This window comes from Nocardia sp. NPDC059236, from assembly GCF_042754085.1.
GTDB lineage: Bacteria > Actinomycetota > Actinomycetes > Mycobacteriales > Mycobacteriaceae > Nocardia.
The window spans coordinates 57672-115342 of sequence record NZ_JBHZAF010000019.1 but is presented as its reverse complement, the minus strand read 5'-3'; the positions used below and the strand labels follow the sequence as shown (position 1 = coordinate 115342).

31 protein-coding genes and 1 tRNA gene (2 of these 32 cut by a window edge) are annotated in these 57671 nt (G+C 66.5%); 20 read left to right on the top strand and 12 right to left on the bottom strand.

Annotation, left to right across the window (positions count from 1 at the left end; genetic code table 11):
- The 3 genes in view from ACFXIV_RS36775 to ACFXIV_RS36765 are tightly spaced (each overlapping or abutting the next) and all read right to left on the bottom strand, a layout consistent with a single transcriptional unit that may run on beyond the window.
- Positions 1-1550 carry the 5' portion of a xanthine dehydrogenase family protein molybdopterin-binding subunit gene (locus tag ACFXIV_RS36775; RefSeq protein ID WP_379401042.1) on the bottom strand. 799 nt of this gene lie to the left of the window's left edge, so 1550 of the gene's 2349 nt are visible here — the first part of the coding sequence; its start codon is at positions 1548-1550; the stop codon falls past the left edge of the window.
- Positions 1550-2053 (bottom strand): (2Fe-2S)-binding protein, encoded by a 504-nt coding sequence (locus ACFXIV_RS36770; RefSeq protein ID WP_379401041.1) that lies wholly within the window; start codon positions 2051-2053, stop codon positions 1550-1552. The genes ACFXIV_RS36775 and ACFXIV_RS36770 overlap by 1 nt, the downstream gene beginning before the upstream one ends.
- Complete coding sequence (locus ACFXIV_RS36765) at positions 2050-2922, bottom strand: FAD binding domain-containing protein (RefSeq protein ID WP_379401040.1); 873 nt, start codon at positions 2920-2922, stop codon at positions 2050-2052. The genes ACFXIV_RS36770 and ACFXIV_RS36765 overlap by 4 nt, the downstream gene beginning before the upstream one ends.
- Positions 2923-3468: 546 nt before the next feature.
- Between ACFXIV_RS36765 and ACFXIV_RS36760 the strand changes: the two genes are divergently transcribed.
- The 15 genes from ACFXIV_RS36760 (at position 3469) to ACFXIV_RS36690 (ending at position 17748) form a co-directional block, all read left to right on the top strand.
- Complete coding sequence (locus tag ACFXIV_RS36760; RefSeq protein ID WP_379401039.1) at positions 3469-4032, top strand: NADPH-dependent FMN reductase; 564 nt, start codon at positions 3469-3471, stop codon at positions 4030-4032.
- A 43-nt stretch (positions 4033-4075) separates the two neighbouring features.
- The gene (gene rutA, locus ACFXIV_RS36755) at positions 4076-5158 is read left to right on the top strand and encodes a pyrimidine utilization protein A (RefSeq protein WP_379401038.1); all 1083 of its coding nucleotides are present in this window, start codon (positions 4076-4078) and stop codon (positions 5156-5158) included.
- Between the two features lie 28 nt (positions 5159-5186).
- Entirely contained in the window at positions 5187-6527 is a 1341-nt protein-coding gene (locus tag ACFXIV_RS36750) for an amidase (protein WP_379401037.1), read from the top strand.
- Positions 6528-6560: 33 nt separating this feature from the next.
- Entirely contained in the window at positions 6561-7886 is a 1326-nt protein-coding gene (locus ACFXIV_RS36745) for a cytochrome P450 (protein ID WP_379421391.1), read from the top strand.
- Entirely contained in the window at positions 7883-8080 is a 198-nt protein-coding gene (locus ACFXIV_RS36740) for a ferredoxin (protein ID WP_379401035.1), read from the top strand. The genes ACFXIV_RS36745 and ACFXIV_RS36740 overlap by 4 nt, the downstream gene beginning before the upstream one ends.
- 6 nt (positions 8081-8086) lie before the next feature.
- Positions 8087-8929 (top strand): SDR family NAD(P)-dependent oxidoreductase, encoded by an 843-nt coding sequence (locus ACFXIV_RS36735; RefSeq protein WP_379401034.1) that lies wholly within the window; start codon positions 8087-8089, stop codon positions 8927-8929.
- A 31-nt stretch (positions 8930-8960) separates the two neighbouring features.
- On the top strand, positions 8961-10250 hold the full coding sequence (locus ACFXIV_RS36730; RefSeq protein ID WP_379401033.1) for a bifunctional 3,4-dihydroxy-2-butanone-4-phosphate synthase/GTP cyclohydrolase II: 1290 nt from the start codon (positions 8961-8963) through the stop codon (positions 10248-10250).
- Entirely contained in the window at positions 10250-10741 is a 492-nt protein-coding gene (locus ACFXIV_RS36725; protein ID WP_379401032.1) for a flavin reductase family protein, read from the top strand. The genes ACFXIV_RS36730 and ACFXIV_RS36725 overlap by 1 nt, the downstream gene beginning before the upstream one ends.
- 166 nt (positions 10742-10907) lie before the next feature.
- Positions 10908-12266, top strand: a complete 1359-nt coding sequence (locus ACFXIV_RS36720) for an LLM class flavin-dependent oxidoreductase (protein WP_379421390.1) — start codon at positions 10908-10910, stop codon at positions 12264-12266.
- A gap of 45 nt (positions 12267-12311) precedes the next feature.
- Positions 12312-13508 carry a CaiB/BaiF CoA transferase family protein gene (locus ACFXIV_RS36715; protein ID WP_379401030.1) on the top strand — a complete coding sequence of 399 codons (1197 nt, stop codon included), beginning with the start codon at positions 12312-12314 and terminating at the stop codon, positions 13506-13508.
- Between the two features lie 23 nt (positions 13509-13531).
- Complete coding sequence (locus tag ACFXIV_RS36710) at positions 13532-14467, top strand: HpcH/HpaI aldolase/citrate lyase family protein (protein WP_379401028.1); 936 nt, start codon at positions 13532-13534, stop codon at positions 14465-14467.
- A gap of 79 nt (positions 14468-14546) precedes the next feature.
- The gene (locus tag ACFXIV_RS36705; RefSeq protein ID WP_379401027.1) at positions 14547-15308 is read left to right on the top strand and encodes an SDR family oxidoreductase; all 762 of its coding nucleotides are present in this window, start codon (positions 14547-14549) and stop codon (positions 15306-15308) included.
- A gap of 20 nt (positions 15309-15328) precedes the next feature.
- Positions 15329-16069: a hypothetical protein gene (locus ACFXIV_RS36700; protein WP_379401026.1), complete on the top strand. Its 741-nt coding sequence runs from the start codon at positions 15329-15331 to the stop codon at positions 16067-16069.
- Positions 16066-17448: an MFS transporter gene (locus tag ACFXIV_RS36695; protein ID WP_379401025.1), complete on the top strand. Its 1383-nt coding sequence runs from the start codon at positions 16066-16068 to the stop codon at positions 17446-17448. The genes ACFXIV_RS36700 and ACFXIV_RS36695 overlap by 4 nt, the downstream gene beginning before the upstream one ends.
- A 12-nt stretch (positions 17449-17460) precedes the next feature.
- Positions 17461-17748, top strand: a complete 288-nt coding sequence (locus ACFXIV_RS36690; protein WP_379401024.1) for an integrase core domain-containing protein — start codon at positions 17461-17463, stop codon at positions 17746-17748.
- A gap of 120 nt (positions 17749-17868) precedes the next feature.
- On the opposite strand, the gene ACFXIV_RS36685 is transcribed toward ACFXIV_RS36690, so the two are convergent.
- From ACFXIV_RS36685 to ACFXIV_RS36665, 5 genes are all read right to left on the bottom strand, one after another.
- On the bottom strand, positions 17869-21156 hold the full coding sequence (locus ACFXIV_RS36685) for a protein kinase (RefSeq protein WP_379401023.1): 3288 nt from the start codon (positions 21154-21156) through the stop codon (positions 17869-17871).
- Between the two features lie 90 nt (positions 21157-21246).
- Positions 21247-21633, bottom strand: a complete 387-nt coding sequence (locus tag ACFXIV_RS36680) for a hypothetical protein (protein WP_379401022.1) — start codon at positions 21631-21633, stop codon at positions 21247-21249.
- A gap of 419 nt (positions 21634-22052) precedes the next feature.
- Positions 22053-22391: an Lsr2 family protein gene (locus tag ACFXIV_RS36675; protein ID WP_379401021.1), complete on the bottom strand. Its 339-nt coding sequence runs from the start codon at positions 22389-22391 to the stop codon at positions 22053-22055.
- Positions 22392-22653: 262 nt separating this feature from the next.
- Positions 22654-22959, bottom strand: coding sequence for a hypothetical protein (locus ACFXIV_RS36670; RefSeq protein WP_379401020.1), 306 nt, complete (start codon positions 22957-22959; stop codon positions 22654-22656).
- Positions 22960-23330: 371 nt separating this feature from the next.
- Entirely contained in the window at positions 23331-23525 is a 195-nt protein-coding gene (locus tag ACFXIV_RS36665) for a hypothetical protein (RefSeq protein WP_379401019.1), read from the bottom strand.
- Positions 23526-23781: 256 nt separating this feature from the next.
- Here ACFXIV_RS36665 and ACFXIV_RS36660 point away from each other — a divergent pair, with 256 nt between their 5' ends.
- Both ACFXIV_RS36660 and ACFXIV_RS36655 read left to right on the top strand, forming a co-directional pair.
- Positions 23782-24279 (top strand): Zn-ribbon domain-containing OB-fold protein, encoded by a 498-nt coding sequence (locus ACFXIV_RS36660; RefSeq protein ID WP_379401018.1) that lies wholly within the window; start codon positions 23782-23784, stop codon positions 24277-24279.
- A gap of 29 nt (positions 24280-24308) precedes the next feature.
- Positions 24309-24599 (top strand): hypothetical protein, encoded by a 291-nt coding sequence (locus tag ACFXIV_RS36655; protein WP_379421389.1) that lies wholly within the window; start codon positions 24309-24311, stop codon positions 24597-24599.
- A 4-nt stretch (positions 24600-24603) separates the two neighbouring features.
- Here ACFXIV_RS36655 and ACFXIV_RS36650 read toward each other — a convergent pair whose 3' ends face one another.
- Together ACFXIV_RS36650 and ACFXIV_RS36645 are read right to left on the bottom strand one after the other, a co-directional pair.
- Positions 24604-24735 (bottom strand): hypothetical protein, encoded by a 132-nt coding sequence (locus ACFXIV_RS36650; protein WP_379401016.1) that lies wholly within the window; start codon positions 24733-24735, stop codon positions 24604-24606.
- Positions 24736-24760: 25 nt separating this feature from the next.
- Positions 24761-25276 carry a hypothetical protein gene (locus ACFXIV_RS36645; RefSeq protein ID WP_379401015.1) on the bottom strand — a complete coding sequence of 172 codons (516 nt, stop codon included), beginning with the start codon at positions 25274-25276 and terminating at the stop codon, positions 24761-24763.
- Between the two features lie 565 nt (positions 25277-25841).
- On the opposite strand from ACFXIV_RS36645, the gene xerC reads away from it, so the two are divergent.
- Positions 25842-27107, top strand: coding sequence for a tyrosine recombinase XerC (xerC, locus tag ACFXIV_RS36640; RefSeq protein ID WP_379401014.1), 1266 nt, complete (start codon positions 25842-25844; stop codon positions 27105-27107).
- 80 nt (positions 27108-27187) lie between these two features.
- Here xerC and ACFXIV_RS36635 read toward each other — a convergent pair.
- Both ACFXIV_RS36635 and ACFXIV_RS36630 read right to left on the bottom strand, forming a co-directional pair.
- A tRNA-Pro gene (locus ACFXIV_RS36635) sits at positions 27188-27264 on the bottom strand.
- A 132-nt stretch (positions 27265-27396) separates the two neighbouring features.
- Positions 27397-27627 carry a hypothetical protein gene (locus tag ACFXIV_RS36630; protein ID WP_379401013.1) on the bottom strand — a complete coding sequence of 77 codons (231 nt, stop codon included), beginning with the start codon at positions 27625-27627 and terminating at the stop codon, positions 27397-27399.
- 643 nt (positions 27628-28270) lie between these two features.
- On the opposite strand from ACFXIV_RS36630, the gene ACFXIV_RS36625 reads away from it, so the two are divergent.
- Together ACFXIV_RS36625 and ACFXIV_RS36620 are read left to right on the top strand one after the other, a co-directional pair.
- The gene (locus ACFXIV_RS36625) at positions 28271-41977 is read left to right on the top strand and encodes a type I polyketide synthase (protein WP_379401082.1); all 13707 of its coding nucleotides are present in this window, start codon (positions 28271-28273) and stop codon (positions 41975-41977) included.
- Positions 41974-57671, top strand: partial view of an SDR family NAD(P)-dependent oxidoreductase gene (locus tag ACFXIV_RS36620; protein WP_379401012.1) — the 5' portion only. Its footprint extends 76 nt past the window's final position; 15698 of the gene's 15774 nt are visible here — the first part of the coding sequence; it begins with the start codon at positions 41974-41976; its stop codon lies beyond the right edge, outside the window. Before ACFXIV_RS36625 ends, ACFXIV_RS36620 begins: the two co-directional genes overlap by 4 nt.

Genomic DNA, 57671 nt, shown 5'->3' with positions numbered 1-57671 from the left:
ACACCGAGTTCGTCACCGATCAGCTGGGCGAAGGTGGTCTCGTGGCTCTGGCCGTGCGGTACCTGCGGGGTGAAGACCGTGACCTTGCCGTCGATCTCGATCCGTAACCGGGCGGGCTCGGCGGGGAAGGGGAAACCCGCGCCCGCCCAGAATTCGGCAGTGCCGGGTTCGGGCGCGATATGGGTGACGATCCCGAATCCGACCAGTCTGCCTTCGGCGCGGGCTCGCTCCTGATCGCGCAGGACCGCGTCCAGATCTATCCGATCGATCAGCGTTTCGAATGTTTCTGCGGCCGTTACATTTTCGAGCGTGACATCGGTGATCATCTTGGTCGGCTGGTCATCGAGGGTCAGCAGATTGCGCCTGCGCACCTCCACCGGCGAGATGCCCAGCTCCTGAGCGATCTTGTCGAGCAAACGCTCGCGCACGATCGTTTCGACGGCCCCCGGTCCCCGCAGGGAGACGTAACTCGCCTTGTTGGTGGCGACGATCTTGTGACTGAACTGGTAGGCGGGCAGACGGTATGGACCGGGGAGGCACATACGCATGAGGCCGGTGTAGAGGGTGCTCGGCGGATTGATCGGGTAGGCGCCGTGATCGAGGAGCACCGACACGCGCAGACCGAGCAGAGTGCCGTCCGCCGCTACCGCCGCCTCGGCCGTGACTTGCTCCTCGCGTGCCGCGCCGGCGGCGGTGAGGTTCTCCTGGCGGTCCTCCACCCATTTGAGCATGCCGCCGAGATGCTTCGCTGCGGCGCACAGCGCGACGTCCTCGCGGTAGATCGAGAACTTCAGGCCGAATGCGCCACCGATGTCGTTGGCGATCACCCGGATCAGGTGGATCGGGTGGTTGATCCACCCAGCCAAGAGGAACCGGATGGTATGGGTGGTCTGGGTGGAGGCCTCGTAGGTGAGCTGGCCGGTCGCGCGGTCGAAGGTGGCGACGCCGCCGCGCCCCTCCATCGGCACCGGCGCCCAGCGGTGCTGCGAAAAGGTCTCTGTGACGACATGGTCTGCCATGGCGAAGGCAGCCTCGACATCGCCGAAGAGTTGGTCGTCGGCGTGAACGATATTGCCTGGTACATCCTCGAAAATCTGCGGTGCACCCTCGGTGAGGCCGGCCGTCGTGCTCATCACGGGCTCGAGGAGTTCGTATTCGACGTTGATAAGTCGGCTCGCGTCCTCGGCCACGTAGCGATTCTCGGCCACAACCAGGGCGACGGGCTCGCCGACAAATCGGACTATGTCGTGTGCGATGGCCGGATAGGACGGGCTGTGCAGACCGGGGATGGGCTGGGCAAAGCTGATATCGCTGCTGATTGCGCTCATATCGGCGCCGGTGAAGACATGCACCACCCCCTCGAGTTCGCGCGCGGCGGTGACATCGATGCTGGTGATCCGGCCGTGCGCTACCGGGCTGCGCAGGAAGTAGCAGTGCAACAGCGACCTGTCCTGCACGTCGCTGACGAAGCGGCCCGCCCCGGTGAGCAGGCGGACATCTTCCTTTCGTCCGATCCGTGCGCCGACCAGACTTGCGATCGCGCCGGCCATCAGTGCCCCGTTCCGGTGGTGGCAGCGGTGCAGGCCCCGGCGGCCAGTGCCTGCTCGACGCCGTCGACGATCGCCTGGTATCCCGTACAGCGGCAGGTATTGCCGGAGATTCCCCTCCGGATCTCCTCGCGGGATCCGGGCTGGGTGCCCTCGGCGACCATGGCGCACACGGACATCACGAAACCTGGGGTGCAGAACCCGCACTGGAATGCGTGACTGTCGGCCAAAGCCTGCTGCACGGGGTGCAGTACGCCGTCCTTCGCCAGGCCCTCGACCGTCGTGATCTCGTGGCCGTCGGCCTGCACTGCGAGATGCAAACAGGAACGTGCGGCCACGTCGTCGATCAACACGGTGCAGGCGCCGCACACACCGTGTTCACATCCGAGATGGGTTCCGGTCAGCCCGAGATCCTCCCGGAGGAAATCGGCCAGCGTACGACGGGCCTCGACGGTGGCAGTACAGGGCCGGCCGTTTACCGTCACAGTTATCTGACGTGTGGTCATCGGTTCTCCAGGGCGTGGGTGAGGGCAGAGGTGAGGGCACGGCGAATGAGCACCCCGGCGGTATGGCGTCGATAGGCGGCCGAGGCGTGCAGGTCAGACGTGGGGTCGAGGCCCTCGAGAGTGGCGGCAGCGTCAGCGACGGATGTCCCGGCGGGGGCCTGCCCGGCGAGAGCGGCCTCGACTCGGTGCGCCCTGACCGGGGTCGGACCCGCCCCGGCCACAGCGACCCGGGCCTCAGCGATCAAGTCCTCGTCGAGACGTACGACTGCCGCGACGCCCACCATCGCGATGCCTATCTGCTTGCGAGAGAGTTCCCGGTAGGCCGCCCCGGTGCCTGATGTGGCGCACCGGACGCGCATCGCGGTGACAATCTCATCGTCGCCCAGGTTGGTGCTGTAGGGGCCGGTATAGAACTCGGCGGCCGGGATGATGCGTTCGCCCAGGGGCCCGTGCACGATGATGTCGGCGTCGAGGCACACCGCGACCGTCGGCAACTCGGCAGCGGGGTCGGCATGGGCAAGGCTGCCTCCGACGGTCCCGCGGTTGCGAATCGCGGGATAGCCGATCAGCCGGACAGCATCCGCCATCAGCGGGCACACGCGGCGTACCACATCGGAGTGTTCGACCGTGCGCTGCCGGACGAGCGCGCCGACCGTGAGCCAGCCGTCCGCCTCGTGGATCTCGCTGAGAGCGGCGATCCCATTGATGTCGACGATCCTGGAGGGCTGTGCCAGGCGGAGGTTGAGCTGTGGCATCAGGCTCTGCCCCCCGGCGAGGATCTTGGTGGGACGTCCGTTCGCGCCGGCCAGGGCCTGGACCGCCGAGGTCAGCGAGGTCGGTGACACATACTCGAAAACGGCGGGTTTCATCGCTCACTGCCTTTGTTGTTGTCCCGGCAAAGCTGGCTGCCCGGATGCATCTGTCCGAACTGCCAGCTTGTTGCCGGGTGTTGTCCCATTACTTCGGGTCTGGACCGAGTCACCGGCTTCTCCAATCGAAACGCGTGGTCGACCTCACAGCGTGCTAACGAACGTACGTACACTGCTTTGATGGTGTCAATAGCACGGGCAGGTAGCGAGCTGGGAGCTGCCCATCGGGCCCTTGTCGACGCCGAACTCATCAAAAGATCGTGTGGATGCCGCCTCCTTGGCGGGCTACGTAAGTAGTCCGGGTCTGCCATTGGTCACAGGATGAGTAGTGACTACGTAATTTGACGGCGTCCCGGACGGTTTGACTATGCGAATCTTGTCGACAACAAATTCGCGGCAGGCAAATTTCACGCTATGACGCAGATAGGCCGAAAGATGCTCGTATCCACCGGCAACCCGGCGATATGGCGGCGAGGAAAGGGACAAGTTGATCGACATACACAGAATCGCCGGAGAAATTGATCTCGAGGGCGGGAGCGTCAAGGAATGAAAATCGTTTCGGTGTATGGAACCGCCGCCCGCCCGGGTCGGCTGTGGTCTGTGTTGGAATCCTTTGCCGCCGCTCTGCCGGACGCGAGTTCCCACACGACAGTGGACCTGCACCACAAGCCGGTCGACTGGGCCGACGGACGCCCGATCGGGTCATTGTCCAAGGACACTGGCGAGGCTGTCGACTTGCTCGCGGCCAGCGATGCCGTGGTCCTCTTCGCGCCGGTGTACCGGGCTGCGATGCCGGGAGTGCTGAAGAACCTGCTCGATCTGACGCCGCTGGATGCCCTCGAGGGCAAGGTGCTCGGGCTCGTGGCAATGGGAGCGAGCCCCCATCACTACCTGGCGATCGACTACGAAATCCGGCGGTTGGCGGCCTGGTTCGGGGCGATTGTTCCGGCGACCACGGTCTATCTGACCGGTTCATCGTTCGTCGATGGCGCGCTCGGCGAGCAGGCGACCGGCGACGTGCGATCGCATGCCAGGAGTGTGTGGGAGCTGGCCGGGCGATTGACCGATCACCCCGTGGAGCCCAGACCCCTTGCGGCGGTAGCGAAATGAACAAATCAACAACCCTGTCAACGATGACGATGGAGCTCGACAGATGACTCAAATCGGCGTGTTCATGCCTATCAACAACAACGGATGGCTGATCTCCAAGACGTCGCCGCAGTACATGCCGACCTTTGACTTGAACAAAGAGATCGCGCTCCGTGCGGAAAAATACGATCTGGATTTCCTGCTGTCGATGATCAAACTTCGCGGCTACGGGGGCGAGACCGAATACTGGGACTACGGCCTCGAGTCGATCTCGCTGATGGCCGGCCTCGCGGCGGTCACCGAGAAGATCAACCTCTACGCGACCGTCGCTGTCTTGACGCTGCCGCCCGCGATCGTTGCCCGGATGGCCGCGACCGTCGACTCCATCGCTCCGGGACGATTCGGTATCAATATCGTGTCGGGCTGGGCGAAGTCGGAGTACTCGCAGATGGGCCTGTGGCCCGGTGACGAATACTTCGGATACCGGTACGACTACTCGTCCGAGTATGTGCAGGTGATGCGAGACCTGTGGGAGACCGGCAAGAGTGACTTCAAGGGCGAGCATTTCGAGATGCACGACTGTCACATGCGCCCGATGCCGTCCAAGCCGATCACGGTCGTCTCGGCCGGCCAGAGCGACCGCGGCATGAAATTCGTTGCCGACCACTGCGACTACGGCTTCGTCGTCGACGGTGGATTCAACGTGCCCGAGAACATCGCGCCGACGGTCGGCCGGCTGACCGAAGCGACCGAGGGGGCGGCGCGCGATATCGGCTGCCTCGTGCTGGAGATCGTCATCGCCGCGGAGACCGACGAAGAGGCCGCGGCCAAGTGGGAGCTCTACAGCAGCGGCCCCGACATCGAAGCAATGACGACGATGGGTCTGGTCAGTACGGAAGACCCGACCGTGTCGAGCGGAGTGACGACCAGTTCGACCATCAATAATGCACTCAAAGCCAAAATCGCAGTGCCACACGTCATTTGCGGTTCATACGAGACGGTGGCCAAGTCCCTCGATGCCATCGCGGATATCCCGGGAGTCTCCGGAATCATGCTGATCTTCGACGACTTCATCGAGGGAATCGAGCAATTCGGAACCCGTATCCAGCCGCTGATGAAGTCGCGGACAACCGCGGTCGGTCAGTAATTCCGGGATCAGGTCGGAGGTGACGAGGATGGACCCCACGACGATGTCTGCACGAGAGATCGTAGCGGCCACGACAAGCGGCTCGCTGTCGGCGACCGAGGTCCTGACCGCCTTGATACGGCGGATCGAAGTGCGTGAGCCCCAGGTCAAGGCGTGGGCCCATCTCGATCTGGATCGGGCGCTCGCGGCGGCGCGGCGCCTTGATTCCTCGCCCGAGCGAGGACCGATGCACGGTGTGCCCATCGGGGTGAAGGATGTGTTGGCGACGAAAGGTGTGCCGACACAGCATAATTCCCCGTTCTACCGTGGACACATACCGACTGCCGACGCAGCCTGCGTGCAAACGCTGCGGGCGGCAGGGGCGATTGTGCTCGGAAAGACGACCACCACCGAGTTCGCGGCATCGCAGGCCGGCGGACCCACAGTGAACCCGCACGACAACCGTCGGACGCCCGGCGGATCGTCGAGCGGATCCGGTGCCGCGGTGGCGGACCGGCATGTGCCGATTGCTTTGGCGACCCAGACGGGCGGCTCGACAATTCGGCCCGGCTCGTACAACGGGATCGTTGCGATGAAGCCGACCTGCCGTGCGATCAGTCGCGAAGGTCTGAAAACGTTTGCGCCCTCGACCGACACGGTGGGGTTCTGCGTCGGGCATCTCGACGACCTGGACCTGCTCGCCGATGTGTTCCAGTTGGTGGACCGGAGGCCGAGTACCTTCCGCGGTCTCGATTCGGCCCGGATCGCAGTCTGCCGGACACCGAAGTGGGACGCCGCGGAGCCGGCGACGGTCGAGGCACTGGACCGAGCGGAATCCCTGCTGCTCGAGGCCGGAGCACAGGTGGAGGAGCTGGTGCTTCCTGCCTGCTTCGACGGCGCTTGGGAACTCTTCACGACAGTCCTGCTGGGTGAGGCGCGAGTGAGCTTCCTGCACGAGGTCGCCAAACATCCGACGATGCTGCGCGACGAGTTGGCGTCCTACGTGGACGACCGCAACACGGTGACGACGGCGCAACTGGTCGAGGCATACGACAAAGTGGCGCTGCTCCGGATCGAGTTCGACCGTATCGCTTCGGATTTCGATGCGGTTCTCACTCCGAGCGTCCCGGGTGAAGCGCCGCTCGGCATCGACTTCACCGGCGACCCGGTCTTCTGCAACCTGTGGTCACTTCTGCAAGTGCCGGTGGTCAACGTGCCAGGTTTCACCGGCCCACATGGCATGCCGGTCGGACTGTCCGTAGTTTCTCCGCGATTCACGGACCGGAACTTGATCAAAGTCGCGAATCGAGTTGCCGAACTCTTCGCGGGGGCCGCAAAGGTTCCGGCAACTCGATCGGGACCAACTGAATTTGCTCGCCGTAATCGGTGAGTGTCCGGCATCTATTTTCAGCGATCACATCGAGTGGTCGGCTTCGAGTGCAGTATCGAAAGGATCGCGATGTCCACAACAAGCGATGGTCTGGAAACGCCCGCCACCTGGCGGCGCGACCACCACAACGATTTCGACCTCGACTCGGTTGAGTTCAACGAGGAGTACGAGAGCGCCATTGATGATCTGGTGGCTCGATGCCCGGTTGCCCACAGCTCGGTGGGCAAGGGTTATCACGTCGTCAGTCGATATGCCGACGTGCGTCGTATCGCGCAGGATTGGCAGAACTTTTCGAGCGCGGACGGTTACCAGCCGAATCGGCCGGAGGAAATGCCGCCGATCTACCCGGACGAGTGCGACCCCCCGTATCAGACCCGGTGGCGTCGCCAGCTCGACCACCACCTGAGCCCGCGTGTCGTGCGGTCCTACGAAGCGAGCGTGACCGAACACGCCAACTTCCTGATCGACCAGTTCATCGAGCGGGGTGAGTTCGATGTGGTCTCGGAGTTCGCCTCGGTACTGCCCAGCCGGGTGTGGTTCAACAGCTTCCTCGGTCTGCCGGTCGAAGACCTGCCACCACTGATGGACGCGGTCGAACAGGCTCTGGTCGGTCCCATCGAAGGCCGTACCGAGGGCTGGGGAAAGCTGTTCTCCTATCTTGATGCGCACCTCAAGAAGAGGGACGGCGAGGAGCCTCGGGATGACATGATGAGCGCCGTCCTCGCAGGCGTCGAACTCGACGAGGGGTTCAATCCCTCGATGGGTGGAGGCCCGGCCGACGCGAAAATCGACATGGGCGCACCCTGCCCGTGGTCCCACAAGGTGGCGGCCCTGTCGAATGTCACCGCGGGTGGCCTCGGCACAGCGACCTATCTCATCGCGGGCATGGCACAGTATCTTGCCGCCAACCCGGAGGATGCCCAGCGACTCAGGGACGACGAGTCGCTCCGTCCGCAAGCGATCGAGGAGTTCATCCGGGCGTTCGCGTCCGTCGTAGCGATGGCGCGGACCGCCACCAGCGAGGTGGAGGTCGCCGGCACCACATTCCAGCCGGGCGACCGGGTCGTTCTGCTGTTCCCGGGCGCGACGCGGGATCCGGAGATCTACGAGAACCCGGGCGAGATCGACATCGACCGCAATTTCACGGTCAATGCGGCCTTCGGCTTCGGGCCTCACCGCTGCATCGGATCCCACCTCGCGCGTCTGCTGGGCAAGGTTGCGCTGGCCACGATGCTCGAACGCCTTCCTGATCTGACCGCGGCCGAGGGCAACGAGCCCAGGTACTTGACGAGCGTTACCCGAGAGGTTTCCGGCATCAAACTGTCGTTCACTCCTGGCCTGAAACTGGGCGGTGAATGATGAAGTTCACGGTGAACCGCGAATGCAGCGGACATGCTCGGTGCTTCGAATTAGCGCCCGAAGTGTACGAAGTCGACAGCAACGGATACAACGTGGACATCGGAGAAACGGTTCCTGTTTCGGTCGAGAACGAATCCGCCGCGATTCTAGGGGCACGAATCTGTCCCGAGCGCGCGATCATCATCGAAGGATAGGTCTCAATGACTGCAACGCTTCGTGGGCTGGAGGGCAAGAACGTTCTTGTGACCGGCGCCGCAAAAGGTCTCGGATACGGGATCGTCATGGATTTCGCGGATGCCGGTTGCGACATCGCGGCAATGGACCTCGCAGGGCCGGCCACGGGAATCTATGAGCTGGCTTCTCCCGACCTGCTCGCCGAAACGGCGGCGACAGTCGTAGAAAAAGGCAGGCGATGCATTCCGCTGCAATCCGACATCCGTGACGAAAGTCAGGTACAGGAGGCCGTCGCTCGAGCCCTGGACTTCTTCGACGGCCGGATCGACGTTCTCGTCAATGTGGCCGGTGTAGCCGCGTTCGACTCGATCGTCGATATGCGGAGCGAGACCCTGCATGCAGTGATCGACACCAATATCAAGGGCACGATGTTCATGGCGAAATACGTCGTCCCCGGGATGATCGAGCGTGCCAGCGGCAACATCGTGAACATGTCGTCGGGCACGACGAAGACCGGTATGTCGAATGTATCCCACTATGTGCCGTCGAAGTGGGCTGTGAACGGCCTTACCGTCTGCTGGGCCAATGAGCTCGCGGAATACGGAATCAACGTCAATGCTGTGGCGCCTGCTGCGATCAAGCCCAGTGGGGGACACGGTTCCGGAATGGTCACAGGATTCTCGAAGGCACTCGATATGTCGGCCGACGAAGCATTCGAAGTGATCTCGGCGGCAAACAACTTGCCCGGAAAGAAGTGGCGGACCGAGGTCTCCGATGTATCCGATGCGGTCCTCTTCCTCGCTTCGGACAATGCGTCTCAGATTACCGGGCACATCTTGTATGTCGACGGTGGCCAGTCGGCCAAGTAAGCATTCGGGTTCAAAGTAAAAGGACGTCATCATGGCAGTTATCGAGTTCGGCACCGCGGCCGAACAGCGCTCCTACGAAGCAGTGGAGAGTGCTCTGGACGAGCTCCGCAAGGGCCGCCCTGTTCTCGTGGCCGACGAGGAGGACCGGGAGAACGAGTGGGACCTCATCATGGCCGCCGAGTTCGCGACCCCGGAGTCGGTGGGCTTCATGATCCGGCACACCAGCGGTCTGCTGTGTGTCGGGATCACCGAGGATCACGCTGACCGGTTGAGACTGCCATTGATGGCGCCGAACGGCGACGATCCGAAGGGCACCGCCTTCACGGTCTCGGTCGATTTGAAGGCCGGGACAACGACCGGTATCTCCGCCGCGGATCGGAGTGCCACTATCAGGCGCTTGGGAGCGGGGGAGTCCGAACCAGGAGAATTCTCCCGGCCAGGGCATGTCTTCCCGTTGCGAGCCAGGCGGGGTGGTGTGCTTCGTCGTGCCGGCCACACCGAGAGTGCGGTCGACCTGTGCACACTTGCCGGTCTGTTCCCCGCAGGTCTTCTGGCCGAAGTGACCAATGATGACGGAACCATGGCCGGCACCGCCGACATCGCCGAGTTCGCTCGTCGGCATCAGCTCAAGAAGATCGAGGTAGCCGACATCGTTCGCTACCGACTGCGGACCGAGACCCTGGTACAGCGAGAAGCCGAGGGGCGTATTCCGAGTGCGGTCGGCGAGTTCACGGCCGTGGCCTATCGGTCACTGATCGACGGTTGTGAACATGTCGCGCTGGTGATGGGAGACGTCGGACAGCGGTCCGTCGAGGACGATCCGATCCTGACCCGAGTCCATTCCGAGTGCCTCACCGGCGATGTGTTCGGATCACGCCGCTGTGATTGCGGTGAGCAGCTCGAGCTCGCGATGGCTCGGATCGGGCAGCGCGGCCGGGGCGTCGTCGTGTATCTCCGCGGTCACGAGGGCCGCGGCATCGGGCTCAGCCACAAACTCCGTGCCTACGAGCTTCAAGACAGCGGGCTCGACACTGTCGACGCCAATCTGGCGCAGGGCCTACCGGTCGACGGGCGTCAGTACGGAATCGGCGCGCAGATACTCCGCGATCTGGGAGTGAAGTCGGTGCGCCTGATGACCAACAATCCTGACAAATACCGAGGTTTGATCGGGTACGGCTTGAAGATCGATGGACGAGAGCCACTGATCATCGAGCCAAATGTCGAAAATTTATCCTATCTGACTACGAAAAGGCTACGCATGGCACACGATCTCGAGTATTCGACGCCTCCGGTCGAACCGTCCACCGTGGTGGTGCAGTGATGTCGGCATCGACTGCGGCGAGCGCTCTGCCCGACGGATTTCGAGAGGCCATGTCCTCGTTCCCGAGCGGCGTAACAATTGTCACGACGACAGATGCTGACGGCCAATGGTGGGGGTTCACCGCTACCTCGTTTTGCTCCGTTTCGATGGATCCACCGCTGGTTCTCGTTTGTCTCGCCGATACAGCCCAGTGCCATGCGGCATTTCAGTCGGCACAACGGTGGTCGATTCATGTGATCGGTGGTTCGCACGCCGACCTGGCGCTTCGCTTCGCCACACGTGGTGAGGACAAGTTCGCGAACGCCGGTTTCGTAGCGGGAGAAGAGAATATCCCGGTGCTGGGCGATGTTCCGGTAAGGCTGGATTGTGTAGAGCACACGAAGGTCGTCGCCGGCGATCATACCGTCCTGGTAGGTCAGGTCATCGGAACCGATATGAGCGACAGCTCACCGACTGTCTACTTTCGACGTGCGTTTCATCCGCTCGAATGAATTTCCGTTCGCGTCGATAGCAGACTCAGGAACCAGCGGACGAGTAGATGCGGTGATCGATCGCATTCTGGTCCGACATTGAACATGCGGAGGGCGTCCCCGTACTCCGGTCAATGGAGATCTACGCGGGCGGTCGGAACCGTCCGAGGAACGAGGAGTGCACACAATGGGACGTAGCAGTTCCACCGGAAAGAAGATGTCGTTGGTCGCCTTTATGCAGGCGTCGAACGTATCGTGGTTTCAAGGATCATGGCTTTATCCGTCGGGGGATCCCGACTACTTGAGCGTCGACTACTATCGGCGCGTCGTCGAGGTACTCGAGGCCGGTCGTTTCGACATGGTGTTCTTCGATGACCGCCTTGCGATGCCGGGCGTCTTCGGTCACGCGGTCGACGAGACCGTGCTGACCGGCGCACGATCGGTCAAGCTCGACCTGTCCGTGGTTCTCGGTGCGCTGGCGCCGTTTACCCGGCACATCGGACTGGGCGCAACGTGCTCGACGACTTTCAGTTCGCCGTACAGCCTGGCGCGCATGTTCTCCACGCTCGACCATCTGTCGGGGGGTCGGGCGGCATGGAACATCGTCACGTCGCTGAACGACAGCGAGGCTGAGAACTTCGGGCTTTCCGAACACGTCGAGCATGACGAGCGGTATGCGATCGCGGAGGAGTTCGTCGAGCTCGCGAGCCAGTTGTGGGCGAGTTGGGACGAGGACGCCGTTGTCCAGGACCGTGCCACCCGAATGTTCGCCGACCCGGCCAAGGTTCGAGAGGTCAATTTCAAGGGGAAGTATTTCAGCTCGCGTGGCCCCCTGACCGTCCCTCGCAGCCCGCAGGGCCGGCCGGTCCTCATCCAGGCCGGTCAGTCCCCGAAGGGTCGTGACTTCGCTGCTCGCACGGCGGACGTCATCTTCATCAACGCTCACACCATCGACCAGGCGAAAGAGCAGTACGCCGATCAGAAGCGGCGGATCAAGGACGCGGGCCGCGATCCCGATCAAGTCAAGATTCTGCCTGTGACGTATGCGGTCTGCGGTGAGACCGAGACGATCGCCAAGGAAAAAGTGGCGTTGATGAACAGTCTCGTCGATCCGCGGGCGGCATTGGTTCTGCTGTCGGACGCGCTGAACTTCGACTTCTCGGGCATGGACATCGATGCTCCGCTGCCGGATGACATGGGAGATCGGGTTACGGGCAGCAAGGGCCTTTTCGAGGCGCTGAAGAAGTCTGTCGCCGCGGCCCACGGGCCCGACCGCGCACCGAGACTGAGCGATCTGATCGAACGCCGCGCGAGTTTGGCGGCCGCCCCGTGTTTCGTGGGTGATGGCAATCAAATCGCGGATCAGATGGAGCAGTGGGTCCAGGAAGGCGCGTGTGACGGCTTCGTCATCGCCGCCACGCACATTCCCGGGACGTTCGAGGAGTTCGTCCGGCTGGTGGTCCCGACCCTGCGCGAGCGGGGCCTGGTCGACCGTGAATACGGCACCGGAACGTTGCGGGATTCCATGGGTCTCGCGCCGGCCTGAGCAATGCGTGGTCAGAACATCAACGATTTTCAAGGGAGTATCAACATGTCGCCAGCCGCGCTCGAAGGGGTACGCGTTCTCGAGGCAGCCACACTGGGCGCTGCGCCGTTCGCGTGCACTCTGCTCGCCGAACTCGGTGCCCAGGTCACCAAGATCGAGCCGCCGGGTAAGGGTGATCCCCTCCGAGCCTGGGGAAATCAGAAGGACGGTATCGGGCTGCTGTCGAAGAGCCTCGGCCGCAACAAGCAGGGGATCAGCCTGAACCTCCGGTCCGAGCAGGGCAGGGACATTCTGCGGGACCTGGTCCGGCAGTCCGATGTCGTGGTCTTCAACTTCCGTCCTCAGACGCTGAAGAAGTGGGGTTTGGACTACGAATCGCTGGCCGCCATCAACCCGGGTGTGATCGTTCTGCAGGTCACCGGATTCGGCTCGGGCGGGCCCTACGAGGAACGTCCTGGATTCGGGACGATCGGTGAAGCCATGAGCGGGTTCTCCCATGTGACAGGGCAGAAAGGTGGCCCGCCGACGCTGCCGCGGTTCATGCTTGCCGACGGAGTCGCGTCGCTGTCGGGCGCCTACGCCATTCTCGCGGCGCTCTATCACCGCGACGCGAATGGCGGAACCGGCCAATGCATCGACATGAGCCTCTGGGAGCCGATGGCGCGGTTGGCCGAACAACTCGTCCTCGAGTACGACCAGTTGGGTCTGATTGCCGAGCGGAACGGGAACCGATGGGACATCAGTGCCCCGCGGAACGCCTATCAGACGAAGGATAAGCGCTGGATCGCAATGGCCAGTAGTGCGCCGTCGATCGCGATGCGAGTGTTTCGCGCCATCGGTCGAGACGACATGGCGGACAATCCAGAATTCCAAGAGGCCCAGTCGAGGCTGAAGCACGCAGAGCTGGTCGACACAGCGGTCGCGGAATGGATTGCCGAGCGGACACTGGACGAAGCAATGGCCGTCTTCGTCGAGTACGAAGTGGCTGCGGGCCCCATCTACGATGCGCAGCAAATCGTCGAAGACCCCCATGGCAAGGCTCGCGGAATGCATGTTCGAGTCCCGGACGATGAACTGGGATCGATGCTCGTTCAGGGCCCGATCGCGAAATTCTCGAAGACACCCGGAGAAGTGCGACACCTTGGACCGGGGATCGGGCAGGACAACAGATCGGTCTACGCGTCGAAATTGGGCTTGACCGACGCTGAAATCGACGAACTCGAACGTGACGGAATCATATGAAATCGACAGAAATGGATGAACAAATGACTGACAAACTGCAGGCCCGCTCGTGGCTGTTCACACCCGCCAACCGTGAAGACATGCTGGCGAAGCTCCACCGGATCCCGGCCGACGTCTGCGTGCTGGACCTCGAAGACGCGGTTCCCGCAGAGGAGAAGGCAGAGACCGCCGCCAAGCTCGGCTCGCGGCTCGCCGCGCTGAAGGAGGAACTGGCCGGTCGCCAACTCTGGGTGCGGACCAACGCCGTCGAGGTTCCACATATGTGGTACGGCGACGACTACTACGAGCCGCGCGGTGTCGAGGACTTGTCTCATGTGATCGCGGAAGGCCTTGATGGCGTTGTCATTCCAAAGATCGAGTCGGCCTTGGGCGTCGCGCGTGCGTGCGGTGCCGTCGAGGCACTGGAGCATGCTCGCGGTCTGCCTTTCGGAAGCATCAAGGTCGTACTGCTGATGGAGATGCTGCAGGGCTTCATCGATATCCAGGACATTGTGCGCGCCGCAGCGGAGGACCCACGGGTTATCGGCCTGATGTTCGGGGCCGGGGAGTTCCGGCTCTCGGCGAAGTTGCGGTGGACCAAGGGTGAAGCGGAGCTCGCCGCAGCGCGTGCATCGCTCTCACTGCACTCGGGCCGCGCCGAGTTCGACGTACTTATCGACGGCGCCACCACCGACATGTACGACGACGACAACTACCGTCGTTCGGCAGAACGCGGGGCGGACTTCGGTTTCACCGGGAAAATGTGCATCCATCCCCGCCAGGTGATCGTTGCCAACGAGACCTTCGTGCCGAGCAAAGAGGAGTACGACCGCGCCAAAAAACTGCTCGATGTCTTCGCGGTCGCCGAGGGTGAAGGGCACGGCAGCGTCCAGCTCAGTGGCGTGATCGTCGAGGCGCCGCTCAAGGCTGATTACGAGCGGATTGTTCGCAACTACGAGGCATTCAGCGGTGGTCGCTGAGGCGCGCACCTTCCTGGTGCGAAGCCGTGGATGACTCGCTGGGAAGTCGTCCTGACATGCAGGACCGAGAGGATTGAAAATGGTTGAGGTGGCGGGCCGGGTGGCCATCGTGTCGGGTGGCGCGCGCGGGATCGGAGCCGGCACGTGCGCTCGTTTGGCTCAGGACGGCTTCGCAGTGGCAGTGCTGGATCTCGTGGAAGCGGCCGCGAAGAGCACCGCAGAGGCCATCAATTCGCATGGCGGACAAGCGATAGCGGTGGGCTGCGATGTGACCGATGCGGCGGACGTCGACGCCGCGGTCGAGCGGGTCGTGGAGACACTCGGCCCACCGTCGGTGCTGGTGAACAACGCCGGAATCACCAGGGACAACCTGCTGTTCAAAATGTCCGAAACCGACTGGGACTCGGTGATTTGCGTACACCTTCGCGGCGCTTTTCTGCTGTCGCGCGCTGTTCAGACGCATATGGTCAAGCAGCGTTGGGGGCGGATCGTGAATGTTTCCTCGACTGCGGCGCTGGGCAACAGAGGACAGGTGAACTACTCGGCGGCGAAAGCCGGATTGCAGGGATTCACCAAGACGCTGGCCATTGAGCTGGGGGAGTTCGGGGTGACGGCCAACTGTGTGGCCCCCGGATTCGTTGTCACCGATATGACACGGTCCGTCGCTTCGCGGATCGGACAGGACTGGGACGTTTACGTCGCGACACGGGCTGCTCAGATTCCTGTGCGACGGGTCGGGCAGATCGAAGACATCGCCAACGCCGTCTCCTTCTTCGCGAGCCCAGCCTCGGGATTCGTGTCAGGGCAAGTGCTCTATGTCGCGGGCGGTCCGAAGGCGTAGTGGGAATGTGTGACGGCGGTGTGAGAAAGCTGGCCGGAAGCCAGGTCGCGGTGGAGGACCTCGCCGTGTTCGGGCCGTTCTTCGCCGTCCACACCCACACCCTGGACTCCACACCCTGCGATCTGTGGTACCCGATGCGCGAACTGATCGATGACCCGCAGGTACTGATCGACAGGGTGAACGCCGTGCGCGCCCATTTGGCGGCAGCCAGCGGGCAGCCGGTGGCGGCCGTGGAGCCACGGGTAGCTGGATCCGTGACCCAACTCGGTCTGGTCTCCCGGCTGGTCTCGCCGGCACTGGCGGTTGCGGTGCGGGACCGCCGAGTGCTGGACGTCGACCTGGGTTCTATTCGATGGCAACGGGTGCTCGGCGGCGCGTTCCCTCTGTCGGTACCGGTAGCTGCCGAGGGTGATCAGGATTCTCGACCGCAATGGCTCGCCGGCGGCTTGTACCACCGGGTGGTGGACGGCGTGATTCGAGAAATAGTTGAAGCGACCAGGCAATTCTCGATACCCACCCAGATCCTCTGGGGCAACGTCGCTTCAGCCATCAACGGCGCGACAATGATGATCGCGCGTACCCACCCCGAGCATGCCGACCTGGCACTGGAGATCGCGACACTGCTGCTGGATCGGCCGTCGCTGAGTGGCACCAGCAGTTCACCACCCGGCCAACGGTTCCGACGCCGCAGCTGCTGCCTGATCTACCGTGCCGCACCGAACGCGGCGGGCGCGGTATGCGGCGACTGCATTCTGGTGTGACCGCGCTCGCGGCGCCCAGCTTCGGCTGGCGATTCTCGCTTCCACTGCTGGTGGGCGCGGCCCTCAACCCGGTCAACAGCTCCATCGTCGCGACCGCCCTGGTGCCGATCGCCGCGGGCCTTGGGGAGTCCGTTGGCCGTATCACCGTTCTGGTGACTGTTTTGTACGTCGCGAGCGCCGTCGCGCAGCCGGCGATGGGGCGCTTCGCCGAAAGGTTCGGCCCCCGCCGTGTATTCATCGCCGGGGCGGCCCTCGTGGTGGTCAGCGGTGCAATCGGCGCTGTCGCCGCCAATCTCCCGACATTGATAGTGGCCCGGATTCTGCTGGGAATCGGTACGTCAGCAGGTTTTCCAACCGCCATGCTGATGATCCGGCTCCGAGCCGATGAAGCCGGTGAGCCGCCTGGTCGCGTCCTAGGGGCTCTAGTGATCTCCAGCCAGGTCACGGTGCTCCTTGGCCTGCCGCTAGGCGGCTTATTGGTGAGCGTCGCAGGCTGGCGAGCCACGTTCTGGGTCAATATTCCGTTGGCGGTCGTGGTCACGGCTATGGCGTGGCGGTGGTCGCCGCGTGATCCGAACGATCGGTCCGCCGTGGGCCGGCGACTGCTCGCAAGTGATCTCGATGCTGCCGGGATAGGACTCTTCGGCGCGACGCTGACCCTGTTCGTCGCCTTTCTGGTCCCGCTGCCAACGCGGCACTGGATTGTGCTCGCCGGCTCGATAGTGTGCGGTATCGGCTTGCTGTGGTGGGAGCTTCGTACGCCCGATCCCTTCATCGACCTTCGCACCCTGATCCACAACCGCGCGCTCACCAGTACCTATCTGCGCAATGCGGGCACGATGTCAGTCGCATACGGGGTGATGTACGGGCTGACCCAATGGCTGCAAGAAGCCCGAGGACTCTCCGCGACGTTGACCGGCCTACTCGTCCTGCCGATGAATTTCGCCGGTGCAGTTATGGCGCATGTGGTCTCACGCCGCAACCGTGTGCGCGCCCCATTACTCATCAGCGCTGCAGTGGCCATCGTCGTCGCCGTGGCGCTACGACTGGTCGATATCGATACCTCTGCGGCGATGATCATCCTGGTCACTGCCGTCGCTGGCGTGGTGATCGGCGTGGCGACCGTGGGCAATCAATCGGCAGTGTTCGCACAGGCAGAGGCACGGGAGGCCGGAACCACCGCGGGTCTGCTGCGTACCTCGACCTATGTCAGCGCGATTGCCTCCGGCAGCGTCATCGGTGTCGTGTTTCGTGATGGCGCGACCGACAACGGCCTGCACGCGATTGCCGACATACTCATCGTCGTGACGGTACTTGTGCTGGCGCTGACCGCCGTCGATCGAAGACTGCCGCATCGGCTACAAACCGACACTGCCTGACAGCCGTGGCTGATGTCTCGAAAACGTGTCCACCCCAGCAGAGGGCGGTCACGGCGGCGGCGTCGGATTTCGGTATCGGCCGGCCGGTGTCGAGCCAGTACTTTCAACGGCCGTTTCGGCGACGAATTCTTGTCCTGCAAGGTGTTTCACTCCCTGATCGAAGTGCAGGTCCTTGCCGAGGACTGGCGCATCGAGTACAACAGTTACCGGCCACATGGATCGCTGGGTTTCCTTACCCAGCAAGCATTCCGGCAGCAATGGTCACCGACCGAGTTCGAGCAACCACTACAACTCGCATAGCCGGTGGGCCCACCATCGGGGCCCGGTCAAATTCGGCGGCTACCGGTGAAGGGACGGCAGTTCATGTGGAACGCTGCGATATGTTCACCACCGAAGCCTCGGTCGACAGCAGGCACACGATTACGGTGACTGCCTCTGCTCCACGATCCACGCTGCGATCTGCGCACGTGAATTGAACCCAAGTTTGGTGAGGAGGTGCTCGACGTGGCCTTGTGCGGTACGTAGTGAGATCACCAGCCGGGCAGCAATTTCCTTGTTCGTCAGGCCCTCGGCGACCAATTCGCCAACTTCGAGCTCTCGCTTGGTCAGATTCACCGAAGCATCGGACGGCTTTTGCGGGGCGCGCTCACCGAGCTCGTAGGCGACGACGGCCTCGAATCCTGCGGCGCCTTCTTTTCGAGCGGACTCGAAGCGAGGTCCACCAAGTGCCTGACGCGTGGCTCGTACGCATTCTTCGTGGTACACAAGGAGTTTCGGAACGTATACCGGTGGGACTCCCACCGCACGACCGATGGTTTCGGCGGATCCCAGTAGTACACCGGCCCGTCTTGGTTCTCCCTCGCTCCCCGCAATCCACGCCAGCGCTTCGAGACAGTGTGCGACGCCGCCCGGGTCATCAACTAGTCGTAGCAGCCGCAACGCTTGATGGAGGAGATCGGTTGCTCGGCTTCGATTCCCGTTTCTCCACTGCGCAACCCCCATGGACCACAACACATATCCGCGATATCCCGGTTCTCCACGCGATTCAGTAATTGCGAGCGCTTCTTTATTCCAGTCGATCGACCGGTCGGGGTCCTCACCGAGCAACCCATACGCCATACCCAGCATCCACAGTGCCTCGACTTGCAGAGCCACATGACCTACGTCACGGAAGACCACCAGCGCCTCTTCGAGGCGCGGACACGCGTGTACAAGATCACCGCTGAACAGACCGTGCACACCGTCGGCGTGGGCAACGAGGGCCCCCGCCATCGGGTCTTGAATCTGCTCGGCGAGGGGACGTGCTCGCTCTACCAGGTCGGCCTCGTCCTGAAGGTCACCCTGGTATCCGGCCAACAGGCTGTCCACGACGAGCGCTTTCACCAGCGACACGCTCGCCCGGTCGGTCCCTCTGGCCAGCAAGCGGTCGAGCCAGCGCTGAGTCTCGCCGAAAAAGCCTGCGCACGCCCAGGGCCAGTACAGTGCCGCGGCGATCTGCAGGCCGACATCGACAGCGTTGTCGTCGTCAGAGAGGCAGAATTCCATTGCTTCTCGCAGATTGGGCTTTTCCTGCTTGAACAGGGCGATCCAGACAGCCTGCCGTGAACTGATCCAGTCGGCTTCGGCATCGAGCGCAAGCCGGTGGTACCAATCCCGGTGCCGCCGACGCAGCTCTTCGAACTCGCCGCTCTCCTGCGCCTTCTCGCGCCCGTAAGCAAGGAGGGTTTCGAGCATCCCGAAGCGAACTACGCCGTGCGACTCTTCTCGTGTCAAGATCGACTTGTCGACCAGAGACGTCACCACATCGAGCAACTCCTCTGGCGTCAGATCGCTGCCACAGATGTCCCCGGCAGCGTCAAGTTCGAAGGTTCCGGCAAACACGGAGAGCCGGCCCCACATCTGTCGCTCCTGTGCACTGCACAGCGCGTAGCTCCAGTCGATACACCCCCGCAGTGTCTGCTGTCGGCTGGGCGCGCCCCTGCCGCCGCGAGTCAGTAGTGCATAGCGGTCGTTCAGTCGGTCCAGGATCTGCTCAGGCGTCATCGCACGTAACCGGGCGGCCGCCAGCTCGATGGGCAACGGCAATCCATCCAGCCTGTGGCAGATCCGAGCCACGGCGACCCTGTTGTCATCGGTCAGTGCGAACGTCGGTTCTGCTCTGATAGCTCTTTCGGCAAACAACGTGACGGCGTCGTAGCGTGGCAGCCGCTGCAGCGACGGCGCATGGTCGGGGTCGGGGACCGTGAGCGGCGGCACTCGCACAGCGGCTTCCCCGCCGATCTCTAGCGGCTCCCTGCTGGTTGCGAGGATACGAAGCCCCGGACACGTCTGCAGCAGCGCCTCTGCCAACTCCGCCACCGCGTCCACCATATGCTCACAGTTGTCGAGTACCAGCAACAGTTCGCGTGTGGCCAGAAAATCCACCAGTATTTCCCTCACGGGTGTTGCCGATTGGTCACGCAAACCCAGCGCACCCGCGATGACATCCACTAGCAAGTGATCGTCGTGAAACTCACCCAATTCAACAAGCCACACGCCCCCCGAGAATTCGTGCTGGACCTTCCCCGCGACCCGCATCGCGAGCCGGGTCTTACCGACCCCACCGATTCCGGTCAACGTCACCAACCGGGAGACCGATAGCAAGCTCCTCACCTCGGTCAGCTCACTTCGGCGACCGATGAAACTCGTCAGTTCAAGAGGGAGATTTCCCTTGGTGCTCCGTCCGTACGAAAACGCGGACACGTGCCGCCCGTTCCGCGGACTCCCTCCGGATCCGGATGCTCGCTCCCTCCCTGTGGCTACTTCAACCCCGGGGTGCATAGCCATCGCGTCGACCGGGAGACCGTGCCGAAGCTGGATTTCACGGAGCGCTTCGCCGAACGCTGCAGCTGATGGGCGAGCCTGCGGGTCTCGGGACATGGCCCATTCGACCGCTTCGCTGACATCCGCAGGGATGCCTTGCAGGTGCAAGTCGGGAACAGGTTCCGTGGTGATCCGCAGAAATTGGGCAATAAGCTGCTCTCCACTGCGGCGTTCGAAGGCGGCGTGACCAGTGATGGCAGCGAACAGAGTTGCACCGAGCCCGTAGATGTCCGCCGCAACGCTCGCAGCACCTCCCGCCAGCACCTCGGGTGCGGTGAATGCCGGAGAACCTGTCACCGTCCCCGTAGAGGTCTTGAACCCCCCGGCGATGTGCGCGATACCGAAATCCGTCAGCACCGGCTCGCCGTAGTCGGTGAGCAAGATGTTCGCTGGCTTGACATCCCGGTGCAAGATGCCGAGGTGATGCGCGGTTTCGAGAGCGCCTGCCACCTTCACCCCGAGCCGGAGTACCTCGCTCAGCGCGAGCGGACCGTGGCGGCGGATCTGAACCTCCACCGAGTCCCGGGGGTGGTACTGCATCACGATGTAGGGACGCCCGCTCTCGGTGGTGCCAACGTGAAGGACGTTGACGATGTTGGGGTGGCCGCTCAATCTGCCCATAGCACGCTGTTCACGAAGGAATCGCTGTTGGTTCTCCTCATTCAATGCGTCTGTAAGAACCTTGACGGCCACCATTCGATCCAGACCGGGTTGGGTGCACCGGTACACAACACCGAACCCGCCGCGGCCGATCTCCTGAACATCCTCGAATTCGGCCGCACTCAATCCTGACGCGACCGACTTATCCGGGTCGAGTTGAGTGTCCAGCGGATCTTCGTTGCCCATCGACTAGGCCGATTGCTTTGATCCGTGTAGTTGTCGACGATGCAGCACTGCCAACCTCTCAGGGAGTTAGCTCAAGGCTAACCCTACTGACTACCTCATTTCATCATCCGGTGCGTGCCGTTCCGGCTGGGCGGCGGCCGTCCTGCCACACCTCGACATTGGCTTCCACGCCCAGTCGGCGAAGCTCATGGCACACCCAGTACTTGAGCCGGTGGTGCAGGAAGGTTCCCCGGCGGATTTGCGATCCTGGGCGGTGCCTTTGAAGCCGTGGCCCTTGCCGTGGCGCACGTAGAGGTTCTTGCGGCTGGAGTGATAGACCTCGACCGGGTGACGGCATACCAGGCAGCGCAGTCCGGGGGTATTGCGCCACGGGAGGAAGTGCTCCTGCTCGGTGATATCGATGAACTCGTCATAGCGACCCAACACAGCGGTGGTCTCCGACGTTAAACAGTGACCGTTACATGTGAACTCGTTCATGTCCCGACCCCGACACTCGCGAAAATCCCACTCGCACAACGGTAACCGGATCCACCGACAACCACGTCTCCTTGTTCCTCGTCGGATCCAGGAAGCCGCGGGCGACATTCCGGCTTTCGGCCTGTGTATCCCACACCTCTGTTGAGTCAGGCCCGCGGCCAGTGTCGGGCCGGGGCGCAAACCCCCCCGGTGAGCCAGCCCAAACGGGCGGCAGGAACCTCACGAGCCAGCCCCGGCTCGACAACTCCGGCCGGTGATCATCCAGCCCGCCAACCGGTGACATTCATTTAAGCCGGAACCTCAAAGATCTGAGCGTCGGCTTTCTCCGCGGAGGCAGGACATTGCGGTCTGCTTCTCTGGGCGGGTGCCGATTCTGGTACCTGCCGGCTGAACACTTACAAGCAGGCAGGTCCCGATCGTTACTTGCCGGCCTTGTTGTATGCATCCAGGATCTCAGCCGACACCCGGCCGCGGTTGGAGACCTCGAAGCCGTTCTTCCGTGCCCAGTTGCGAATGGCCTGGGTCTGCTCGCGATCAGCGGTGGGTCGAGGTTTGCTCGTCGTCGTCGCTTTCGGTGCTCGCCCCGTCTTGCGGGCATGCGGGGTCCACTCCTCGAACATCCCACGCATGTTGGCCGCGTTCAGCTTGGACAGGTCGATCTCGTAGGCAACACCATCGACAGCAAAGAGCACTGTCTCCTCGGCGGCGGACTTACCGTCATAATCGTCCACCAGCTCGACGACGACTTTGCGTGCCATGAAAGCAGCCTTTCCAGTTGCACCGATGTAGTGATACAGAATAGTAGTTGAAGCGATCACGGTGGTCGGACGCCGTGACCGCTGATCAGCGCCTGCTGGTCATCCCGGCCCGCGCGGGAACTGCCCCCAGTTCAGCTGCTCGGTCGATCCGGGCAGCCGATCCGCCAGTGCCACAACATAATCCGCGATTCCGGATCAGTACCGGTCGCTTCACCTTCAGCCCGCCGTCCAGTCAGAATCAGCTCCACCTCACCGCCGGTGGTCAACCGGGCCAGCGGTCAGCGCCGTGTCGTCGCCCTCCCGAATATCGAGCAGCACGCGGGTCTGCTCGATGAGCAGCGCCGCGCCCGGCACCTCGTCCAGCCAGTGCCTCGGCCAGGTCTGTGAAGGACTCGTAGAAGCAGCGCGGTCCCATCTTCGCCTGCTCGCACACCCCGCGCACCGTGAGTGCGGCCCGCCCCCGCGTGCCGACGATGTCGAGGGCCGCATTCAGCAGCAGCCGCCGACGCTGCTCGCGGCGCTCGTCGGTCGTGGTGCCGCGATAGGTCCCCTCGACGGCTCGCGTCACCCTCACAGCCTGGCACAGAAATCAGGAAACTACCGTTTACGGAAGCTGAGGTTTCCGCATCCCGATCAGAGATGCCGGGTGCCACTGGATCGGCCCCTGCACGGCCTGCCACCGGTATTGCTGCAGCTTGAGGCGCAGGAGTCACTTCGCGGCGTCAGCGAGTTCGTGCCAAATTCACTTGGGTCACAGGGGATTCCCGTCGCATCCCAACTGTCGCACCGACAGGTGTACGCACGACGCCACCTGCGCCACGAACTCGAACTCCAAACACGCGACTGCCGCCATCCGCAACAGCGGCCAAGTCCCCGAATACTTGCGCGCCCGCCAACTCGACGAAGAAGCGACCTACGACACGATCTCGCGGGACGTGATCAAAAGACGCCGCCGAGGGACAGAACGACAGCGATCCGGATCGGCACATCACGCAAATGCTGATCAAGGGGCTCGGTGAACTGGGCCGCAGAATGGTGGACACCGCGCCGGGGCTCGCTGGAGACCGTCAGCCGCACAGCACAGTCGTTGATACGCAACGGAATCGCGACCGGCGATAAGTTCAAGGAATACACGACACCTCCGCGGCGCCAACAGACGCCGAGGAAGCGGTCGCCAGGACCGAAACCGAACCGGCCTGAAGCGACGAGTCAGCTCAGGATCCGCAATATCTCCGTACGACGATTCGCCGACTGACCTGTTGTTACGCATACGCCGACGAAGGCCCGCTCGGGAAAACAGGTATGCCCCCGGCCATTCGACCGTCGTGGGAGTACCGCGGACAGACGATGCTGACACGACATCCACCAGCACCATTGCGCGGAGGCTTTCATGTTCCCAGCGAATGCCCGGCCCCCAGACGGTGTCAGCGACGACAGCGCCCGGTGTGTCGAAGGCACGTTGACGATCCGGCGTTGCGCGGCCTGCGACAAGGTCTTCGCGCCGCTGACCAGCGTGTGTTCGGTCTGCGCGTCCGAGGATCTCGAGTGGGTGCCCTCGTCGGGTGCTGGTTCGATCGTGTCGTGGCGGGCGGTGCGTCGCATGAGTTTTCCGCACGGTGAGGTGAGGCCGTTGACGATCGCCATCGTCGAACTCGACGAGGGCCCGTGGGTCTACACCTGCATCGAAGGTGAAGTCCCGCTGATCTGGACCGGGCCGGTGCGTGTGCACTTCCAGCCGAGTCCCCGCCAGAACAGGTTTCCGGTCTTCGCAGTCGACGCCGATCCACGGCAGCCACCGTTGTGGCGTGTGTCCCGCGAGACCGTTGCGGCTGGGAACGACCGGCCGGAGGCGGCTGCGACCTCGGTGACAAGCCGGGTGCTTCGATGACTGCTTTATTACCTCTTGCCTACGGATACGTGCGCGACGATCTGCTGCGTGACCGCGACCCGAAGTCCAGCGACGCCATACTGCGGGCCGCCGCCAGATCACTCGGGTATGCGCTGGGCACCGTATTCCACGAGCCGGCACCACAGAACGCGACACTGCCGCCGGCGTTCGTCGATCTCGTCCAGGAATGCCGGCGAGCCGAGGCACACACCGTGCTGACGCTCCCCGGACACCTGTCTGGCATGGCCGTGTGCCGCAGGGTCCTGCTCGCGATCCTCGAGGCACGAGCCGAAGCCGCAGTACAAGAAGTCCGCCCCTGACCGGTCAGGGGCTGGCCGCGGTGGCGGCGTCCTGCAGGGTGAGCAGTTGTTCGGTCAGCAGCAGGGTCATCTGCTGTGATGCGGCCACGGAGGTAGCGACGATGTCGAGGAGGCGATCGAGACTGCTGACCCGCACCCGTCTGGATTCGATGTCGAGCCGCTCAAGGGCCCGGTAGACATCCTTTTATGTTGGCGGTGACGAACACGATGCGCCCGGTGTCGTGCTGCGCAGTGGCCAGCGCATCACGGATCCACGAAGAATCCGCGGCCCCGGTTCGCGTGCCCGTGCGTACAGTCCCGGCTCCGATTCCCAGGATCTGATCGGTGATGCCCGCGATCGCCGACGCGCCCCGCATCGCCAGCACCCGCACATTGTTGAGTCCCCTCAATCCGTCGAATAGTTGATCGACCATCGTGGTGACATCGCGAACCACCGGGAATCTGCCCTGCACCAGTCCGCAGCGTCTGAGCCGATTCCATGCTGGCGCAGCGAGTTCGGCGTCGTCGCTGGCGTGACGAGCCCATTCGAGCACGACCTGGCGCGGGATCCACACCTCGACGTCGTAGGCGCGCAGTCGCGTCGCGAGGTCAGCGAGCGCACCGATGTCGAGCCTGCCGTGTGACCACAGATTAGTGTCGAGAACCACGGCCTGGCGGTCACGGGAAAGTGCGTTCACGGCCGCCATTGTGTCGCGGCAGTGCACAACCTGGATGTGGCAGGGTCGCCTTGGTCGTCGGCTGCGTGCTGCAGCTTGAGTCAGCGCAGTCCAGGTTCACCGACGGACTTGAATCCGAACGCTGCTGTGTCACAGCGGGAATGATGGATCGGGCGTTGTCTCGGCGTGTATCAGTCCGATCCTGCCGCAATGCGAGGTTGGGGCCGACTGCAATCGCGGATCGCGCATCCGATCACAACCCGATGAACCCCTGGGTGAACAGAGGCGCGGGGAGGACGATCGAGGTGAGTCTCCTTCCCTCGCCTGAGGCCAGTAGCTGACGGAACGGCGACTCGCCGGGAGTTCGATGACGCGCCACTCCTGGCTATCAGCCAGCCAACTTCCGGCTCTTGTCCGGCCTCCAGACAGCGTCCAGGCTCTCTTCCCGTGGGAGTCAGCAGTCCTTAGGGATTCGACGATGACTGCTCATCACGACTCTCGCGGTTTTCCAAGCACCGAAAGCCCAACCAGCCAAGCGATTGATCGAGCGGATGCCAGCGACGGTCCTGACTTATGGAGGTAACAGATGGGAGGTCGGATCCCGAAGCCGGTGGGCACGTTCGGTGTTCCGACCAAGCCGAAGAAGCAGAAGAACGGGCGATGGCGGACGACCGTTCGCTTCTACGGCGCGGCAGGGCCTCATCAGATCGAACGTCTCGGCCTCAGTGCCGACGACGCCGCCAACCGGCTCGCCGAGGCGATGCGTGATTTCCGTGAGCAGCTGGGATATCAACGAATCACACGCAGTACGAAGCTGATGGAGCTCGCGGCCGAACTCGTCACGGAACTCGAGGCCGACGATGCCTACACGGCCGGCAACGTAGAGGATTACCGGCGCGAGATCTACGTGTCGACCGACAAGCGCGCGGATCCGAAGACCATCAAGATCGAGAACTCGATCGGGAACCTGCAGGTGTGGCAGGCCACCGCCGGTGAGCTGGATCGTCATCTCAAGCGTCTGGTCGCGATGGGCCTGCGCCGTAAGGCCAAGCAGCACAAGATAATTCTGCGAGCGATGATGCAGATTGCCGTCCGGCACGGCGCTGTCGAGACCAACCCCGTCGACGGTGTCAGCTCGTTCACCCGGCGCAGCACCCGCGCCCGTGGCAAGGCCGGAGATCAGGATGCCTTGCCGGGTTTCAGGGCTCAGGTGCGTGCCTGGGCGTCCGGGGAGGCTGTTCCCGGTACGCCGGCCTACACGTCCGGCCCACCGCGCGATTGGTCGGTGGTGTGGGTGACCGACCTGATCTGCGGCACCGGGCTGCGCCCGCACGAGGTGTTCGCGGTCCTGCTGGAGGAGATCGACCTCGATGCCACGATCCCCTACCTCGATGTCACGGGCACGCTGGTGGAAGTGAAGGGATCCGGGACCGGCGGGTGGGTGCGTCAGCCGTTCCCGAAGTCGACGAACGGGTGGCGGCGGATACTGCTGCCGGAGCACTCCGCGCAGGCCTGCCGCGAGGCGCTGAAGGATCTCGAGGTCACCGGGCAACCGAACCCCCACGGGGTCCTGTTTCCCGCGCGCAACGGGTCGCTGCGCAACCCCACCAACTTCGGGCGCAGCTGGCGCGCCGCCCGCGGGGAGAACTACTCCTGGGTCACTCCGCGGACGTTCCGGCGCGGGGTCGGCACGGCGGTCGACAACGCCTACGGCGATCCCGAGCGGGCCGCGCGACAACTCGGCAACACCAAAGCGGTGGCCAAGGCCCACTACATCGACATCCCCGAAACGGCACCCGACAACCGGGAGGTTCTCGAGCGGTGGGCGCGGGGAGAGCGGCCGAAAACGTGAGATTTCTGTGAGAAACGGTCGATTTTGGACGAGTTCGGTGACACAAAAATCCCCTCCGACCCTGGTCGGAGGGGATTTCTTGGTCGGGCTGACAGGATTTGAACCTGCGACCACTTGACCCCCAGTCAAGTGCGCTACCAAGCTGCGCCACAGCCCGTTGCATTCGCTCTCGCTTGTGCTCGATGAGATTACCCCAGGACCCCCCTGAACATCCAAATCGGCTGGTACTTGGCGTGTGGCGGGGTAGTTGGACGCACTTGAACGGGGGCAAGTGGTCGCAGGGTGGGGTTCATCTGGTGCTCGGGTTGGACGCACCGCGTGGTCCCTCGTCGTGGATGGCCCCGGTGTCGGGCGGGCATACCGAGCCGAGGGTGATCCGAGGCTTCGGCGTGGTGCGCGATCCCTCACTGGCGAGGTGATCGGACGCCTTCGCGAACCATGTCGGTTCCATGTGCCGGAGGGGTGCGGCATAGGTGGTCGACATGTCGGCCGGGACCTGTGCGCCTGCGGCGCCGGTCATGGGGCGGCAATCATTTCGACATGTGTTCGAAATCGTTTGTGCCGCAAGGTAATAAAGTGCAAAAGGGTGCGGTTTTCATTCCCGCTCTCGGGGCTGGGTGGGGTGGGTTGCCTCGGCTGTGCTGCCGGTGGTTTCGGGGGCAATTGGACGATTGACAAGTCAAGATCGTTCGAACTACTGTTCAGTACGATGACCCCCGCCGCTCGAAAACCCCTGGTACACATGCCTCATTGGGTTGGCATGGCCACGTAGCGTGGCAGTCGTCAGCATCTGTTGCTGATCAATTGTTGCACTGAGCCTGGCGGCACAGCTGGGTCAGTTGACCTGGTCTGAAACATCTCCTCGGCCAGGGTCCCTGCGGAAGCACCCCATATCATGCGGGCTCTTCTCTAGGTCGCTGTCGCATCGAAATCCGTTGTGTCGAAAGAGGAATCATCTGTGTCGTCGGCATGCTGTCGACTGGATCCGGACGCTGAGCGCTGGGCGCGATGGTGTTTGGCCGCGGGTTGGCCAGGGTAGAAGAACGGAACTTGTTGGCCGCGGTCGTCTTCGACTGTCCGGCGGTGGATGAGGGCGCGAAGTGGGTGCGTGCCATGAGGAAGGATTTTCAGAGGTGACCGGATCGGCGTTTGCCGTCGCTATCGTGGGTATGTCTTGCAGGATGCCGGGGGCGGCCGATCTCGACAGTTTCTGGCAGTTGCTCACGGAGGGGCGCGCCGCGATCGGTGCGGCTCCCGAGAGCCGGGGGAGTATTACCGAGCGGGCCGGATTCGTCGGCACCGCAGGGGAGTTCGATGCGGATTTCTTCGGGGTTTCGCCGAATGAGGCGCGGGCACTCGATCCGCAGCAGTTGCTGGCGCTGGAGCTGAGCTGGGAGGCGCTCGAGGACGCGGGCCTGGCTGCCACGGCTCGCGAGGCCCGCCGCTGCGGTGTGTTCCTCGGCTGCACCGGAAGCGATTTCGCCGAAATTCTGGCTTCGCGGGGCGGCCCGGGGGTCAGCCGCCACTCGCTGTGGGGTGTCGGGCGCGGGATCATCGCGAACCGCATCTCGAACTATTTCGGTTTCAGCGGCCCGAGCATCGTGGTCGACAGCGCCCAGGCATCGTCGCTGGTCGCGGTGCATATGGCCTGTGAGAGCCTGCGTAGCGGCGAGAGCGACGTGGCCCTGGCCGGTGGCCTGAACCTGATTCTGTCGCCGACGAGCGGTGAGCGGATCGAGCAGTTCGGTGCGCAGTCGGCGCTCGGCGCCTGCTACACCTTCGATGCCCGGGCCGACGGGTTCGTGCGCGGCGAGGGCGGCGGCATGGTGCTGCTGAAGCCCCTGGCGCAGGCTATCGCCGACGGCGACCGGATTCATGGCGTGATCCGCGGTAGCGCGATCAACACCGGCAACGAACGTCGAGTGCTGAGCGCCCCGAGCCGGGATGCGCAGGCCGCGGCGATTCGCGATGCCCTGATCGCCGCGGGCGTCGAAGCGCCGTCGGTGCAGTACGTCGAATTGCACGGCACCGGCACCCCCGCCGGTGATCCGGTGGAGGCCGCCGCCCTCGGCGAGACCTACGGTGCGGGCCGGGCGCAGGACGCCCCGCTGGCCGTCGGATCGGTCAAGACGAATATCGGGCATCTGGAAGGTGCGTCCGGTATCGCGGGCCTGATCAAGACGGTGCTCTGCCTGAGCCATCAGGAACTGGTGGCCAGCCTCAACTTCGAGACGCCGAATCCGCGAATTCCGCTCGCGGACCTGGGTTTACGAGTGGTGACGGGCACCGAGGACTGGCCCGTGACCGATGTGCGCAGGGCAGCTGTGTCGTCGTTCGGCATGGGCGGATCGAATGCCCACGTGATCGTGGAGGAGGCGCCCGCAGTCGGTTCCGCCGCAGCCGCCGGTGAGGCCGGTGCGGTTTCGTGGGTGGTGTCGTCCCGCAGCGAGGCCGGTGTGCGTGCGCAGGCGACCCGGTTGCGGGAGTGGCTGCTCCGCCATCCCGATTCGACCGCGGCCGATGTGGCGTACTCACTGCTGGCCACGCGGGCCCAGATGGAGTGGCGCGGAAGCGTTGTCGGGCGGGATCGCTCCGAGCTGCTGGCCGGTTTGGCATCCCTGGTCGACCCGACCGCGCCCGCCGTGGCGATCGAGCCCGCCACCGGGCGGGCCGAGCAGCGCCGCATCGCGTTCGTCTTCCCGGGGCAGGGCAGCCAGTGGGAGGGTATGGCGCTGGGCCTGCTGGACGCGGGTGGGCCGTTCGCGGAGTCGATCGCGGAATGTGAAGCGGCGCTTGCGCCGTACGTGGACTGGTCGCTGACCGCGGTGCTGCGTCGCGAGGCCGGCGCGCCCCCGCTGGATCGCGTGGACGTGGTGCAGCCGGTGCTGTTCGCGGTGATGGTCTCCCTGGCCCGGATGTGGCGAGCGGCTGGTGTGGAGCCGGACGTGGTGATCGGCCACTCCCAGGGCGAGATCGCCGCCGCTTATGTCGCCGGCGGACTCTCGCTGCCCGATGCGGCGCGCGTCGTGGCGCTCCGCTCGCGCGCGGTCGCCAAAGAACTGGCCGGTCAGGGCGGTATGGCCTCGATCGGACTCGGCGCGGATGCGGTCCGGGAACGGTTGGCGGCGTACGGGGATCGGCTCTCGCTCGCGGCGGTGAACGGTCCGGCGCAGACCGTGATCGCCGGCGATGTCGCCGCGATGGAGGACTTCCTCGCCGCCTGTGCCCGCGACGGTGTGTGGGCCCGCCCGATTCCGGTGGACTACGCCTCGCATTCGAAGGCGGTCGAGCGGCTGCGTGATCGCCTCCTCGCGGAACTGGCCCCGATCCGCCCGCAATCCGGGTCCGTGACGTTCTTCTCCACGGTCTCCGCCGACCGGTTGGATACCGCGGAACTGGACGCCGAATACTGGTATCGATCCCTGCGGGAACCGGTCCGATTCGCCGATGCCGTCACGGCGCTGATCGCCGACGGTATCAACGGATTCATCGAGTCCAGTCCGCATCCGGTGCTCACGATGGGCATCGGCGTGACCGCCGAGGCCGCCGGCGCGGCCGAGAGCGTCGCAGTTGTCGGCTCGTTGCGGCGTGGCGAGGGCGGCCCGGACCGCTTCCTGGCGTCGTTGACAGAGGCCCACTGCGCCGGCGTGCAGGTGGATCCGCGTGCGCTGGTCTCCGGCGGGGCGCGGATCGACCTGCCGCCGTACGCGTTCCAGCGCCGCAACTTCTGGGTCGGCGCACCGGCCATTTCCGGCAGCTCGGCCAACATCGTCGAGGTCACCGAGGACCACACGCCCGAGGGCGGTGAGCAGGCGTGGGATGACAGCCCGCTGGCACGCACATTGCAGGTGACCCCCGAATATCAGCGTGGCACAGTCGTTCTCGACCTGGTCCGTGAGCAGGCCGCCGCCATCCTCGGCCACGAGTCGGCCCGATCCATTCACCCCGACCTGCCCTTCACCGAGTTCGGCTTCGACTCCGTCAGCGGCGTGGAGCTGCAGAACCGCCTGACGCGCGCCACCGGTGTGCCCCTGCCGTCGTCGCTCATCTTCGACCACCCGACCGCGAATGCGGTGGCGGCGCTGCTGCAGGCCAGGGTCACCGGGACCGATCGGGGCGAGCGCCGGGTCTCGCGGCGCGCGAATACGGACGAACCGATCGCGATCGTCGGCATGGCCGCCCGATTCCCCGGCGGTGTGCGTTCCGCCGAGGACCTGTGGGACCTGCTCGCAGCGGGCCGCGACGCGATCGGTGAATTCCCCGAAGATCGCGGCTGGGACCTGGACCGGCTGTTCGACCCGGACCCCGACAAGCCGGGCAAGGTATACACCCGTCACGGTGGATTCCTCAGCGGCGCAGGCGATTTCGATCCCGGATTCTTCGGCATCAGCCCGCGCGAAGCCTCGGCGATGGACCCGCAGCAGCGGCTGTTGCTCGAAACCTCCTGGGAAGCACTCGAAGACGCGGGCATCGACCCGGTGTCGTTGCGGGGCAGCGACACCGGTGTCTTCGCCGGCGCCTGCTCGTCCGGATACGCCGGCCGGGTGACCGGTGACCTGGAGGGCTTCCGCCTGACCGGCACCTCGCACAGCGTCATCTCGGGCCGCGTCGCGTACGCGTTCGGCCTGGAGGGCCCGGCGGTGACGGTGGATACCGCGTGCTCGTCCTCGCTGGTGGCCTTGCATCTGGCCTGCCAGGCGCTGCGCCAGGGCGACAGCTCGCTGGTGCTCGCTGGTGGTGTGACCGTCGCGGCCAGCCCGTACCTGTACGTGGACTTCGCCCGCCAGCGCGGCCTGTCACCGGACGGCCGCTGCAAGGCGTTCTCGGCGGCCGCCGATGGTGTGGCGTGGTCGGAGGGCTCGGGTGTGCTCGTCCTCGAGCGACTCTCGGACGCCCAGCGGCTCGGCCACCACGTCCTGGCCGTCGTTCGCGGTAGCGCCGTCAACCAGGACGGCGCGAGCAATGGCCTGACCGCGCCGAACGGTCCGTCGCAGCAGCGAGTGATCGCCCAGGCCCTCGCCAATGCGGGCATCACTGCGGTCGACGTGGACGCCGTGGAAGCGCACGGAACCGGCACGGCCCTGGGCGATCCGATCGAGGCCCAGGCGTTGATCGCGGCCTACGGCCAGGGTCGCGACGAGCGCGAACCGCTGCGGATCGGCTCCTTGAAATCCAACATCGGCCATGCCGTGGCCGCCGCCGGTGTGGCCGGCGTGATCAAGATGGTGCAGGCGCTGCGGCACGAGCGCCTGCCACGGACACTGCACGCCGAAACGCCGTCGCCGCACGTGGATTGGGCCGCGGGCGCGGTGCGCCTGCTGACCGACGCCGAACCGTGGACCGCGGGCGATCGGGTGCGCCGGGCGGGTGTGTCGTCGTTCGGGATCAGCGGCACCAACGCGCACGTGATCCTGGAGGAAGCGCCTGCCGCACCGGTGGTGGCCGCCGAGGACCAGCCGGGCATTACCGCGCCGCTCGTCCCAGTGCTGGTGTCTGGCAAGGGCGAGGCGGGTCTGCGCGCGCAGGCTGCCCGACTGGCTGCCTGGCTGCCCGAGCACCCCGAAATCGACATCGCGGATGCGGCCGAGGCGCTGGCGAATTCGCGGGCGCAGCTGGATTCGCGCGGCGTGGTCCTCGGTCGTGATCGCGCCGAGTTGCTCGAGCGGCTGGCGAATCTCGCCGAATCGGGGACCGGCGCCGGTGTCGTCACGGGTGCAATCGGCGCGGGGACGACTGCCTTCCTGTTCACCGGGCAGGGTGCGCAGCGGATCGGCATGGGAGCCGGGCTGTACGAGGCCTTCCCAATGTTCGCCGACGCGCTGGATTCGGTGTGCGCCCACTTCGATCCGTTGCTGGAGTGCTCGCTCCGGGACGTCATGTTCAACGGTTCCGCCGATGGCGATAGCGCTGTCCTGGATTGCACGGAGTTCACCCAGCCCGCCCTGTTCGCCTTCGAGGTGGCGCTGTACCGCCTGCTGGAGTCGTTCGGCGTCAGCCCGGACGTTGTGATCGGTCATTCGATCGGCGAGATCGCGGCCGCCCACGTCGCGGGCCTGTGGTCGCTCGAGGACGCCTGCCGATTGGTGGCGGCGCGCGGCCGTCTCATGGGCGCGCTGCCCGAGGGCGGCGCGATGCTGGCCATCGGAGCGCCCGAATCCGAGGTGAACGAGGTCGTCGCCGGCTATCCGGGCCGCGTCTCGGTCGCCGCGGTGAACGCGCCGCAGGCCCTGGTGGTCTCGGGTGACGAGGACGCCGTCGCCGAGATCGAGGCCCGTTTCGCCGAGCGAGGCGCGAAGACGTCCCGGCTGCGGGTCAGCCATGCCTTCCACTCGCATCGAATGGAGCCGATGCTGGCCGAATTCGAGTCTGTCGCACAGGATTTGACCTATAATCCGCTCCGGCTTCCCGTGGTATCGAACGTGTCCGGTCAGCTGGCCGGGGACGAGATCATGAAGCCCGAGTACTGGGTTCGCCAGGTGCGAGGCGCGGTGCGATTCGCGCCGGGTATCCAGACACTGATCGCCTCGGGGGTGCGCCGATTCCTGGAGGTGGGCCCCGACGCGGTGCTGGCGGCGCTGACCCGGCAGACCCTTCCCGAGGACGCCGAGTCCACGTCGATGGTGGCCGCGGCCGCGCGCCGGGATCACGATGAGCCCCAACAGTTCTCGACGATGCTCGCGCAGGCTCACACCGCTGGTGTGCGGGTGGACTGGACGCCACTGCTCGGTCGCCGATCGGCCCGGCGAATTCCCCTGCCCACCTACGCCTTCCAGCACCAGCGATTCTGGCTGCCGCCGCGTCGCGAAGCCACCGGCAACCCCCAAGCTCACCCCTTGCTCACCGGTGTGTTCCCGGTGGCCGGCAAGGACGAGTTCGTCTTCACCGGCCGGTTCTCGCTGCCCACCGACCCGTGGGTCGCCGACCACATGACCTACGGCACCGTGGTGCTGCCCAGCGCGACCCTGATCGAATTCCTGCTCGTCGCGGGCAGCCGAATCGATTGCGGCGTCGTCGAGGAACTGACCCTGGAGGCTCCGATCCTCCCGTCGGAAACCGACGAGGTCGAACTCCAGGTATCGGTGCAGGAGCCGGACCCGACCGGCCGACGCCAGTTCAGCTTCTACTTCCGCAAGGCCGGCCGCGCGGGCGAATGGGTCCGCAACGCCAGCGGTGTCCTGGCCCCCGCCTGGGACGGCGATGACGCCCTACTGGACCAGCTGCGCGACGAGGCATGGCCGCCGGCCGACGCCGAAACCCTCGACACCGCATGGATTCCCGAGCGGATCGCGAAGGGATCCGGACTCGAATACGGCCCGGCGTTCCTCGGTGTCGCCGCCGCCTGGCAGCGAGACGGGGCCGTCTTCTCCGAGATCACCCTGAACACGGCCGCCGCGCCCGAACCGGAGCGGTTCGATCTGCATCCGGCCCTGCTCGACCTGGTGATGCATGCCGGGCTGGCCGGACTCATCTGGCGCGATCAGGACAGCGACCCCGACACCGGCCGATTGCTGTTCCGCTGGGGCGGCGCGCGACTACATCAGCCGCTGGTCAAGGCGACGACGCTGCGGGTCATCGCCGTCGAGAGCGGCCAGGAGACCATCTCCGTTGCGACCGTGGATGATTCAGGGCGGCCCGTGGTCTCCGTCGACGCGGTCGTCATGCGGCCCTATGACGTGAAACAGATGCGCGGCACCCTCGCCTCGGATGACGCCGACCTCTACGACGTCCAGTGGACGCCTACGGCGCCAGCGACACCGGGTCCCGCCGCGGACCGGATGGCCGTGCTCGGTTCGGCGCCGGTCGCAGGTATCGTCACCCTCGCACCGACCACCTCGGAACTCGCTGCAGCACAATCGATTCCGGATATCGTGACCTGGCTTCCGCAAGCAGACGCCGCGGCCGGCGATCCCACGGCCGTCGGTGGCTACCTGGAATCGGTGCTGGCGACGGTACAGTCCTGGCTCGCGGAACCACGTCTGGCCGACACCCGACTGGTCGTGGTGACCTCGAACGGCGCCGCACTGACCGGCGAGACACCGGATCTCGCCGCGGCAGCAGTCTGGGGCCTGATGCGCAGCGCCCAAACCGAATACCCGGGCCGATTCGTTCTCCTCGACACCGACCCGTCGGCCGACGCGCCCGCTGTCGACCAGGCGATGGTCGCCGCAGTGATCGCGACCGGCGAACCGCAGGTCGCGGTGCGCGCCGGAGCCTTGCTCGTACCCCGGCTGGCGAAGACGCGAGCCGACCACGACGCCGAGCCCGGATCCTCGTTCGGCACCGGCACCGTCCTGATCACCGGCGGCACCGGTGGCCTCGGCGCACTCCTGGCTCGGCATCTGGTCACCACGCACGGCGTCCGCCATCTGATGCTGGTGTCCAGGCGCGGCGAAACCGCCGACGGCGCAGCCGAATTGGTGCACGAGCTGTCGGAAGCCGGTGCTGCCGTCCGCGTGGCGGCCTGCGATGTGGGCGACCGGGAGGCCATCGGCTCGCTGCTGGATTCCCTCGACACCGATCATCCGCTGACCGCCGTGATCCACGCCGCGGGCGTCCTCGACGACGGCACCCTCGCGGGCCTGACCGCCGAGCAACTGCGGCGCGTGTTCACCGTGAAGGCCGCCGCCGCATGGCACCTGCACAATCTCACCCGAGACCGGAACCTGTCCGCCTTCGTGCTGTTCTCGTCGGTCGCCGCAACGATCGGTTCGGCGGGACAGGGCAACTACGCGGCGGCCAACGCCTTCCTCGACGCCCTGGCGCATCGTCGCCGCGCCGAAGGCCTGCCCGCGATTTCCCTGGCCTGGGGGCCCTGGAACTCCGCCGGTGGCATGACCGGTGGCCTGGACCGTAGCGCCCTCGCCCGCTGGGAAAGGCTCGGCCTGCACCCGCTCGCGCACGACGAAGGCCTGCGGCTGTTCGATGCGGCCACCGGCCGCGCCGCCGCACATCTGGCGGCGATCCGGTTCGACCCGGCCGAACTGCGCCGCGAAGCGGGCACCGGTGCCGTGCCGTCGGTACTTCGTGGTTTCCTGCCCCGCACCACGACTCAGGCTGCGGCCCCGTCGAGTTCGCTGGGTGCGCGCCTGAGCCGGGTACCCGAGGCCGACCGTGCCGAGGTGGTGCTCGACCTGGTTCGCGAGCACGTGGCAGCCGTGCTCGGACACGGTTCCGCCGAAGACATCAGTCCCACCGAACGATTCGACGCTCTGGGATTCGACTCGCTCGGCGGCGTCGAATTCCGCAACCGGCTGTCGAAGGCCACCGGCGTCCAACTGCCGTCCACCCTGGTCTTCGACCACCCCACCGCCGCGGCGGTCGCCGCCCTGCTGCACAGCAAGATCGAGGGAACCGAATCTGGTTCCAAACCGGCCCGCGTCTCGCGCCGCGCCCGCATGGACGAGCCCATCGCGATCGTCGGCATGAGCTGCCGATTCCCCGGCGGCGTCCGCACCCCGGAGCAGTTGTGGGATCTGGTCCGGTCCGGGACCGATGCCACCACGGAATTCCCGGACGATCGCGGCTGGGATCTCGAGCGCCTGATCGACCAGGACCCGGACAAGCCCGGAACGGTCTACAGCCGGGGCGGCGGATTCCTCGACGACGCAGGAGATTTCGACGCCGGCTTCTTCGGAATCAGCCCGCGCGAGGCCCTGGCGATGGACCCCCAGCAGCGGCTGCTGCTGGAAGCCTCCTGGGAGGCACTGGAGGAATCCGGCATCGACCCGATCACATTGCGCGGCAGCGATACCGGCGTGTTCGCGGGCGCGTGCGCCTCGGGCTATGTCGACAATGTCACCGGCGATCTGGAGGGATTCCGGCTGACCGGCACCACCCACTCCGTCGTCTCCGGCCGCGTGGCCTACGTCTTCGGTCTCGAGGGACCGGCGGTCACCATCGACACCGCCTGCTCGTCCTCACTGGTCGCGCTGCACCTGGCGTGTCAGGCATTGCGTCAGGGCGAGACGTCGCTGGCCTTGGCGGGCGGCGTCACCGTGGCCGCAACCCCGTATCTCTCCGTGGATTTCGCGCGCCAGCGCGGTCTCTCGCCGGACGGCCGCTGCAAGGCGTTCTCCGCCGCGGCCGACGGCGTGGCCTTCGCCGAGGGTGTGGGCGTCCTGGTCCTGGAGCGGCTGTCGGACGCGCGGCGACTGGGCCACGACATCCTGGCCGTCATTCGCGGCAGCGCGGTCAATCAGGACGGTGCCAGCAATGGCCTGACCGCGCCTAACGGCCCGTCGCAGGAGCGAGTGATCGCGCAGGCCCTCGCCAATGCCGGGCTCACACCCGCCGACGTGGATGCGGTGGAAGCGCACGGGACCGGCACCCCGCTGGGTGATCCCATCGAAGCCAACGCGTTGATCGCCGCCTACGGGCAGGACCGCGGCGATCGCGAGCCGCTGCGCCTGGGATCGATCAAATCGAATATCGGTCACACCGTCGCGGCCGCCGGTGTCGGCGGCGTGATCAAGATGGTGCAGGCGCTGCGCCACGAGACCCTGCCCCCGACCCTGCACGCGGAAACACCGTCCCCGCACGTGGATTGGTCGGCCGGGGCGGTGCGCCTGCTGACCCGCCCGGAACCCTGGCCCGCCGGGGGAATGGCCCGCCGGGCCGGTGTGTCCTCGTTCGGAGTCAGCGGCACCAACGCCCACCTGATCCTGGAGGAAGCACCCACCGCACCGGTCGTCCCGTCACCGGCCGCCGACCGACCGCGCACGGTGCTGCCGTGGCTGGTGTCGGCCAAGAGCGAGAACGCCCTGCGCGCACAGGCGGCGAAACTGCACCGGTGGCTGATCGAACACCCCGATGCCGACGCGGCGGACGTGGCCTACTCGCTCGTCACGACACGTGCCCGGCACGAGTGGCGAGCAGCGGTCCTCGGCGCTGATCGCGACGAACTGGTGGCGCGGCTCGCGAGGCTGGCCGCCGGATCCGCCCCTGCCGGAGTGGTTTCCGGCACGGTGGGCTCCGGAAAGACCGTCTTCCTCTTCACCGGTCAGGGCGCGCAGCGGGTCGGCATGGGCGCGAGTCTCTCCGCCGCCTTCCCGGTGTTCGCCGCGGCCTTGGACGAGGTATGTGCCCGGTTCGATCCCTTGCTCGGATGTTCCCTGAAGCAAGTGATGTTCACCGGACACCTGATCGACGATCACGGAGTCGCCGCGGAAACCGGCACCTTGGATCGGACCCGCCTGACCCAGCCCGCGCTGTTCGCGTTCGAAGTGGCGATGTACCGCCTGCTGGAGTCCTTCGGTCTCGCCCCGGACCTGGTGGTCGGGCACTCGATCGGCGAGCTGGCGGCAGCGTACGTCGCCGGTGTGTGGTCCCTGGACGACGCCTGCGAGCTGGTCGCGGCCCGCGGACGACTGATGGAGGCACTGCCCGCGGGCGGTGCGATGCTCGCGGTCGCCGCGACCGAGACCGAAGTCGCTGCCATGATCGCCGGATTCGGCGACCGGGTATCCGTGGCCGCGGTGAATGCGCCTGCGGCCGTGGTGATCTCGGGTGATGAGGACGCCGTCGACGAGATCGACAGCCGGTTCACCGAGCAGGGACGCAAGACGAACCGCTTGCGGGTGTCGCACGCGTTCCATTCCCCTCGGATGGAGCCGATGCTGGCCGAGTTCGAGACCCTCGCCGCGCGCGTAACGTTCAATGCACCGCGGATTCCGTTGGTGTCGAACGTCTCCGGCCGGATCGCCGGCGACGAGATCCTGGCGCCCGGGTACTGGGTGTCCCAGGTACGCGCCGCGGTGCGTTACGCCGACGGTGTCGAGACGCTGACGGCGTCGGGCGTACGCCGGTTCCTCGAGATCGGCCCCGACGCGGTGCTGGCGGCGATGACCCGGCAGACGCTGCCCGCGGAGGCCGAGGCCCGATCGGTGGTGGCCGCGGCGGCCCGCCGGGACCACGACGAGGTCGAACAGTTCCTGACGATGCTCGCCCAGGCGCACAACGCCGGGATGGCAGTCGACTGGAACCAGCTGTTCACCGCCCGCCCGATGGCACGAATCGCCCTGCCCACCTACGCCTTCGACCATCGGCGGTACTGGCTCGAACCCGGTCCGGAGGAGCACCGTGGCGCTGCCGCGGAACACCCGCTGCTCACCGATGTGGTGCGGGTGGCCGACCGTGACGAGTGGCTGTTCACGGGACGGCTGTCGCTGCGCGCCCAGCCCTGGATCGCCGACCACACCACCTACGGCGTGGTGCTCGTCCCGAGCGCCGCGCTCATGGAGATGCTGCTGGTCGCCGGTCGGCGGATCGGCTGTGACGCCGTGGAGGAGCTCACCCTCGAGGCGCCGATTCTGCCGCCGGCGGAGGGCGAGGTCGAACTCCAGGTCCTGGTGCGCGAACCGGACGCCGAGGGACGCCGATCGTTCACCTTCCACTACCGTCTGACCGGCGATGCCGCCGACGGCGAATGGACCCGCAATGCCAGCGGTGTACTCAGCGCCCGGCAGTGGATCGACATCGGGCTGGTGGACATGGTGCGCGCTGCTTCCTGGCCGCCCGCCGATGCCGAACCGGTGGACCCCGAATGGATTCCGGCCCAGGTGGCGCGTGCCGCCGGACTGGAATGGGGACCCGCGTTCTTCGGCATCGAGGCCGCTTGGCGCAGCGGCGACACGGTCTTCTCCGAGGTCGCCCTGACCGAGGACACCCCGGCCGACCGGTTCCAGCTGCACCCGGCGCTGTTCGACATGGTGATGCATGCCGGACTCGCCTGCCTGATCTGGCCCGACCACCAGGGCGACGCGTCCGAGGGCAAGCTGCTGTTCCGTTGGGGCGGAACGCAATTCCACACCACGTCCACGGTGACGAGGCTGCGGGTGATGGCCATCCAGCGCAGCAGTGAGGCGATCTCCGTCGTGGCCGTCGACCAGGACGGCAACCCGGTCGTCAGCATCGACGAAGTACTCATGCGCTCCTACGACGTCCAGCAGTTCCGGGCCGCGCTGTCCGGCGGCCGCGCGGCACGGTACGGGTTGCGCTGGGCACCGGCAGAGCTGCTCGCCGACGCACCGGCCGGGAGCGCGGCCGTGCTCGGGGCCGGGCAGGTGGCCGGAATCGATGAGCAGTACCCGGATCTGGCGACCCTCGCCTCGGCTCCGATCGTTCCGGGCGTCGTGGTGTGGTCCGAAGCCGCAGCGCTGCACGGTGATTCGCAGCCATCCGCACGCGATCGGGTCGATACCGCCCGGCGCATGGTGCGGGACTGGTTGGCCGATGAGCGATTCGCGCGGTCGCAGCTGGTCGTGGTGACCGGCCGGGCGGCAGTGCTGCCCGAAGAGACACCGGACACCGGATCGGCCGCGGTGTGGGGGCTGATCCGAAGCGCCCAGACCGAGTATCCGGGGCGGATCGTACTGCTCGATGCCGAGGAATCCGCTGGTGTGCAGCACCTTTCGGCCGAATCGATCCGAGCCGTGATCGCGACCGGAGAACCGCAGGCGGCGGTGCGGGGCAATGGTGTCCTGGTGCCGCGACTACAGGCGCTGGCATCCGCGGCGGCCGAGCGGGTGTCGTTCGGTCCCGGGACGGTGCTGATCACCGGCGGTACCGGGGGATTGGGTGCGCTGCTGGCCTGCCACCTGGTCGCCGAACACGGGGTGCGGCACCTGCTACTGGTCTCACGCCGCGGCGAGAGTGCGGACGGTGCCACAGAACTCGCGGCGGAACTGGCGCGATCCGGTGCCGAAGTACGGATCGCCGCCTGCGACGTCACCGACCGCGACGCGCTTCGGGACCTGCTGGCCGCCGTGCCCGCGGAGCATCCGCTGACCGGTGTCGTCCACACCGCGGGCGTGCTCGACGACAGCGCGTTCCACACGCTCACCGGCGACCAGATCGACCGGGTGTTCGCCCCCAAGGCCGATGCGGCGTGGACTCTGCACGAGCTCACCCGCGACATGAAGCTGTCGGCATTCGTGATGTTCTCGTCGATCGCCGGAATGATCGGTTCGGCCGGGCAGGCGAATTACGCTGCCGCGAACAGCTTCCTGGACGCCCTCGCGGTGCAGCGCCGCGCCGCGGGACTCCCGGCGCTCGCGCTCGCCTGGGGGCCGTGGCAGCAGGACATCGGTATGACCGGCGTCCTGGATCGTGCCGCCATGAACCGGTTGGAGCGACTGGGCCTGGCCCCGCTGGATCGTGCCGAGGGCCTGCGCTTGTTCGACGAATCGCTGTCCACGGCGGAACCGGTGTCGGTGCCGGCGCGGCTGGACACCGACAAACTGCGCATGGAATCGCATTCCGGTCCGGTGCCCGCGGTGCTGCGCGGATTCGTTCGCACCCGCGCCCGGTCGGTCACAGCGCCGAGCAGTGCGCAGTCGCTCGGGGACCGTCTGCACGGTGTGGCGGAGGCGAAGCGCCGCGGGTTCGTCCTGGACCTGGTGCGCGAACATGTGGCGGCGGTGCTGGGCTACGGCTCGGCCGACGACATCGGACCCGATCGGGGCTTCAACGAACTCGGTTTCGACTCCCTCGGCGGCGTCGAATTCCGAAACCGGCTGGCGAAGGTGACGGGGCTGTCGCTGCCCTCGACCCTGGTGTTCGACTATCCGACGGCGGGTGATGTCGCCGACTACCTGCTGGCGCAGACCGTGGTGACGGCGCCGGCGCAACCGGCGTCGGCGGCGGCCGACGACCTGGCGCGGCTCGAGGCACTGCTCGAGCGAATCATCGCCAACAGCAGCGACAACGACGAGATCGTCACCGGATTGCGGGGCGTCAACGAGCGCCTCGTCGCCCACCTGGGCGGTACGTGGTCGCGCAGCGGCTACGACGATCTCGAATTCGATTCCGACACTGCGCTATCCGACAGTGAGCTCTTGGATCTGATCGACGAGGAGTTTGGCCCAGCATGAGCAACCCCGGCACCAGCAACGAGGAACGGCTCAGCCGGTATCTGCGCAAGCTCACCGGAGACCTCCGCGCCGCCAAGAAGCACATCCAGGACCTCGAGGACCGGGCCGGCGAACCGATCGCGATCGTCGGCATGAGCTGCCGCTATCCGGGCGGGGTCGAAACTCCGGCGCAGCTGTGGGATCTGGTCGCCTCCGGCACCGATGCCATCGGGCCCTTCCCGGCCGACCGCGGCTGGGACCTCGAGCGGCTGTTCGACACCGATCCCGATACGCCGGGCACCATCTACACCCGCGAAGGCGGATTCCTGGATGCGGCAGGCGATTTCGACGCCGGATTCTTCGGGATCGGCCCGCGCGCGGCCCTGGCGATGGATCCGCAGCAGCGCCTGTTCCTGGAAGCGGCCTGGGAGGCCCTGGAGGATGCGGGCATCGATCCGGTGTTGTTGCGCGGCAGCGACACCGGTGTGTTCGCCGGCGTGATCCATCAGGACTACGGCCCCCGCGTGGGGTCGCCGGGCCTGACCGCTGAGGCGGAAGGCCATGCCTACCTGGGTGTTTCCTCCAGCATCCTCTCCGGCCGGGTTGCCTTCACCTTCGGTTTCAAGGGCCCGGCGCTCTCGGTGGACACCGCGTGCTCGTCGTCGCTGGTCGCCCTGCACCTCGCGTGCCAGGCGCTGCGGCAGGGCGACACCTCGCTCGCCCTGGTCGGCGGTGTCACCGTGATGTCCGACCCCGCCCTGCTGATCGCCTTCGGCCGCCAGCGCGCGCTGTCCCCGGACGCGCGGTGCAAGGCCTTCGCGGCGGCGGCGAACGGGACCGGATTCTCCGAGGGCCTCGGCATGCTCGCGGTCGAGCGACTCTCGGATGCCCGCCGTCTCGGCCACCCCGTCCTCGCGGTCATCCGCGGCAGCGCGATCAACCAGGACGGCGCCAGCAATCGCCTGACCGCACCGAACGGCCCGTCGCAGGAAAAGGTGATCGCGCAGGCCCTCGCCAATGCCGGTCTGACACCCGGCGACGTCGATGTGGTCGAAGCGCACGGCACCGGCACCACTCTCGGCGACCCGATCGAGGCGCAGGCGCTGATCGCCGCCTACGGTCGCGGTCGCGTCGGAGCTCCGCTGCGCCTCGGCTCGCTCAAGTCGAACATCGGGCACACCTCGGCCGCGGCCGGCGTCGGCGGCGTGATCAAGATGGTGCAGGCGCTGCGGTACGAAACGCTGCCCGCCACACTGCATGTCGACGCTCCGACCCCGCACGTGGACTGGTCGGCGGGCTCGGTGCGGCTGCTCACCGCGGCCGAACCGTGGCCGGCGGGGGAGCGGGTGCGTCGCGCCGGCGTGTCCTCCTTCGGCGCCAGCGGCACCAACGCGCACCTGATTCTGGAAGAAGCCCCCGCTCTGGAGGAGGCCCCCGCCGAACCGGCGGACGAGGCTCCCGATCGGGGTGCGCAGGCCGTGGCGTCCGATGTCTCCGCCTGGCTGGTCTCGGCGAAGACCGAGGACGGCCTGCGCGCGCAGGCGGGCAAACTGCGGCGGTGGGTGGCCGAACACCCCGACCTGACCACCGACGAGATCGCCTATTCGCTGTTGACGACCCGGGCCCGGCTGGACTGGCGGGGCACCGTGGTCGCCGGCGACCGGGACGCCATGCTCGCCGGACTGGCCGCGCTCGCGGAACACGGCTCGGCGAGCACCGCCGCGGGCGTGACGGCGGCGCAGGCGGTCACGCGCAAGGCAGCCTTCCTGTTCACCGGGCAGGGCGCACAGCGGGCCGGGATGGGACGTGAACTGGCCGAGGCGTTCCCGGCATTCGCCGCCGCGTTGGACGAGGTGTGTGCGCAGTTCGATCCGCTCTTGGGCGGTTCGCTGAAGCAGGTGATGTTCACCGGCCAGGTGGTCGGCGCTGCCGATACCGCCGTGCTGGATCGGACGGAGTTCACCCAGCCCGCGCTGTTCGCCTACGAGGTCGCGCTGTGCCGGCTCCTGGAATCCTTCGGTGTGACACCGGATTTCCTGATCGGCCATTCGATCGGTGAGCTGGCCGCCGCGTACATCGCCGGTGTGTGGTCGCTCCCGGACGCGTGCCGGCTGGTCGCGGCGCGCGGCCGCCTCATGGGCCGGCTGCCCGAGGGCGGCGCGATGCTGGCCGTCGCGGCCACCGAGCGCGAGGTGTCCGCGGCGCTCGCCGACCATGCGGACCGCGCGTCCATCGCGGCTGTGAATTCGCGTGCGGCCGTGGTGGTCTCCGGTGACGAGGACGCGGTGACGGCGCTCGAGCAGTGGTTCACCGACCGTGGCCGCAAGACCTCGCGGCTGCGGGTGTCGCATGCGTTCCATTCCCACCGGATGGATCCGATGCTGGCCGAGTTCGCCACTGTCGCACGGGAAGTGACCTATCGTCGCCCGCAGATTCCCCTGGTCTCGAATCTGTCCGGCCGGATCGCCGGTGATGAGGTACTCGAGCCCGCGTACTGGGTCCAGCAGGTGCGGGCGAGCGTTCAGTTCGCCCGGGGCGTCGAGACCCTCGCGGCCTCGGGTGTGCGCCGATTCCTGGAGATCGGTCCCGATGCGGTCCTGACGGCCATGACCCGGCAATGCCTGCCGGAGGACCTCGAATCCCAGTCGTCGGTGATCGCCGGAGCTCGCCGAGGCCGGGCCGAGGTCGAACAGTTCGTGACCTGCCTGGCCCACGCGCACACGGTCGGCCTCGAGGTCGACTGGACGGCGTTCTTCGCCGGTCGGCCGGTATCGCGAGTGTCGTTGCCCACCTATGCTTTCCAGCGCCGCCGCTACTGGCTCGAGGCTGTGCAGGGCACCGCCGGTGTCGAGTCCGCAGGTTTGGGTGCGGTGCAGCATCCGCTGCTGGGCGCGGTGGTCTCGGAACCCGAATCCGGTGGCGTGCTGTTGACCGGCCGGTTGTCGGTGGCGACCCATCCCTGGCTGGCCGACCATGCGGTGGCCGGGTCGGTCCTGCTGCCCGGGACCGGTTTCGTGGAGCTGGCGCTGCGTGCCGGCGCCGAAGCCGGGTGCCCGGCGATCGAGGAACTGACGCTGCGGGCGCCCCTGGTCCTGCCCGCGTCCGGCGGTGTCCAGCTCCAGGTCGTTGTCGGCGGGCCGGAACACGAACTCGCGCAACGGCCGGTATCGATCTACTCTCGCGCCGAACACGATCGCGACGGAGAGTGGGTACTCAACGCGAGGGGTCTGCTGACCACCTGCGACGACGCCATCGAACCCCAATCGCAGACCTGGCCGCCTGCTGAGGCGACCGGTCTCGATGTCGCGGCCGCGTACACGGCCCTGCTGGCACGCGGTTACGACTACGGCCCGGCGTTCCAGGGCGTGCGGGCGCTGTGGCGACACGGCGACGAGGTGTTCGCCGAGGTCGCCATCGATACGGACTCCGGGATGCGAGCCGAGGGTTTCGGGATCCATCCGGCGCTGCTGGACGCGGCCTTGCAGGCGGGACTGCTGGCCGGGGTGTCCGAAGAGGCTGCGGGACAGCCGGATTCACCGTTCACGGTGGCGGCGGGCCAGGTGGTGCTGCCGTTCTCCTGGGAGTCGGTGTCGCTGTACGCGGTCGAAGCGTCGGTGCTGCGCGTGCATCTGACCACGACCGGATCGTCGGTATCGGTGTGGGCGGGCGACGAGCAGGGACAGCCCGTGCTGTCGGGTTCGGTGACGCCCCGCCCGATGCCATTGGCACAGCTGACCGCCGCCGGTGCGAGCGGCGCGGCCGATCCGGTGCTGGAACTGGTGTGGTCGCCGATCGCGGCCGAGTCCGTGGTAACGGATGCCGTTGTGGGCCGGTGGGATCGGTTGGATCCGCAGTCACCGGTACCCCCGGTGGTGGTCGTCGAGGCCGGGTCCGGCTGGAACGAACACACGGGCACCGACGTGGTGTCCACCAGCCACACCGATGTCGCACGAATCCTCGAAGTGGTGCAGGCGTGGCTGGATCAGGACCGGTTCGCCTCGAGCACCCTGCTGATCGCCACGCGCGGCGCGGTCGCCCTGCCCGGTGAAGACCTCACCGACCTCGCGGGCGCCGCCGTGTGGGGCCTGGTGCGCACCGCGCAGACGGAGGATCCGGGCCGAATTGTCCTGGTGGACACGGACACCGGCCTCGACGAGCGACTCGCGGCCACCGTTCTGGCGGTGGACGAACCCCAGGTGGTCGTGCGCGCCGGCGTCACCCACACCGCTCGACTGACCCGGCCTGCACCCGTGTCATCCACGCGCGGCGAGGAATCGGCCTTCGGCACGGGAACGGTGCTGATCACCGGCGGCACAGGCGGTTTGGGTGCCGTGGTGGCCCGGCACGTGGTCGTCGAGCACGGCGTCCGGTCGCTGCTGCTGGTCAGCCGCAGCGGCCCGCAGGCCGAGGGCGTGACAGCGCTCTGCGACGAGTTGACCGACCTGGGCGCACAGGTGCGAGTCGCGGCCTGCGACGTCACCGCCCCCGACGCGGTCGCCCGACTCCTGGCCGATGCACCCGAGCCGTTGACCGCCGTGATCCACGCCGCGGGTGTGCTCGACGACGGGATCATCGCGTCCCTGACCCCGCAGCGGCTGGACGCGGTCCTGGCGCCGAAGGCAGACGCCGCCTGGTACCTCCACGAGGCGACCGCGGATCTGAATCTGGCTGCGTTCGTGGTGTTCTCCTCGGTGTCGGGCACCATCGGCGGACCCGGTCAGGCCAACTACGCGGCCGCGAACACCTTCCTCGACGCGCTGGTCGCGCACCGGCGTGCACGGGGACTGGCCGGGCAATCGCTGGCCTGGGGTCCGTGGGCACGCTCGAGCAGCATGACCGGACACCTGGGTGAGACCGATGTGGCCCGGATGAGCCGCGGCGGCTTCACCGCGATGCCGGACGAGCAGGCACTGGCCGGATGGGATGCGGCGCTCGCTCAGGGCACGGCGCTGGCGGTGATCGCGGCCGTGGACACCACCGCGATTCGCGCTCGCGCCGAGGCGGGACTCCTGCCGCCACTACTGCGGGAACTGGCGCGGACCGTGGCCCGGCGTCCGGCGGCGACGACCTCGGCGGCGGCATCCGGTCTCCGGCAACGGCTTACCGGCCTGGATACCGATCAGCAGCGGCAGGCGGTACTCGCGACCGTGCGCACCCACATCGCGGCCGTCCTCGGTCACGATGGTGCGTCCGCGATCGAACCCGATTCCGCCTTCCAGGACCTGGGATTCGATTCGCTGAGCGCGGTCGAGCTGCGCAACCGGCTAAAGACCGCCACCGGCCTGTCACTGTCGGCCGCAGTCGTTTTCGACTACCCAACACCACGGACTCTGGCCGCCTATCTGGCCGACGAGCTCACCGGCACCGGGCGCGACATCGTCGTCACCGCCACCAAGTCCGCCGACGACGAACCGATTGCGATCGTCGGCATGGCGTGCCGGTACCCGGGCGGCGTGAGTTCTCCCGAGCAGCTGTGGAATCTGGTCGCGAACGGGACCGACGCGACGTCGGAGTTCCCGGTGAACCGAGGCTGGGATACCGACCGTCTGTACGACCCCACCGGCGAGACGCCGCACACCACCTACACGCGCGAGGGCGGATTCCTGCACTCCGCAGGTGAATTCGATCCGGCGTTCTTCGGCATCAGCCCCAATGAAGCCGCGGTGATGGATCCGCAGCAGTTCCTGCTGCTGGAAACCTCGTGGGAGGCGCTGGAGCGGGCCGGTGTCGATCCGGCGGAACTGCGCGGCAGTTCGACCGGGGTGTTCACCGGCATGATGTATCACGACTATCCGGTCAATGCGAACGCGGGATCCATTGCCTCCGGCCGGGTTTCGTATGTGTTCGGGCTGGAGGGCCCGGCGGTCACCGTGGATACGGCGTGCTCGTCCTCGCTGGTGGCGATGCACCTGGCCGCGCAGTCGCTGCGGTCGGGGGAGTGCGATCTGGCGTTGGCCGGTGGTGTCGCGGTGATGGCGACGCCGGAAACGTTCGTGGAGTTCAGCCGCCAGCGCGGGCTGGCCCCGGACGGGCGGAGCAAGTCCTTCTCCGACACAGCCGACGGTGTCGCCTGGTCCGAAGGCGCCGGTGTGCTGGTGCTGGAGCGGCTGTCCGACGCCCGCCGCAATGGTCATGACGTGCTCGCAGTGGTTTCCGGTTCGGCGGTGAATCAGGATGGCGCGTCGAATGGTCTGACCGCGCCGAACGGTCCGTCGCAGCGGCGGGTGATCCGCCAAGCGCTGGCGAATGCCGGGGTGTCCTCGGCCGACGTCGATGTGGTGGAGGCCCACGGCACCGGTACGACGCTGGGTGATCCGATCGAGGCCGAAGCGCTGCTGGCCACGTACGGGCAGGACCGTGCGGCTGATCGTCCGCTGTGGCTGGGGTCGTTGAAGTCCAACATCGGTCATGCCCAGGCTGCGGCGGGCGTGGGTGGCGTGATCAAGATGGTGATGGCGATGCGCCACGGCGTGCTGCCCAAGACGCTGCATGTCGATCAGCCCAGCACCAAAGTCGATTGGACCCAGGGCCATGTCCGGCTGTTGACCGAGGCGGTGGCGTGGCCGCAGGTGGATCGTCCGCGTCGTGCGGGTGTGTCCTCGTTCGGTATCAGTGGCACGAATGCTCACGTCATCGTCGAGCAGGCTCCGGCGGCGGACCAGGCTCCGGCTGTGGTCGAGACCGTCCCGGCCGGTGGAGTGCTGCCGTGGGTCGTCTCGGCGCGCGGTAGCGCGGCTCTCGCCGCTCAGGCCGAGCGCTTGACATCGCTTGCGGGCAACCAGGATCCGGTGGATATCGGTTTCTCGCTGGCGTCGACGCGCAGTGTTTTCGAGCACCGTGCGGTCGTCGTGGCCGAGGGCCGCGATGGTCTGCTGGCAGGTGTGCGGGCATTGGCCGCGGGCGCATCGGGCGCCGGAGTGGTGTCCGGCCGCGTGGCGTCGGGTTCGACCGGTGTGGTGTTCTCGGGTCAGGGTGCGCAGTGGGCCGGTATGGCTGTCGAGCTGCGTGCGGCGTACCCGGTGTTCGCCGAGGTGTTCGATCGGATCGTCGCTGAGTTGGATCCGCTGCTGGGGCAGTCGGTTTCGCTGAGCGAGGCGCTGGCGGACGCTGATCTGGTCGACCAGACGGTGTTTGCGCAGGCGGGTTTGTTCGCGTTCGAGGTGGCGTTGTTCAGGCTGCTCGAATCCTGGGGTGTGCGTGCGGATGTGGTGGCCGGTCATTCGATCGGTGAGGTCGCTGCCGCGCATGTGGCGGGTGTGCTGTCTCTCAGGGATGCGTGTGTGCTGGTCGCGGCGCGTGGCCGGTTGATGCAGGCGCTTCCCGCCGGTGGGGCGATGGTCGCTGTCGGTGCTCCCGAGTCCGATGTGTTGCCGTTGCTGGCCGGTGAGGTGTCGATCGCGGCGGTCAACGGCCCTGCATCGGTGGTGCTTTCCGGCATCGAGGACGACGTCGTCGCTGTCGTCCAGCGGTGTGCCGAGCAGGGCTGGCGGACACATCGACTGCGCGTGTCGCATGCCTTCCACTCGACCCTGATGGAGCCGATGCTGGCCGAATTCGCCACGGCCATAGCGGGTTTGACCTTCGGCAGTCCGCGTGTTCCGTTGGTGTCGACCGTGACCGGCGCCGAGGTCGGCGACGAGATGTCGGCCCCGTCGTATTGGGTCGGTCAGGTCCGGGACACGGTGCGGTTCGCCGACGCGGTCACCGCAATGGCCCGCCTGGGCGTGGGCAGGTTCGCCGAGGTCGGCCCCGATGCGGTGCTGACCCCGATGGTCGCCCAAACTCTCGATACCGCAACCGCAATCGCGCTGACCAGGCGTGACAACGCGAACACCACGACCGTCGTAAGTGCGGTGGCCGGGCTGTTCGTCTCCGGCGCGGAGGTGGACTGGGCCGGTTTCTACACCGGTACCGGGGCGCGGCGAATCGACCTGCCCACCTATGCCTTCCAGCACGAGCGCTTCTGGCTCGACGCCCGGCAGATGCTGGCCCAGTCGTGGCTCGGCGCCGAACTGGGCGGAGTCACCTCGGTCGGTCTCGACGCGGTGGACCACCCCCTGCTCGGCGCACTGGTACCGCACCCGGATTCGGGTGCGGTGAGCTTCACCGGCCGCTGGTCGCTGGACTCCGTCGAATGGCTGGCCGACCACAGCGTGCTCGGCACCGTGCTGCTGCCGGGAACCGGTTTCGTCGAGCTGGCCGCCCACGTCGGCGGTCTGCTCGGTTGTGCGGTGGTGGAGGAGCTCGTGCTGCACACCCCGCTGACGCTGCCGGCCGACGGCAGTGTCGCAGTGCAGGTGGTGGCGGCCGCGGCCGACGACGCCGGTCGTCGACGGCTGACCGTCCATTCGCAGCAGACAGCACAGGGCCCGTGGGCGCTCCACGCCGAAGGTGTTCTCGCCCCGGGTGAGGTGCCGGCCGACTTCGACCTCACCGCCTGGCCTCCGGCCGGTGCGCAGCCGTTGCCCGTCGATGGCGTGTACGACGAGCTGCTCGACATCGGGTATGGCTACGGCCCGTTCTTCCAAGGATTGCGGGCGGCCTGGCAGCGCGGCGATGAGTTGTTCGCCGAGGTCGCGCTGCCGGACCCGAAGGACGCCAAGGGTTTCGGGATCCATCCGGCACTGTTCGACTCGGCCCTGCATGTCGGGATCGTGCACGGCCGTGGCGGTGGCGCCGCCGTGCTGCCGTTCACCTGGAACCGGGTCGTGTTGCACTCGGCCGGTGCTCCCGCGCTGCGGGTGCGCATCGTCCGTGAAGCGGGCCGGTTCGCTGTGCAGCTCGCCGATGAGCAGGGCCGGCCGGTGATGTCGGTGGGGGCCTTGGTCTCTCGGCCGGTATCGGCTGAACGCCTGGGCACCGACCGGGTGCCGGAAGCGCTCTTCGGGCTGGATTGGGTCGCTGTCGCGCCGTCGCCGACGACCGTCGATCATCGTGACCTCGCGGGATTGATCGCCGATCTGGATGCCGATCCCGATTCGGTTGTTCCCGAGATCGTCTTGTTCGAGTGCCCTCACTTCGACGGTGCGCCGCCTCGAGCCGCACGGCAGGCCGCGATCAGTGTCCTCGACGCCGTCAAGGGTTGGTTGTCCGACACTCGTTTCGCCGGTTCCCGTTTGGTGGTGCTCACCAAACACGCAGTGTCCGTGGATGATTCCGAGTCCGTGGATCTGGCGCAGGCGCCGGTCTGGGGCTTGCTGCGTGCCGCGCAGGCGGAGAACCCGGGTCGTTTCCAGCTTCTCGATCTGGATGAATACGCTGATCCGTCCGCCGTGGCGGCCGTGGCCGCCGCTGTCGCGTCGGAGCCGGAGGCGGCCCTCAGGGGCGCGAGCGTGTTCGTGCCGCGTCTGACCGCTCACGCACCCGGCACGATCGATCGATCGACAGCACCGGGCACCGTCCTGATCACCGGTGGCACGGGTGGCCTGGGTGCGGTGATCGCCCGGCACCTCGTGACCGAACACGGTGTGCGCCAGCTACTTCTGACCTCTCGGCGTGGCCTGGATGCTCCTGGCGCTGCCGAGCTGCGGCAGGAGCTGGCCGAGCTCGGTGCCGAGGTCACCATCGCCACGTGCGATGTGTCCGATCGAAACGCGCTCGCGGCACTGCTCGACAGCGTGTCGGATCGGCATCCGCTGACGGGCGTGGTGCACGCGGCGGGAACCGCCGACAACGCTGTGATCGAGTCGATCACCGCGGATCGCATCGACGGCGTCTTCCGGCCCAAGGTCGACGCGGCCTGGCATCTGCACGAGCTCACTCGCGATCTCTCGCTGTCATTGTTCGTGCTGGTGTCGTCCGCGGGCGGCCTGGTGCTCGCTGCCGGCCAAGCGAATTACGCCGCGGCGAATGTCTTCCTCGATGCGCTGGCGGTGCATCGCCGCGGCCTGGGATTGCCTGCCACGTCCCTGGATTACGGAATGTGGGCGCGCTCGAGCGGACTCGGGACCGAACTGTCGGAGGACGACTTCGACCGGATGCGCCGACAGGGTTTCCCGCCGCTCTCCGAGGCCGAGGGTCTGGCGCTGTTCGATGCGGCGATATCGACCGATACCGCCCAGCTGGTGGCGCTGCGGGTCGACAAGGCCATGCTCCGGACCCGGGGCGAGCAGATTCCCGCCCTGGTCCGCGCGCTCGTACCGGCCCCGGTCCGGCGCCGGACGCCGGCGGCGGGCCAGGCGTTCCTGCGCACGCTGGCCGGACTGTCGGACGCCGATCGCAGGACCGCTCAGCTCGACCTCGTCCGGTCGGTGGCCGCCGAGATCCTCGGGCACGCCTCCATGGCGGCTGTCGAACCTCAGCAGGCTTTCCAGCAGCTCGGTTTCGATTCGCTGAGCGCCATCGAGTTCCGCAACAAGCTCAATGCCGCGACCGGTCTGCAACTGCCCGCGACGCTCGTCTTCGACTATCCCAACGCGCAGATCGTCGCCGAGTTCATCGACTCCCAGCTCACCGGCAGCGCAGCCGTCGAGGAGGTCGCGGTCAGCCGGGTCCGAACCGGCGACGACCCGATCGCGGTGGTGGCGATGAGCTGCCGCTACCCCGGTGGCGTCGCCTCGCCCGAAGACCTGTGGGGGCTGGTCACCTCGGGCATCGACACCACCGGCGACATGCCGATGGACCGTGGCTGGGACGTCGAGGGCATCTACGATCCCGAACCCGGTAAGGCGGGCAGGACCTATACCCGCCAGGGTGGATTCCTGTACTCCGCAGCGGAATTCGATGCGGACTTCTTCGGGATCAGTCCCAATGAGGCGACCGTGATGGATCCTCAGCAGCGGTTGCTGCTGGAGGTCTCGTGGGAGGCGTTGGAGCGCGCCGGTGTGGATCCGGCGGTGCTGCGCGGCAGTTCCACCGGTGTGTTCACCGGTGTGATGTACCACGACTACGCCCAGGCGACCGGTACCGGTAGCGGCGCCGCAGGCAGTTTGGTCTCGGGCCGGGTGTCCTACGTGTTCGGCCTGGAAGGCCCTGCGGTCACCGTGGATACGGCGTGTTCGTCGTCGCTGGTGGCACTGCATCTGGCGTCGCAGTCGCTGCGGTCGGGGGAGTGCGATCTGGCATTGGCCGGTGGTGTCGCTGTGATGGCCACCCCGGACATGTTCCTCGAGTTCGGCCGTCAGCGGGGTCTGTCCCCGGATGGACGGTGCAAGTCCTTCGCTGACGCGGCCGACGGCGTGGGCTGGTCCGAGGGCGCTGGTGTTCTGGTGTTGGAGCGGTTGTCCGACGCGCAGCGCAACGGTCATCAGGTGCTCGCGGTGATCGCTGGTTCGGCGGTGAATCAGGATGGCGCGTCGAATGGATTGACCGCGCCGAACGGTCCGTCGCAGCGGCGGGTGATTCGCCAAGCGCTGGCGAATGCCGGTGTCTCGCCGGTCGAGGTGGACGCGGTGGAGGCCCACGGCACCGGTACGACGCTGGGTGATCCGATCGAAGCTCAAGCGCTTTTGGCGACTTACGGCCAGGATCGGGATTCGGACCGTCCGTTGTGGTTGGGCTCGTTGAAGTCCAACATCGGTCACGCTCAGGCTGCGGCCGGTGTTGGTGGCGTGATCAAGATGGTGATGGCGATGCAGCACGGGGTCCTGCCCCGAACCCTGCATGTGGATCAGCCCTCCACGAAGGTGGATTGGTCCGAGGGCCATGTGCGGTTGTTGACCGAGTCGGTGGCGTGGCCGGAGGTGGATCGTCCGCGTCGTGCGGGTGTGTCCTCGTTCGGTATCAGCGGCACCAACGCCCACGTCATCGTGGAGCAGGCCCCGGCGACCGCCACGGTGGGACAGGCTCCCGTGGATGCGGTGCCGACCGTAGTGCCGTGGATGCTCTCGGCGCGCAGTGACGAGGCGCTCGCCGATCAGGCCGTCCGCCTGACATCGGCGGTGGCCGAACATGATCCGATCGATATCGGCTTCTCGCTGGCATCGACGCGTGCCGTCTTCGAACATCGCGCTGTGGTCGTGGCCGAGGACCGTGATGGTCTCCTCGCGGGAGCGCGGGCACTGGCTGCGGGCGTGCAGGCACCCGGCGTGGTCACCGGTCGTGTGGTGTCGGGTTCGACGGGTGTGGTGTTCTCGGGTCAGGGTGCGCAGTGGGCCGGTATGGCTGTCGAGCTGCGTGCGGCGTACCCGGTGTTCGTCGAGGTGTTCGATGCGATCGTCGCCGAGCTGGATCCGCTGCTGGGGCAGCAGGTTTCGTTGAGCGAGGCGTTGGCGAGCGCTGATCTGGTTGATCGGACAGTGTTCGCGCAGGCGGGTTTGTTCGCGTTCGAGGTGGCGCTGTTCCGTCTGCTCGAATCCTGGGGAGTGCGTGCCGATGTGGTGGCCGGTCACTCGATCGGTGAGGTCGCTGCCGCGCATGTGGCCGGAGTGTTGTCTCTGACGGATGCGTGTGTGCTGGTGGCCGCGCGCGGCCGTTTGATGCAGGCGCTGCCCGCCGGCGGGGCGATGGTCGCCGTCGGTGCGTCCGAGGCCGACGTGCTGCCGCTGCTGGTGTCCGGCGGGGTGTCGATCGCGGCGGTGAACGGTCCGTCGTCGGTGGTGCTCTCCGGGGTCGAGAACGATGTCCTTGCTGTCGCTGAGCGGTGTGCCGAGCAGGGTTGGCGGACGCACCGGTTGCGCGTCTCGCATGCCTTCCATTCGGCCTTGATGGAGCCGATGCTGGGCGAATTCGCCACGGCGATCGAGGGTTTGGCGTTCGTCCGCCCGAGCATCCCGTTGGTGTCGAGGGTGACCGGTGCCCGGATCGGTGACGAGATGTCGGATCCGTCGTACTGGGTGGATCAGGTTCGCGAGACCGTCCGATTTGCTGATGCGGTCACCGCGATGGCGGGTATGGGTGTGTCCAGATTCGCCGAGGTCGGTCCCGACGCGGTGCTGACCCCGATGGTCGCCCAGACCCTCGATGACGGGGATGACTCGTCCGCAACGGTGGTGGCGTTGGCGCGTCGAGACCATGCCGATGCGTCGGCCGTGTTGAATGCGGTGGCCGCACTGTTCGTGGCCGGCGCCCCCGTCGACTGGGCCGGTTTCTACGCGGGGACGGGAGCCCAGCGAATCGACCTGCCCACCTACGCTTTCCAGCGCCGCCGCTACTGGATGCGCGAGGGGTCCGCGGGTACCGGTGACGCCCGGGCCATGGGTCTGGCGGCTACCGGACACCCCCTGATCTCGGCGATGGTGTCACAACCGGACTCCGGCGCGGTGATCCTGACCGGTCGCCTCTCGGTGGAGACCCAACCGTGGCTGGCCGATCACCGGGTCCTGGGCACCGTGTTGTTCCCCGGTACCGGTTTGGTCGAACTCGCCCTGCATGCCGGGGAGCGAGTCGGCCGCACGAGCCTGGAGGACTTGGTGCTTCAGGCTCCGCTGGTGCTGCCGGAGTCCGGCGGCGTCGCGGTGCGCATCGTGGTCGCGGCCGAGGACGAGACCGGCCGTAGCGCGGTGCGGATCTACTCCTGCCCCGATGGCGACGTCGATTCCGCGACGTCGTGGACGCTGAATGCCGAAGGCGCCCTTGCACCGGACGAGGTGGAGGCCCCTGGCGACCTCACCTCGTGGCCTCCGGTCGGCGCACAGCCCCTGCCCATCGAGGGTGTCTACGACGAGCTGCTCGATGCCGGGTACGGCTACGGTCCGTTCTTCCAGGGATTGCAGGCGGCATGGCAGCGCGGCGATGACGTGTTCGCCGAGGTCGCCCTTCCGGATCCGCAGGACGCCAAGGGTTTCGGGCTGCATCCCGCGCTGCTCGATGCCGCGCTGCACGCACTGCGCCTGGCGGGCTACCTGTCCGCGGAGGGAAGCGGACCGGCATTGCCATTCGAGTGGTCCGGTGTCACCGTGCACGCGGCGGAACCGGGCGCGTTGCGCGTCCGGCTGACCCGTATCGGCGAGCATGCGGTGGCCGTGGAGCTGGCGGATCCGACCGGCGCTCCGGTGGCCACGGTGCGGCATCTGGCCTCCCGGCCAATCGATCCCGCACAGCTGACCACCGGCGCATCCACCGTCGGCAACGCGCTGTTCCAGGTCGACTGGACACCGCTCGCGGTATCCGAGGCCGAGGTCAGCGCCGTGTCCTGGGTGGATCTCGGTGACGAGGTCCCGGCCGCGGTAGTGCTGGATTGCCCGGCGGGTAATGATCCCGCCGACGTTCGTGCCGCGACTCACAGTGTGCTGCAAGCACTCCAGTCCTGGATCGCCGATCACCGGTTCACCGAGTCGGTGCTGGTGGTTCGGACCAGTGGCGCGGTCTCGGTCGCCGGGGAGGACATTACGAACCTCGCCGGTGCCGCCGTGGGTGGTCTGGTGCGTTCCGCCCAGGCGGAGAACCCGGGCCGGATCGTGTTGGTGGACACCGATTCCGACGTGCACGGGCTGCTCGGCGGAATCCTGGCCTCCGGGGAGCCCCAGGCCGCCGTGCGCGGCGGGCAGGTGCATGTCGCGCGACTCGCCCGAGCCGCCGCGTCCACCGCTTCAGCGCCGAGTTCCGCTCTCGGTCCGGACGAAACCGTTCTGATCACCGGCGCCAGCGGCTTCCTCGGCGGACTGTTCGCCCGGCATCTGGCAAACACCCAGGGTGTCCGTCACCTGCTGATGCTGAGCCGGCGCGGTGAATCGGCCCCGGGCGCCACCGAGTTGCGCGCGGAACTGGAGCTTCTCGGTGCCGAGGTCGAGTTCGTCGCCTGCGACGTCACCGACCGTGGCGCGCTCGCGCAGGTATTGGCCGCCATCCCGGCGGACCGCCCGCTCACGGGTGTGTTCCATACGGCCGGTGTGCTCGACGATGGCGTCATCGGTTCACTCACCGCGGATCGCCTGGACACGGTCCTGCGGCCCAAGGTCGACGCCGCCCTGCACCTGCACGAGCTGACCGCCGATCTGCCGTTGAAGGCGTTCGTGCTGTTCAGTTCGGCGGCCGGTGCATTCGGCAACCCCGGCCAGGGCAACTATGCCGCGGCCAACGCCTGCCTGGACGCCTTGGCATTGCACCGCAGGGCATCCGGGCGTAGCGGACAGTCGCTGGCGTGGGGTCTGTGGGGTACCGACGGCGGTATGGCCACGGAGCTCAGCGAGGTCGACCGGCAGCGCATGTCCCGTTCCGGCATGCTGCCGCTGTCGGAAGAACAGGGCCTGGCACTGTTCGGCGCGGCCACCGGAATTGATACGGCGGCTCCGATCCTCGCCCGTCTCGATCTGGAGAGCCTCCGCAATGCGGGGTTCGCCGCGGCGTTGTTGTCCGGCCTGGTTCCCGCGCGCCGCAAAGCGGCCTCGGACGCGCCCGCGGCACTGCGGACTCGTTTGGCGAATACTCCCGAGAGCGAACGCCTCGGTGTGCTCGCCGAAATCGTTCGCGGTCAGGTCGCGGTGGTACTCGGTCATCAGAACGCGAATGCGATCCCGGCCGACCGGGCCTTCAGCGACCTGGGCTTCGATTCGATCACCGCGGTCGAGTTCCGCAATGCCCTCAAAACCGCGACGGGCCTGCGCTTGCCGGCCACGCTGGTATTCGACTACCCGACGCCGCAGGCGCTGGCCGAATACCTGGCCGACGAGTTCACCGACCAGCACCACACCGGCCAATCGACAGATCTGTCGGAGAACGATATTCGCCGAGCTCTCCAGACGATTCCGCTCACCCGCCTGCGCGACGCGGGCCTGTTGGATGTCCTCATGAAACTCGCCGGCGGGCAGGAAAGCCCCGGCGAGATCGAGCAGAGCAT

What these genes read in the sequence shown, in the direction of transcription:
- ACFXIV_RS36770 (WP_379401041.1), bottom strand. Translation starts at nt 2,053, where the DNA reads ATGACCACACGTCAGATAACTGTGACGGTAAACGGCCGGCCCTGTACT.
- ACFXIV_RS36765 (WP_379401040.1), bottom strand. Translation starts at nt 2,922, where the DNA reads ATGAAACCCGCCGTTTTCGAGTATGTGTCACCGACCTCGCTGACCTCG.
- ACFXIV_RS36760 (WP_379401039.1), top strand. Translation starts at nt 3,469, where the DNA reads ATGAAAATCGTTTCGGTGTATGGAACCGCCGCCCGCCCGGGTCGGCTG.
- rutA (WP_379401038.1), top strand. Translation starts at nt 4,076, where the DNA reads ATGACTCAAATCGGCGTGTTCATGCCTATCAACAACAACGGATGGCTG.
- ACFXIV_RS36750 (WP_379401037.1), top strand. Translation starts at nt 5,187, where the DNA reads ATGGACCCCACGACGATGTCTGCACGAGAGATCGTAGCGGCCACGACA.
- ACFXIV_RS36740 (WP_379401035.1), top strand. Translation starts at nt 7,883, where the DNA reads ATGATGAAGTTCACGGTGAACCGCGAATGCAGCGGACATGCTCGGTGC.
- ACFXIV_RS36735 (WP_379401034.1), top strand. Translation starts at nt 8,087, where the DNA reads ATGACTGCAACGCTTCGTGGGCTGGAGGGCAAGAACGTTCTTGTGACC.
- ACFXIV_RS36730 (WP_379401033.1), top strand. Translation starts at nt 8,961, where the DNA reads ATGGCAGTTATCGAGTTCGGCACCGCGGCCGAACAGCGCTCCTACGAA.
- ACFXIV_RS36725 (WP_379401032.1), top strand. Translation starts at nt 10,250, where the DNA reads ATGTCGGCATCGACTGCGGCGAGCGCTCTGCCCGACGGATTTCGAGAG.
- ACFXIV_RS36720 (WP_379421390.1), top strand. Translation starts at nt 10,908, where the DNA reads ATGGGACGTAGCAGTTCCACCGGAAAGAAGATGTCGTTGGTCGCCTTT.
- ACFXIV_RS36715 (WP_379401030.1), top strand. Translation starts at nt 12,312, where the DNA reads ATGTCGCCAGCCGCGCTCGAAGGGGTACGCGTTCTCGAGGCAGCCACA.
- ACFXIV_RS36710 (WP_379401028.1), top strand. Translation starts at nt 13,532, where the DNA reads ATGACTGACAAACTGCAGGCCCGCTCGTGGCTGTTCACACCCGCCAAC.
- ACFXIV_RS36705 (WP_379401027.1), top strand. Translation starts at nt 14,547, where the DNA reads ATGGTTGAGGTGGCGGGCCGGGTGGCCATCGTGTCGGGTGGCGCGCGC.
- ACFXIV_RS36690 (WP_379401024.1), top strand. Translation starts at nt 17,461, where the DNA reads ATGTCTCGAAAACGTGTCCACCCCAGCAGAGGGCGGTCACGGCGGCGG.
- ACFXIV_RS36685 (WP_379401023.1), bottom strand. Translation starts at nt 21,156, where the DNA reads ATGGGCAACGAAGATCCGCTGGACACTCAACTCGACCCGGATAAGTCG.
- ACFXIV_RS36680 (WP_379401022.1), bottom strand. Translation starts at nt 21,633, where the DNA reads ATGAACGAGTTCACATGTAACGGTCACTGTTTAACGTCGGAGACCACC.
- ACFXIV_RS36675 (WP_379401021.1), bottom strand. Translation starts at nt 22,391, where the DNA reads ATGGCACGCAAAGTCGTCGTCGAGCTGGTGGACGATTATGACGGTAAG.
- ACFXIV_RS36660 (WP_379401018.1), top strand. Translation starts at nt 23,782, where the DNA reads ATGTTCCCAGCGAATGCCCGGCCCCCAGACGGTGTCAGCGACGACAGC.
- xerC (WP_379401014.1), top strand. Translation starts at nt 25,842, where the DNA reads ATGGGAGGTCGGATCCCGAAGCCGGTGGGCACGTTCGGTGTTCCGACC.
- ACFXIV_RS36630 (WP_379401013.1), bottom strand. Translation starts at nt 27,627, where the DNA reads ATGACCGGCGCCGCAGGCGCACAGGTCCCGGCCGACATGTCGACCACC.